General features: G+C 50.2%; 45 protein-coding genes (2 of these 45 cut by a window edge). 15 read left to right on the top strand and 30 right to left on the bottom strand.

Annotated elements, in window-relative coordinates:
* The 8 genes from sucC to sdhC form a co-directional block, all read right to left on the bottom strand.
* Positions 1 to 1,095, bottom strand: partial view of an ADP-forming succinate--CoA ligase subunit beta gene (gene sucC / locus ACJJI8_RS00555; protein ID WP_282933818.1) — the 5' portion only. 72 nt of this gene lie to the left of the window's left edge; only the first 1,095 of its 1,167 coding nucleotides appear in the window; the start codon lies at positions 1,093 to 1,095; its stop codon lies beyond the left edge, outside the window.
* Positions 1,096 to 1,256: 161 nt separating this feature from the next.
* On the bottom strand, positions 1,257 to 2,699 hold the full coding sequence (lpdA, locus tag ACJJI8_RS00560) for a dihydrolipoyl dehydrogenase (RefSeq protein ID WP_282933819.1): 1,443 nt from the start codon (positions 2,697 to 2,699) through the stop codon (positions 1,257 to 1,259).
* A gap of 65 nt (positions 2,700 to 2,764) precedes the next feature.
* Entirely contained in the window at positions 2,765 to 3,964 is a 1,200-nt protein-coding gene (gene odhB, locus ACJJI8_RS00565; protein WP_282933820.1) for a 2-oxoglutarate dehydrogenase complex dihydrolipoyllysine-residue succinyltransferase, read from the bottom strand.
* Positions 3,965 to 4,010: 46 nt separating this feature from the next.
* On the bottom strand, positions 4,011 to 6,842 hold the full coding sequence (locus tag ACJJI8_RS00570) for a 2-oxoglutarate dehydrogenase E1 component (RefSeq protein ID WP_282933821.1): 2,832 nt from the start codon (positions 6,840 to 6,842) through the stop codon (positions 4,011 to 4,013).
* Between the two features lie 210 nt (positions 6,843 to 7,052).
* Complete coding sequence (locus ACJJI8_RS00575; protein WP_282933822.1) at positions 7,053 to 7,757, bottom strand: succinate dehydrogenase iron-sulfur subunit; 705 nt, start codon at positions 7,755 to 7,757, stop codon at positions 7,053 to 7,055.
* Between the two features lie 19 nt (positions 7,758 to 7,776).
* A complete protein-coding gene (gene sdhA / locus ACJJI8_RS00580; protein WP_282933823.1) occupies positions 7,777 to 9,549 on the bottom strand; it encodes a succinate dehydrogenase flavoprotein subunit in 1,773 nt (590 codons plus the stop codon).
* 3 nt (positions 9,550 to 9,552) lie between these two features.
* The gene (gene sdhD / locus ACJJI8_RS00585; protein WP_282933824.1) at positions 9,553 to 9,921 is read right to left on the bottom strand and encodes a succinate dehydrogenase, hydrophobic membrane anchor protein; all 369 of its coding nucleotides are present in this window, start codon (positions 9,919 to 9,921) and stop codon (positions 9,553 to 9,555) included.
* The gene (gene sdhC, locus ACJJI8_RS00590; protein ID WP_282933825.1) at positions 9,915 to 10,289 is read right to left on the bottom strand and encodes a succinate dehydrogenase, cytochrome b556 subunit; all 375 of its coding nucleotides are present in this window, start codon (positions 10,287 to 10,289) and stop codon (positions 9,915 to 9,917) included. Before sdhC ends, sdhD begins: the two co-directional genes overlap by 7 nt.
* A 439-nt stretch (positions 10,290 to 10,728) precedes the next feature.
* On the opposite strand from sdhC, the gene gltA reads away from it, so the two are divergent.
* The 5 genes from gltA to ACJJI8_RS00615 all read left to right on the top strand — a co-directional run bounded on the left by gltA (position 10,729) and on the right by ACJJI8_RS00615 (position 17,302).
* Positions 10,729 to 12,018 carry a citrate synthase gene (gene gltA / locus ACJJI8_RS00595; protein WP_444907526.1) on the top strand — a complete coding sequence of 430 codons (1,290 nt, stop codon included), beginning with the start codon at positions 10,729 to 10,731 and terminating at the stop codon, positions 12,016 to 12,018.
* 317 nt (positions 12,019 to 12,335) lie between these two features.
* Complete coding sequence (locus tag ACJJI8_RS00600; RefSeq protein ID WP_413662988.1) at positions 12,336 to 12,872, top strand: hemerythrin domain-containing protein; 537 nt, start codon at positions 12,336 to 12,338, stop codon at positions 12,870 to 12,872.
* A 489-nt stretch (positions 12,873 to 13,361) separates the two neighbouring features.
* Positions 13,362 to 15,389, top strand: coding sequence for an FAD-dependent oxidoreductase (locus tag ACJJI8_RS00605; RefSeq protein WP_444917966.1), 2,028 nt, complete (start codon positions 13,362 to 13,364; stop codon positions 15,387 to 15,389).
* Positions 15,390 to 16,742 (top strand): cytochrome c3 family protein, encoded by a 1,353-nt coding sequence (locus ACJJI8_RS00610; protein WP_444911362.1) that lies wholly within the window; start codon positions 15,390 to 15,392, stop codon positions 16,740 to 16,742.
* An 11-nt stretch (positions 16,743 to 16,753) separates the two neighbouring features.
* Positions 16,754 to 17,302 carry a Tll0287-like domain-containing protein gene (locus ACJJI8_RS00615; protein WP_282933830.1) on the top strand — a complete coding sequence of 183 codons (549 nt, stop codon included), beginning with the start codon at positions 16,754 to 16,756 and terminating at the stop codon, positions 17,300 to 17,302.
* Between the two features lie 368 nt (positions 17,303 to 17,670).
* On the opposite strand, the gene ACJJI8_RS00620 is transcribed toward ACJJI8_RS00615, so the two are convergent.
* Positions 17,671 to 17,880, bottom strand: a complete 210-nt coding sequence (locus ACJJI8_RS00620) for a DUF3820 family protein (RefSeq protein ID WP_282933831.1) — start codon at positions 17,878 to 17,880, stop codon at positions 17,671 to 17,673.
* Between the two features lie 148 nt (positions 17,881 to 18,028).
* Here ACJJI8_RS00620 and ACJJI8_RS00625 point away from each other — a divergent pair, with 148 nt between their 5' ends.
* Entirely contained in the window at positions 18,029 to 18,298 is a 270-nt protein-coding gene (locus ACJJI8_RS00625) for a YMGG-like glycine zipper-containing protein (RefSeq protein WP_108734168.1), read from the top strand.
* Between the two features lie 449 nt (positions 18,299 to 18,747).
* Here the strand turns inward: ACJJI8_RS00625 and ACJJI8_RS00630 are convergent, their stop codons facing one another.
* A complete protein-coding gene (locus ACJJI8_RS00630; RefSeq protein WP_413662991.1) occupies positions 18,748 to 19,215 on the bottom strand; it encodes an RrF2 family transcriptional regulator in 468 nt (155 codons plus the stop codon).
* 767 nt (positions 19,216 to 19,982) lie between these two features.
* Here ACJJI8_RS00630 and ACJJI8_RS00635 point away from each other — a divergent pair.
* Positions 19,983 to 22,265 carry a nitric-oxide reductase large subunit gene (locus ACJJI8_RS00635; RefSeq protein WP_444933944.1) on the top strand — a complete coding sequence of 761 codons (2,283 nt, stop codon included), beginning with the start codon at positions 19,983 to 19,985 and terminating at the stop codon, positions 22,263 to 22,265.
* Between the two features lie 197 nt (positions 22,266 to 22,462).
* Here the strand turns inward: ACJJI8_RS00635 and ACJJI8_RS00640 are convergent, their stop codons facing one another.
* Genes ACJJI8_RS00640 through dcd form a run of 3 tightly spaced genes read right to left on the bottom strand, consistent with a single transcriptional unit; the run spans position 22,463 to position 24,459 of the window.
* Positions 22,463 to 22,648, bottom strand: coding sequence for a hypothetical protein (locus ACJJI8_RS00640; RefSeq protein WP_413662993.1), 186 nt, complete (start codon positions 22,646 to 22,648; stop codon positions 22,463 to 22,465).
* Complete coding sequence (locus ACJJI8_RS00645; RefSeq protein ID WP_444933945.1) at positions 22,648 to 23,856, bottom strand: BaiN/RdsA family NAD(P)/FAD-dependent oxidoreductase; 1,209 nt, start codon at positions 23,854 to 23,856, stop codon at positions 22,648 to 22,650. The genes ACJJI8_RS00640 and ACJJI8_RS00645 overlap by 1 nt, the downstream gene beginning before the upstream one ends.
* A gap of 33 nt (positions 23,857 to 23,889) precedes the next feature.
* A complete protein-coding gene (gene dcd / locus ACJJI8_RS00650; RefSeq protein ID WP_282933840.1) occupies positions 23,890 to 24,459 on the bottom strand; it encodes a dCTP deaminase in 570 nt (189 codons plus the stop codon).
* A gap of 205 nt (positions 24,460 to 24,664) precedes the next feature.
* On the opposite strand from dcd, the gene imuA reads away from it, so the two are divergent.
* The 3 genes from imuA (at position 24,665) to ACJJI8_RS00665 (ending at position 30,158) form a co-directional block, all read left to right on the top strand.
* Positions 24,665 to 25,372, top strand: coding sequence for a translesion DNA synthesis-associated protein ImuA (gene imuA, locus ACJJI8_RS00655; RefSeq protein ID WP_444933946.1), 708 nt, complete (start codon positions 24,665 to 24,667; stop codon positions 25,370 to 25,372).
* A 21-nt stretch (positions 25,373 to 25,393) separates the two neighbouring features.
* Positions 25,394 to 26,899, top strand: coding sequence for a Y-family DNA polymerase (locus tag ACJJI8_RS00660; protein WP_444933947.1), 1,506 nt, complete (start codon positions 25,394 to 25,396; stop codon positions 26,897 to 26,899).
* A gap of 82 nt (positions 26,900 to 26,981) precedes the next feature.
* A complete protein-coding gene (locus ACJJI8_RS00665; RefSeq protein ID WP_444933948.1) occupies positions 26,982 to 30,158 on the top strand; it encodes an error-prone DNA polymerase in 3,177 nt (1,058 codons plus the stop codon).
* A gap of 185 nt (positions 30,159 to 30,343) precedes the next feature.
* Here the strand turns inward: ACJJI8_RS00665 and ACJJI8_RS00670 are convergent, their stop codons facing one another.
* Positions 30,344 to 30,766, bottom strand: coding sequence for a pilin (locus ACJJI8_RS00670; RefSeq protein WP_444933949.1), 423 nt, complete (start codon positions 30,764 to 30,766; stop codon positions 30,344 to 30,346).
* A gap of 391 nt (positions 30,767 to 31,157) precedes the next feature.
* Here ACJJI8_RS00670 and pilB point away from each other — a divergent pair, with 391 nt between their 5' ends.
* The 5 genes from pilB (at position 31,158) to yacG (ending at position 36,162) form a co-directional block, all read left to right on the top strand.
* Positions 31,158 to 32,870 (top strand): type IV-A pilus assembly ATPase PilB, encoded by a 1,713-nt coding sequence (gene pilB, locus ACJJI8_RS00675; RefSeq protein ID WP_444933950.1) that lies wholly within the window; start codon positions 31,158 to 31,160, stop codon positions 32,868 to 32,870.
* A gap of 188 nt (positions 32,871 to 33,058) precedes the next feature.
* Positions 33,059 to 34,273: a type II secretion system F family protein gene (locus tag ACJJI8_RS00680; RefSeq protein ID WP_444933951.1), complete on the top strand. Its 1,215-nt coding sequence runs from the start codon at positions 33,059 to 33,061 to the stop codon at positions 34,271 to 34,273.
* A 5-nt stretch (positions 34,274 to 34,278) separates the two neighbouring features.
* Positions 34,279 to 35,163, top strand: a complete 885-nt coding sequence (locus ACJJI8_RS00685) for a prepilin peptidase (RefSeq protein ID WP_444933952.1) — start codon at positions 34,279 to 34,281, stop codon at positions 35,161 to 35,163.
* Positions 35,164 to 35,273: 110 nt separating this feature from the next.
* Positions 35,274 to 35,882 (top strand): dephospho-CoA kinase, encoded by a 609-nt coding sequence (gene coaE / locus ACJJI8_RS00690; RefSeq protein WP_444933953.1) that lies wholly within the window; start codon positions 35,274 to 35,276, stop codon positions 35,880 to 35,882.
* Positions 35,883 to 35,934: 52 nt separating this feature from the next.
* Entirely contained in the window at positions 35,935 to 36,162 is a 228-nt protein-coding gene (yacG, locus tag ACJJI8_RS00695; RefSeq protein WP_444933954.1) for a DNA gyrase inhibitor YacG, read from the top strand.
* A gap of 53 nt (positions 36,163 to 36,215) precedes the next feature.
* Here yacG and mutT read toward each other — a convergent pair whose 3' ends face one another.
* From mutT to ACJJI8_RS00775, 16 genes are all read right to left on the bottom strand, one after another.
* Entirely contained in the window at positions 36,216 to 36,614 is a 399-nt protein-coding gene (mutT, locus tag ACJJI8_RS00700; protein ID WP_444907511.1) for an 8-oxo-dGTP diphosphatase MutT, read from the bottom strand.
* A 9-nt stretch (positions 36,615 to 36,623) separates the two neighbouring features.
* Complete coding sequence (argJ, locus tag ACJJI8_RS00705) at positions 36,624 to 37,826, bottom strand: bifunctional glutamate N-acetyltransferase/amino-acid acetyltransferase ArgJ (RefSeq protein ID WP_444933955.1); 1,203 nt, start codon at positions 37,824 to 37,826, stop codon at positions 36,624 to 36,626.
* Positions 37,827 to 38,058: 232 nt separating this feature from the next.
* Positions 38,059 to 40,809, bottom strand: coding sequence for a preprotein translocase subunit SecA (gene secA, locus ACJJI8_RS00710; RefSeq protein WP_444933956.1), 2,751 nt, complete (start codon positions 40,807 to 40,809; stop codon positions 38,059 to 38,061).
* Between the two features lie 163 nt (positions 40,810 to 40,972).
* Positions 40,973 to 41,908, bottom strand: a complete 936-nt coding sequence (locus ACJJI8_RS00715) for a M23 family metallopeptidase (RefSeq protein ID WP_282933859.1) — start codon at positions 41,906 to 41,908, stop codon at positions 40,973 to 40,975.
* Positions 41,909 to 42,065: 157 nt separating this feature from the next.
* The gene (gene lpxC / locus ACJJI8_RS00720; RefSeq protein ID WP_282933860.1) at positions 42,066 to 42,980 is read right to left on the bottom strand and encodes a UDP-3-O-acyl-N-acetylglucosamine deacetylase; all 915 of its coding nucleotides are present in this window, start codon (positions 42,978 to 42,980) and stop codon (positions 42,066 to 42,068) included.
* Between the two features lie 394 nt (positions 42,981 to 43,374).
* Positions 43,375 to 44,616 (bottom strand): cell division protein FtsZ, encoded by a 1,242-nt coding sequence (ftsZ, locus tag ACJJI8_RS00725; protein ID WP_413663008.1) that lies wholly within the window; start codon positions 44,614 to 44,616, stop codon positions 43,375 to 43,377.
* Positions 44,617 to 44,704: 88 nt separating this feature from the next.
* Positions 44,705 to 45,940 (bottom strand): cell division protein FtsA, encoded by a 1,236-nt coding sequence (ftsA, locus tag ACJJI8_RS00730; RefSeq protein WP_282933862.1) that lies wholly within the window; start codon positions 45,938 to 45,940, stop codon positions 44,705 to 44,707.
* A 115-nt stretch (positions 45,941 to 46,055) separates the two neighbouring features.
* Positions 46,056 to 46,742 carry a cell division protein FtsQ/DivIB gene (locus tag ACJJI8_RS00735; protein WP_444908402.1) on the bottom strand — a complete coding sequence of 229 codons (687 nt, stop codon included), beginning with the start codon at positions 46,740 to 46,742 and terminating at the stop codon, positions 46,056 to 46,058.
* Positions 46,743 to 46,875: 133 nt separating this feature from the next.
* Positions 46,876 to 48,339 (bottom strand): UDP-N-acetylmuramate--L-alanine ligase, encoded by a 1,464-nt coding sequence (murC, locus tag ACJJI8_RS00740; protein ID WP_444933957.1) that lies wholly within the window; start codon positions 48,337 to 48,339, stop codon positions 46,876 to 46,878.
* A gap of 29 nt (positions 48,340 to 48,368) precedes the next feature.
* Positions 48,369 to 49,466, bottom strand: a complete 1,098-nt coding sequence (murG, locus tag ACJJI8_RS00745; RefSeq protein ID WP_444896371.1) for an undecaprenyldiphospho-muramoylpentapeptide beta-N-acetylglucosaminyltransferase — start codon at positions 49,464 to 49,466, stop codon at positions 48,369 to 48,371.
* The gene (gene ftsW, locus ACJJI8_RS00750) at positions 49,466 to 50,689 is read right to left on the bottom strand and encodes a putative lipid II flippase FtsW (protein ID WP_444933958.1); all 1,224 of its coding nucleotides are present in this window, start codon (positions 50,687 to 50,689) and stop codon (positions 49,466 to 49,468) included. Before ftsW ends, murG begins: the two co-directional genes overlap by 1 nt.
* Positions 50,686 to 52,068 carry a UDP-N-acetylmuramoyl-L-alanine--D-glutamate ligase gene (gene murD, locus ACJJI8_RS00755; protein WP_444933959.1) on the bottom strand — a complete coding sequence of 461 codons (1,383 nt, stop codon included), beginning with the start codon at positions 52,066 to 52,068 and terminating at the stop codon, positions 50,686 to 50,688. Before murD ends, ftsW begins: the two co-directional genes overlap by 4 nt.
* Before the next feature lie 8 nt (positions 52,069 to 52,076).
* Entirely contained in the window at positions 52,077 to 53,162 is a 1,086-nt protein-coding gene (gene mraY / locus ACJJI8_RS00760; RefSeq protein WP_413663013.1) for a phospho-N-acetylmuramoyl-pentapeptide-transferase, read from the bottom strand.
* Positions 53,162 to 54,541, bottom strand: coding sequence for a UDP-N-acetylmuramoyl-tripeptide--D-alanyl-D-alanine ligase (locus ACJJI8_RS00765; protein WP_444933960.1), 1,380 nt, complete (start codon positions 54,539 to 54,541; stop codon positions 53,162 to 53,164). The genes mraY and ACJJI8_RS00765 overlap by 1 nt, the downstream gene beginning before the upstream one ends.
* Positions 54,534 to 56,066: a UDP-N-acetylmuramoyl-L-alanyl-D-glutamate--2,6-diaminopimelate ligase gene (locus ACJJI8_RS00770; RefSeq protein ID WP_444933961.1), complete on the bottom strand. Its 1,533-nt coding sequence runs from the start codon at positions 56,064 to 56,066 to the stop codon at positions 54,534 to 54,536. The genes ACJJI8_RS00765 and ACJJI8_RS00770 overlap by 8 nt, the downstream gene beginning before the upstream one ends.
* A protein-coding gene (locus tag ACJJI8_RS00775) for a peptidoglycan D,D-transpeptidase FtsI family protein (protein WP_444933962.1) crosses the window boundary here: on the bottom strand, positions 56,063 to 57,671 show its 3' portion. It continues 152 nt past the right edge of the window; only the last 1,609 of its 1,761 coding nucleotides appear in the window; its start codon lies off the right edge, out of view; it ends in the stop codon at positions 56,063 to 56,065. The genes ACJJI8_RS00770 and ACJJI8_RS00775 overlap by 4 nt, the downstream gene beginning before the upstream one ends.

A 57,671-nucleotide genomic window follows, 5' to 3' on the forward strand; every position in this document is an offset into this window, starting at 1 on the left:
GCCACTGTCGCTCAGAACCTTGGCGCCCAGATCTGCGTTGTTACCTTCCAGGCGAACAACAACCGGTACTTTAACGCCAACTTCTTTTACTGCGCCCACAACGCCTTCGGCGATCATGTCACAGCGAACGATACCACCGAAGATGTTGATCAGTACGGCTTTTACGTTCTCGTCAGACAGGATGATCTTGAACGCTTCAACAACGCGCTCTTTGGTCGCGCCGCCGCCAACGTCCAGGAAGTTAGCTGGCTTGCCGCCGTGCAGGTTTACGATGTCCATGGTACCCATGGCCAGACCAGCACCGTTTACCATGCAGCCGATGTTGCCATCGAGAGCTACGTAGTTCAGGTCGAACTTGGCAGCGTGCGCTTCACGGGAATCTTCCTGGGAAGGATCGTGCATTTCGCGCAGGTCAGCGTGGCGGTATAGCGCGTTGCTGTCGATTACCACTTTGGCGTCCAAGCAGTGCAGGTTGCCTTCGGTGGTGATTACCAGCGGGTTGATTTCCAGCAGGGCCAGATCTTTTTCCTGGAACATTTTTGCCAGGCCGAGGAAGATCTTGGTGAACTGCTTAACCTGAGTCGGGTTCAGGCCCAGTTTGAAAGCCAGCTCGCGCGCTTGGTAAGGCTGAGCGCCTACCAGCGGATCGATAGTGGCTTTCAGGATTTTTTCTGGAGTCTCTTCCGCTACTTTCTCGATCTCAACGCCGCCTTCGGTGGAAGCCATGAAAACGATACGACGGGTGGAGCGGTCAACAACGGCGCCAAGGTACAGTTCTTGGTCGATGTCAGTGCAGCTTTCAACCAGGATACGGGAAACCGGCTGGCCATTTTCGTCTGTTTGATAAGTTACCAGACGCTCGCCCAGCCACTTCTTGGCAAACTCTTCAATCTCTGCCTTGGAATCTACCAGCTTTACACCGCCAGCCTTACCGCGGCCACCAGCGTGTACCTGGGCCTTTACTACCCACTTATCACCGCCAATTTCGTCAGCCGCTGCTGCTGCCGCTGCCGGGGTTTCCGCTGCAATGCCTTTGGAAACCGGCAATCCGTATTCCGCAAACAGTTGTTTGCCCTGATACTCATGCAAGTTCATAGTCAATACCAATTCACATATAAAATGTGTTTACTAATTGCAGATCACTCTGCACCTGAAAGAGAAATTTAAAATTTCCGTCGTTGCAAATTTCAAATTCCACAAATGAAACCGGGGCGCTAATTAATCAATAATTAGTGCCCCGAAATCGAAAAATATTCTTACTTGCGCTTCTTGCGATTTACGGTGTGAATCGCATGGCCGTTCACTCCCAGCGCCGCTTCTTTCACAGTTTCGGAAAGAGTCGGGTGCGCAAATACCGTCATACCGATGTCTTCAGCACTGGAGCCGAATTCCATCGCGATCGCCACTTGCTGAACCAGGTCTGCGGCAGACGGGCCAACAATATGGGCACCCAGTACGCGGTCAGTTTCCGCGTGAGCAATGATTTTCACGAAGCCCTGGGTATCGTTGGCGGCCATAGCGCGGCCGTTGATAGCAAACGGGAAGCTGCCTACGTTGTAGGGCTCGCCATCGGCCTTCACCTGCTCTTCGGTGCGACCAACCGCAGCGATTTCCGGGTGAGTGTAAATAACGTTGGGGATCACGTCGTAGTTCATCATCGGCTTCTGGCCAGCGATGCGCTCGGCAACCACAACACCTTCTTCTGAGGCCTTGTGTGCCAGCATTGGGCCGCGTACCACGTCACCAATCGCCCATACGCCCGGTGCAGAAGTCATGCACAGGTCGTTGACATAGATGAATCCACGCTCGTCCATCTTCACACCGGCATCTTCAGACAGAAGGCCTTCAGTGTAAGGACGACGGCCAACGCAAACGATCAGCTTGTCGAAAGTTTCCTGGTGCTCTTTACCATCTTTGTCCTGGTAAGTAACAACCACTTCTTCGCCTTTCACTTCGGAGCCGGTTACGCGGCAAGCGAGACGGATATCCAGGCCCTGCTTCTTGAAGATCTTCTGGGATTCCTTGGCAACCTGTTGGTCCATGATCGCCAGGAACTTGTCCATCGCTTCCAGAACAACCACTTCGGAGCCCAGGCGGTTCCATACAGAACCCAGCTCCAGACCGATAACACCGGCACCGATAACACCCAAACGCTTTGGAGTTTCAGCGAATTCCAGTGCACCGGTGGAATCGACAATAATTTTGTTGTCTACCGGAGCGGGCGGAATATTTACCGGTACAGAACCGGAAGCCAGAATGACATTTTCAGCTTCGTAGACGGTGCTGTTGCCTTCGTCGTCGGTTACTTCCACTTTCTTGTTCGCCAGCAGTTTGCCGGTGCCGAAAATGGAGGTCACTTTATTGGCGGTGAACAGACCTGCTACACCACCGGTCAGTTTCTTAACGATCTCGCCTTTGCGCTCGATCATCTTGCTCACATCCATCTTGACCTTGCCGACTTCAATGCCGTGCACGTCGAGAGCATCTTTGGCTTCGTGGTATTTCCAGGAGCTGTCCAGCAGTGCCTTGGAAGGAATACAGCCAACGTTCAGGCAGGTACCGCCATTTACGTATTTACCTTCCTTGTTTTTCCACTTTTCGATACAAGCCGTTTTCAAGCCCAACTGAGCGGCACGGATGGCAGCGACATAACCACCAGGACCGGAGCCAATTACGATTACGTCAAATTTTTCGGACATGATCAGTTCCAGATATTTCTAATGCAGTGTGATCGAGGGGGCCCGCAGGCCCCAAGATTTATTGTTTAAACTTCGAGCAAGATACGCGCTGGATCTTCGATCATTTCCTTGATCGCTACCAGGAAGCCAACCGCTTCCTTACCGTCGATCAGACGGTGGTCATAGGACAGCGCCAGGTACATCATCGGCAGGATTTCCACCTTGCCATTTACCGCCATCGGGCGCTCCTGGATTTTGTGCATACCCAGAATTGCAGTTTGCGGTGGGTTCAAAATCGGAGTGGACAGCAGGGAACCGAATACACCACCGTTGGTGATGGTGAAGGTACCGCCAGTCATCTCTTCGATAGACAGTTTGCCATCGCGGGCGCGAACACCCAGATCGCGGATATTGTTTTCCATATCCGCCAGGCCCATGTTCTCCGCGTTGCGCAGAATCGGCACAACCAGGCCTTTCGGAGAGGAAACCGCTACACCGATATCCTGGTAACCGTGGTAAACGATATCGTTGCCGTCGATAGACGCATTCACTGCGGTGTAACGCTTCAGCGCTTCTACTGCAGCTTTTACGAAGAAGCCCATAAAGCCCAGACGAGTGCCGTTGTGGGTCTTCTCGAACAGGTCTTTGTAGTTCTTGCGCAGGTCCATAATCGGCTTCATGTTCACCTCGTTAAAGGTGGTGAGCATGGCGGTGGACTGGGAAGCGTCCAGCAGGCGCTCAGCGATACGCTTGCGCATACGGGTCATGGGTACACGCTTCTCTACGCGCTCACCCGGAGCAACCGCAACTTCAGCAACAGCGGCGGCAGGTGCAGCAGCGGCAGCCGGCGCAGTGCCCGCTTTCATTACGTCTTCCTTGAGAACGCGACCACCCTTGCCAGTGCCTTCAACACCGGCCAGGTCTACGCCCTTCTCAGCAGCCATTTTCTTGGCAGATGGCATGGCAATTTTGTCGCCAGCCGCAGGAGCTGCGGCTTCGGCAGCCGGAGCTTCTGCTTTTTCTTCCGCCGGGGCAGCAGCTGCGCCAGCGCCCGCTTCAAACTTGGCAATCACCTCATTGGAGAGAACGGTATCGCCCTCACCCTTGATGATTTCAGTCAGGGCACCATCGGCAGGTGCAACAACTTCCAGCACAACTTTATCGGTTTCGATATCCACGATCAGTTCATCGCGGGACACAGCTTCACCTGGTTGTTTATGCCAGGTGGCGACAGTTCCGTCCTGAACTGATTCAGGGAAAGTTGGCGCTTTAATCTCGATCGTCATTTTTTCTGTTTCCTGAGATTGACTCTTCACTTATTACTGCCGCCGGTTATTTGACGGTCAGCGCCTCGTTGATGAACTTATTCTGTTCTTCAAGGTGCGTGGACATATAGCCCGCCGCAGGTGCTGCGGATGGGGCGCGGCCCACATATTCCAGATCCAGCTTCGGATGGGTTTCCGACAACAGGCGACGCAAGTGGTGCTGGCTGGAGTACCAGGCGCCCTGGTTCATGGGCTCTTCCTGACACCAGGCAACACTCTTGATCTTCTTGAATGCGGAAACCGCTTCCACAAACTCTTCGTCCGGGAATGGGTACAGCTGCTCGATTCGTACGAACGCCACATCTTCCTGTTCGCGCTCCATACGGGCTTCCAGCAGGTGGTAGTAAACCTTGCCGGAACACAGAACCACACGCTTCACTTTGTCTGGATCTACGCCCTGGTCCTGGATCACGTTGTGGAAGCGACCTTCTGCCAGCTCTTCCAGGCTGGAAGTGGCCAGCTTGTGACGCAGAATCCACTTTGGACTCATAATCACCAGAGGACGGCGCATTGGGCGCACCGCCTGGCGACGCAGCAGGTGGAAGATCTGTGCCGGGGTAGTGGCGTTACACACCTGGATATTGTGCTCCGCACACAGCTGCATAAAGCGCTCAAGACGCGCAGAGGAGTGCTCTGGGCCCTGGCCTTCGTAGCCGTGCGGCAACAGCATTACCAGGCCGCACATACGGCCCCACTTGTGCTCACCGGAAGTGATGAACTGGTCGATTACAACCTGGGCACCGTTGGCGAAGTCACCAAACTGGGCTTCCCACACCACCAGGGACTTTGGTGTCGTGGTGGCGTAGCCGTATTCAAACGCCAACACCGCCTCTTCGGACAGCAGCGAGTCGTAGATATAGAAAGGCGGCTGGTCTTCAAACATGTGCTGCAAAGGCACATAGCTCTGACCGTCTTTCTGGCTGTGAACCACCGCGTGACGGTGGGAGAAGGTACCGCGACCCACGTCTTCACCGGTAAAGCGGACCATAAAGCCCTCTTCCAGCAGAGTGCCGTAAGCCAAGGTTTCCGCCATGCCCCAGTTCAGAGGCAGGGCGCCACCGGCCATTTTGCGGCGGTCTTCATAAATTTTGGAGACCTGGCGCTGCATTACCACGCCATCGGGCACGTTGGTCATGCGAGTAGCGACATCCTGCAGCTTCGGCAGCGCATAGCCGGTATCTGCAGGCACCTGCCAGTCGTGGCCCAGGTAGGGGCTCCAGTCAACAAACATGGAGGAGTCCGGCTTCTTCACAAGACCGGTAGCAACGTCTTCACCGGCATCCAGTTTGTCGCGGTAGTCGTTGGCCAGCTTGTCTGCGGCAACCTTGTCCAGGATGCCCTCGCCCACCAGCTTCTCGGAATAGAGCGTGCGGGTAGTCTTGTGCTTGCGGATAGTCTGGTACATCAGAGGCTGGGTACCAGAGGGGTCATCGGTCTCGTTGTGGCCGCGACGACGGTAGCAGACCAGGTCGATAACGATATCTTTCTTAAATTCGTAGCGGTAGTCCACCGCCAGCAGCGCGGCCAATACGACCATTTCCGGGTCGTCGCCATTCACGTGCAGCACCGGCGCATCGATCATCTTAGCGGGATCGGTGGAGTACTCGGTGGAGCGGGCATCTTCGCGCTTGCTGGTGGTAAAGCCCACCTGGTTGTTCAGTACGATGTGCACAGTACCGCCGGTGTAGTAACCGCGGGTCTGGGACATCTGCAGGGTTTCCTGCACCACACCCTGGCCGGCAAAAGCCGCGTCACCATGGATGTTGATCGGCATTACTTTCTCACCGGTCGCATCTTTGCGGCGATCCTGGCGGGCGCGCACGGAACCCACTACCACGGGCGCACTGATTTCCAGGTGCGACGGGTTAAAGGCCAGGGCCAGATGCACTTCACCACCGGGAGTCATCACGTTAGAGGAGAAGCCCTGGTGGTATTTCACGTCACCAGAAGTATCGAGGGTCTTCTTGCCTTCAAACTCCTGGAACAGATCCGCAGGGTTTTTACCGAGGATATTGACCAGGGTATTCAGGCGGCCGCGGTGGGCCATACCGATCACCACTTCCTTCACCCCGTAGGTGCCGGAGCGACGGATCAGAGCGTCCATCATCGGGATCAGGCTCTCACCACCCTCTACACCGAAGCGCTTGGTGCCGGGGTACTTGGAGTCCAGGTGGCGCTCCAGGCCTTCAGCGGCGGAAAGGCGCTGCAGGATTTCAATCTGGATGTCGGTGCCGAAGTTGGCTTTAGACTGGCTGCGCTCAAGGCGCTGCTGGAACCACTGCTGCTCTTCCAGGTTGGAGAGATGCATGATCTCCGCACCCAGATTGCCACAGTAGGTATTCTCCAAACCCTCGACGATTTCACGCAGGGTCGCCTCTTCTTTACCGAGGAACAGGCTACCGGTATTGAAGGTGGTATCGAAATCACCCTCAGTCAGGCCGTGGTAGCTCAGTTGCAGGTCGGGCACTTGTTCGCGAGCCATCAAGCCCAGGGGGTCGAGGGTCGCTTTTTTATGGCCGCGATGGCGGTAGGAATCGATCAGTTGCAGAACTTTAATCTGCTTGCGCTCGTGCTCAATATTGGCAGAGCCGGCCGCACCGGGAGCGGCCACCGGACGCGCGCGGTGTTTGCTGAGCAGCTCAAAGTGCTGGCGAACAGCAGCGTGGGAAACATCGCTGCTGCCCTCAACGCGGGGGAGGCTATCGAAATAATTGCGCCACTCCTCGGGGACACCGTTGGGGTCGTGCAGATAGGTCTCGTAAAGCTCCTCCACGTAGGCAGCATTGCCCCCGGAGATATGGGAGCTACGCCACAGCTGCTCCATGGTACTTTCGTGCATGTTGATGCCTACCTCAATTGCAGTGTGCTTATTTCTCTTGAGCCACTGCGCTTTCCTTTCACTCACAAAAGGGGAGGCGCACAAAGCCACCTCCCCTTTTCAGTTTTTTACCGGTTAGAACCGGCTTTTTGTCGTTTGCTTGGCACCCTACCTGGCACCGGGTTCGCAGAGCGCGAACCCCAGCGGGCCGATAACCGGCCGCAGTATCCCCTACACGGCGCGGGTCAGCAGCATATTGCGGATATGGCCGATCGCGCGCGTCGGATTCAGTCCTTTCGGGCAAACATTGACACAGTTTTGAATACCGTGACAACGGAATACGCTGAAGGGGTCATCCAGATTTGACAGGCGCTCATCAGTAGCCAGGTCGCGGCTATCTGCCAGGAAGCGGTAAGCCTGCAACAAACCAGCTGGGCCGATGAACTTGTCCGGATTCCACCAGAAAGACGGACAGGAAGTGGAACAGCAGGCGCACAGGATACACTCGTACAGACCGTCGAGCTTTTCGCGATCTTCCGGAGACTGCAGACGCTCGATGGCCGGAGCCGGAGTATCGTTTTGCAGGTACGGTTCAATCTTCTTGTACTGCTCGTAGAACTGCTCCATATCCACAACCAGGTCGCGGATAACAGGCAGGCCCGGCAGCGGACGCAGAACCAGTTTACCCTTGGGGGCAGCTTCAGACAGTGGCGTAGTGCACGCCAGACCATTGCGACCGGAAATATTCATACCATCGGAGCCACAAACGCCCTCACGGCAGGAACGACGGAAAGACAAGGTCTGATCTTCGGCTTTCAGCAGTTCCAGAACGTCCAACACCATCAGGTCCTTGCCCTTGGTGTCCAGTTCATAGTCCTGCATATAAGGCGCTTTGTCGGTTTCCGGGTTGTAACGGTAAATGCTTACTTTCAACATACTCTATTCCGCTCCCGAATCAGTAAGTCCGAGCTTTCGGTTCAAAGGCTTCCATAGTGTTAGGCGCGAAGTTTACTGCACGCTTGCCAACACGTTTTTCCGTGGGGAAATACATAGAGTGGCACAGCCAGTTTTCATCATCGCGCTCCTGGAAGTCCTCACGGGCGTGAGCACCGCGGCTTTCAGTGCGGGTCTCTGCAGCAACTGCAGTGGCCTCGGCAACTTCCAGTAAGTTTTGCAGCTCCAGCGCTTCAACACGGGCGGTGTTAAACGCACGGCTCTTGTCTTCGAGGCGCACATTTTCAATACGCTCGCGCAGATCTGCAAGCTTCTTCACACCTTCGGCCATAAAGTCGCCGCGACGGAATACGCCGAAGTGGTTCTGCATCACGCCCTGCAGCTCTTTGCGCAGGTCGGCAGCCTTCTCACCCTTCTCATTGGTTTCCAGGTGATTCAGGCGGGCCATAGCGGCTTCGAGATCAGACTCGGAAGCTTCGCGGTGCTCGATACCTTCGCGCAGGGACTTCTCAATAAACAGACCGGAAGCGCGACCGAATACCACCAGGTCTAGCAGGGAGTTACCGCCTAAGCGGTTGGCTCCGTGTACGGACACACAGGCAACTTCGCCACAGGCGTAGAAGCCATCAACAATCTGATCGTTACCCGCAGCGTCCTGGGTCAGAGCCTGACCGTGAACGTTGGTGGGAATACCACCCATCATATAGTGACAGGTAGGTACTACCGGGATCGGCACCTTAACTGGGTCGGCGTGAGCGAAGGTCTTGGACAGTTCACAGATACCGGGCAGACGGCTGTTGAGCAGCTCTTCACCCAGGTGATCAAGCTTCAGGAATACGTGATCGCCTTCCGGGCCACAGCCGCGGCCGTCGAGAATCTCGAGAACCATAGAGCGAGCCACAACGTCGCGGGAAGCGAGGTCTTTGGCGTTGGGCGCATAGCGCTCCATAAAACGCTCACCATCTTTATTGATCAGGTAGCCACCCTCACCGCGACAACCTTCGGTCACGAGTACACCGGCACCGTAAATACCAGTGGGGTGGAACTGCCACATCTCAATATCCTGGACCGGCATGCCAGCACGCAGGGCCATACCGACACCGTCACCGGTATTGATGTGTGCGTTGGTGGTGGAAGCGAAGATACGACCGGCACCGCCGGTAGCGAATACAGTCGCTTTGGATTTGATATAAACCACTTCGCCATCTTCGATGCACATGGCGATCACACCGACAACAGCACCGTCCTGGTTCTTCACCAGGTCAATCGCAAACCATTCGTTCAGGAATTCGGTTTTGTGCTTAACGTTGTTTTGATAGAGGGTGTGCAGCAGTGCATGGCCGGTACGGTCAGCAGCAGCACAAGTACGTGCAGCCTGGCCACCGCGGCCGAAATCTTTAGACTGACCGCCGAAGGGGCGCTGATAAATACGACCTTCCTCAGTACGGGAGAAAGGCAGGCCCATGTGCTCCAGCTCAAATACCGCTTCTGGACCTACGGAACACATATATTCAATAGCGTCCTGGTCACCGATATAGTCGGAACCCTTAACGGTATCGTACATATGCCAGCGCCAATCATCGTTGGGATCTGAACTGGCAATTGCACAGGTAATGCCACCCTGGGCAGATACTGTGTGAGAACGGGTCGGGAATACCTTGGTAATAACCGCAGTTTTATAGCCGGACTGGGCCATCTGCAGGGCAGCGCGCATACCGGCACCGCCTCCACCAATTACAATCCCGTCAAATGAAATAGTACGCATGTTCGCCATTGCTTATACACCCCAAAGAATTTCAATGCCCCACACCGCGTACAACACGGCAACGGCAGCCAGAATCACTTCTACGAACAAGCGCAGAACAGTGGCTTTACCGCCCATCATCCGGTTGGTGATGTAGTCAGTTACCACGGACCAGAGGCCAATCCAGGCGTGAATAATGGTGGACAGCAAGGCAACCAGGCTGAAAACACGCATCCAGCGCTGGGCGAACAGTTCGGACCAGGCTTGGTAGCCGAAGTCTTTACTAAAAAAGATAAAACCCACTATAAAGAGGGTATAGGCGAGCAATATTACCGCAGTGACTCTCTGGTAGAGCCAATCGAAAGTACCGCTACGGCCAAAGCTTGTTACTGTTTTTACCACAACCATACTCCCGCCAGAAGAATAAGGATTACAGCCAGCACCAGCACTGACACAGCGCTGCGACGGCCGCCTTCGAGACTTTCACCTACTCCCATATCCATAAACAGATGACGAACACCTGCCAGAATGTGGTAAATAAGTGCCGCCAGCGATGCCCAGAGAATGAGCTTGGCAGGGATACTGTTAAATACCGCTGCAATTTCGGCGAATCCCTGCTCGGATTCCAAACTGACATCGAGCATCCACAGTAGTAGTGCAACAACAACGAAGAGCACTACACCGGAAATACGATGCAAAATGGAAACCACAGCGGTAGCGGGAAGCTTTATAGTGGAAATGTCTAAATTGACAGGTCTGTTTTTGTTCACAGGAAAAACACCTTGTTGCCCTGAACGACCGGGCGCCCGTTAGCTTTTCAATGGAGGGACGAGCTGCTTGCTGATTACTTTGCACTCGACCTGATGAAGCCTTATACAAAGTAGCCGTACCATGGCGCAAGCCGCGCGGATTATAGGCATTCACTAGTCAAAACACAACGAACGCCTGCGATTACGCCGGGTTCCCACCAGTATCGCGCAGTAAATCGGGAATCGCGGGATTTCCTCAGACTTTCCTGTGCATTATCTAGACAAATACTCTACGAGTATGGAGCGGAACCGGATATCCTGTCGCCAATAGACTGGTCGTCCATTCCTTTTGGTTTGACAATTTACGGCGCGGCACTTAAGTTTGGCCCCGCTCAAAAGGCCGCTAGCTCCCGAAAACAGCGGGAAAAGGCCGGCATAAGAACATTTTTAGGAGTCCGCAATGTCCGATAAAAAAGCGCACCTCACAGTCGATGGTATCGACGGCGCCCTTGAGATGCCAGTTCGCTCCGGCACCCTCGGCCCCGATGTTATTGATGTCGGCGGTCTGACCAGTAAAGGCTTATTTACTTACGACCCGGGCTTCGTATCTACCGCCTCATGTGATTCCAAGATCACCTTTATTGATGGCGGCAAGGGCCAACTGCTGCACCGCGGCTACCCCATCGAGCAACTGGCAGAAAAATCCGATTACCTGGAAACCTGCTACCTGCTGATGAATGGCGAACTGCCCAACGCAGAAGAAAAGAAGAAGTATGTAGACACCATTATGTCTCACACCATGGTTCACGAATCCCTGGTGAGCTTCTTTAAAGGCTTCCGTTACGATGCCCACCCAATGGCGATGATGTGTGGCGTAGTCGGTGCCCTCGCTTCCTTCTATCACGACTCCCTGGATATCACCAATCCGGAGCACCGCGAGATTTCCGCCCACCGCCTGATTGCCAAGATGCCAACCCTGGCAGCGATGTGCTACAAGCACTCCCAGGGCATGCCCTTCATGTACCCGGACAATAGCCGCAGCTATTCCGAGAATTTCCTGCACATGATGTTTGGCAACCCCTGCGAGCCCAGCAAGATAGACCCGGTTGTCGCCAAGGCAATGGACATCATATTCCTGCTGCACGCAGACCACGAGCAGAACGCCTCCACCTCCACTGTTCGCCTGGCTGGCTCTTCTGGTGCCAATCCGTTCGCCTGTATTTCTTCCGGCATTGCCACTTTGTGGGGACCCGCTCACGGCGGTGCCAACGAAGCGGTATTGAACATGCTGCAGGAAATTGGCGACGAAAGCCGTATCGACGAATTCGTGAAGCGCGCCAAAGATAAGAATGACCCCTTCCGCCTGATGGGCTTTGGTCACCGCGTCTACAAGAACTTCGATCCTCGCTCCCGCGTAATGCAGGGCATCTGTGATGAAGTTCTGGGTGCCATGGGTGCAGAAAATGATCCTCTGCTGAAGATCGCCAAGAAGCTGGAGAAAATCGCCCTTGAGGACGATTACTTCGTAGAGAAGAAACTCTACCCGAACGTAGATTTCTACTCCGGCATTATTATGAAGGCTATCGGTATCCCCACCGATATGTTCACCGTAATTTTCGCCACCGGCCGTACTTCAGGCTGGATTGCACACTGGAATGAAATGATTTCCAATCCGTACAAAATTGGTCGTCCTCGCCAGCTGTATACCGGCTACCCTCAGCGCGATTTTGTACCGCTCGAGCAACGCTAAGCTCAAAGCAATTAAAAAAACCCGGCTATGCCGGGTTTTTTATTAATTAGATATTTAAATTTATTTTGATTCCACTGGCGATAATCAACTGCATTTCGATAAAAATTAAAAAGCAAAGATCTAAAATGTGACACAAGTCCCACTTTGAAAATTTTGCTTTACTCGCCCCTTCCATAACAGTTAAACCAACTGTCATCCAATGTAAAATCCGCCACGCCCGCCGGGACCCAAATAGCTTTGCTTTCTTTAAGTTACCCCCAACTTCGCGGCGCGATCAGACCTAATAACAAACCTTTAAATTTACTGAGACTAAATTCATGCTTAGTTTTATTTCTGGAATGTTCCGAAGTAACAAAACAGAAGACGCGGCGGACCTTGAGGAAAAATATACTCGCAGCTCTTATGCAGGAGCTAAAGGTGCCCGCACAATCTCTTACGATCCCACTCTAATCAAAGCCCTTGAAGACGATCACCGCACCTTGATCAGTATTTTTCAGCGCATGTGGTCAGAGGGTTATGAGAAGCAGAACTACCGCCAGCTGTCGCAGCTACTGACCCAATTTAAATCTGGCTTCCAGGCCCATCTAATCAAAGAAAATGTACGTTTTTACGTATACCTGGAGCAAGCACTGGCTGGCGATGCCCACACACTGCAAGTAGTTAAAGATTTCCGCACCGATATGAATGAAATTGCAAATGCGGTTGTGCAATTTTGCAAACGCTATAACCACGAAGCCTTCACTCCTGAAATGGTTCGCGATTTCAAAATGGATTATCAGAAAATCGGTGAAGCGCTAACTCGTCGTACTGCCCTAGAAGAAAAAGAACTCTACGTCCTTTACCAACCCTCCTAAAAGCAACGTTTAGTTTTTTTATCAGGAGTAGTGAGATATTTAACCTAGGAATGCCGATAAGAAACAAATCTTTACAATAGGCATACTATTTTACAGTCCGCAGCCCACAAGGACGGGGCCGCATATTTTTTGGCCGCTCAGCGGTCACAAAGTAACTGGAAAGCACTCCCCTCACCCCACCAATTTTTCACAGCCAAATTAAATTTAAGCACTGAATTTGGGCAAGATACATTTAGCCCCCCAAAAAAACTGTGCGCATCAGTTAAATCCAGCCTTATTTTCCGACCTGACCTTACTTTACACCCAATTCTCTATCGTCATGTTCTAATCGGTACTAGACGTTTATTTAATTTTGTTTAAACATATAGGGATTAGAATTCAAAAAAACACCAAAGAGTGGGATATTAGTCTAAGAAAATTAGCAGGCCATCTGGCAGACAAATTAAAAATACAAAGACTAATAGAAAATCAAAGCAGTCGGGGGGAGGTATGACTGAGCTAGACGACACACTTGTCGAGCAATTACCAAGCGGCATCCACACTAATGATAACAGTTACCCAATTTATGTAATTATCGGTACTGGTCCGGTGGGTGTGCGTTGCGCACAAAAGTTATTAGAATTCTGTGATGAAGCTCAAATTGTTATCTATGGAGCAGAAACAGAGTCTCCCTACAACCGGGTTAAACTTTCTCAATATCTATCAAGCCATGTAGAGTTGGAGGAGCTTGATAACCCTATTCTCAGTCAAAGTGACCACCGCCTGGCAGAATATATTGACCGTAAAATAGTCTCTATTGATCGCTCCAAAAAAACAGTCACCGATGCTGCAGGGAATATACAACCTTATTCCAAGCTAATAATAGCGACTGGATCAAATCCTATTATTCCGAAGATTCCGGGTGCGGATCTGCCTGGTGTTTACCCTTTTCGAAGTCTGCGTAACACCAATGATTTACTTGAGTTAAGGGAGCAGAATGCAGACATCTGTGTTATCGGTGCTGGTGCTCTGGGCCTTGAAGCTGCAACCGCGTTAAAAACACCTAAAAACAACATCACTTTACAATCCAGAGGACACTTACTCAGCGGGCTCCTGGGTGAAGAAGGAGAGGAGTTCCTAAAGTCCGCACTCACTGCACTGGGTGTAGAGTTAAAAATTTCGGACTCCCTAACATCTATTGAAGAGAGCGATAGCAAGCGCCTACTCACTTTTGAAAGTGGCGAAAAAATTCCTGTCGACGCTATCGTGTTGTGCACTGGGATTAAGCCGGAAATTAGCCTGGCCGAACAGAGCGGACTTTCAACTAAACGCGGAATCGTAGTCAATGAATGGATGCAAACTTCCGACCCGGATATTTACGCCGTAGGCGAGTGCGCTGAGTTTGACAAGAAAGTCTACCAATTGGTCCGACCGGGCTACGAACAAGCTGAAAGCTGCTGCTCACATATTCGTCGCAACCATAGCGGTAAATCTCTCTCGCAGCCCTACTCCGGCACTTATACCGATATTCAGCTGAAAATTGCCCATATTCCCTGCGGAATAATGGGAGAGGTAACCCCGGAAAACCTCAATCAGCAAGAGGGCGTTGAGAGCCATGTCTATCGCAATCGTTTTAAGGGGATCTATAGACGCTTATTTATCAAAGGCGAATACATCGTTGGGGCCATTTATATTGGCAGCTGGGATGAAGCCAATGAATTGCGTCAGACCGTAGCACAGGAACAAAAAATCTCTCTGCGCACACTGAAAGACTTTGAAAGCGAAGGGCGAGTGTTTGCCAAAAAAAGCGGCAATAGCATTAAAGATTTTCCCGATAGCTATCTAGTCTGCCAGTGCAACTCTGTCACCAAAGGGGAATTATGCAAGGCTATTTCCGCTGGGAAGCGCAATTTAAATGAGCTGCAACAAGCGACAACAGCCGGGTCTGTTTGTGGTAGTTGCCGCCCACTAATGGCTGAGCTTCTGGATGTGCCAGCTCCCAACTTGGTAATGCGGCACTCCAAGGGGATATTGATAACTTCTGTTCTGTCATTAATCCTGATAGCCCTGGCTTTCCTGATGCCGCCAGCTCCAGTTTCCCCCTCAGTACAGACTGCACTTTTTTGGGAAAAGCTCTGGTACGACAATTTTTGGAAGCAGGTTACGGGCTATACCATTCTCGCTATGTGCCTGTTTACTGCCGCTCTCAGTATCAGGAAACGTTGGAATAAACTTAGCCTTGGGCATGTCGATCACTGGCGCTATGCACACAGCGTTACAGGTTTAATCGCTCTACTTGCTCTCGCTGTACATTCAGGCTTCCGCCTTGGTGAAAACCTGAATTTGGCATTGATGCTGGTATTTCTAACTGCAACCGCAACTGGTTCTCTCGTCGGCGTTTTTATGGCGCGCAACCACCACTGGACTGACCTGAAACTTCGCGAACACCGAAAATGGTGGTCCCGAGTTCACTATGCCCTGCTCTGGGCCTTACCGGTCCTTCTCGCCTACCATATTTTTGCGGTTTATTACTTCTAGATGAAATCATATCAATTTAAATTCTGGCATTACGGTGTATTGCTAACGCTGGCTATCGGCTCTGCGGTGGCATACAACCTTAACGTTGACGATAAATCTCTATTTATCAGTGGAGATGCCACGCACGGTCACCATCAAATTGAGCTGGCTTGTACTTCCTGCCATACCGATGGCTTTGCCGGTGAGGATGCTGTTCAGCAAGCTTGCCTGAATTGCCATGCAGAAGAACTGGAGCTTGTAGACGACTCACACCCCCGGCAGAAATTTTTAGATCCGCGCAATGCTGTACTTCTGGAGACTCTTGACGCCCGGCTATGTGTAAGTTGTCACACTGAGCACAAACCACAAATCACCGGAGAGATGGGAGTAACCCTGGCGGGCGACTTTTGCTTTCACTGCCACAGCGATATTGCCGAAGAGCGCAGTAGTCACAAAGACCTGGGATTTGAAACCTGCGCAAGTGCGGGCTGCCACAACTATCACGATAATGGCTCCCTGTATGAAGACTTCCTTATCGCCCATGTTGATCAACCTGATCTATTGGAAACTGCAAAGCTTCCCGCTCGTACAGCAGTTCAGTCCTGGCTAAATGAGCATTCAGATAAAGCCCCTTTAAAAGTTAGCGAAGCAGACATTAGTAGCTCTAGCCAGACTGCAGAAATCGCAACGGTCTGGGCACAGAGTATTCACGCACAAACAGAGGTGAACTGCAGCAGCTGTCACGTCGATGGGCAAATGCAATTCAGTAGTGTTGAGATTGTCGAGCAATGTGCTAGTTGCCACAGCGATCAAAAAGAATCCTTCACTCAAGGAAAACATGGAATGCGCATGTCCAACAAGCTGGAAGAGGGCTTTATCCAGCAGGTCGGCGCCATCTCCCCACAACAGGCCCGCCTTCCCATGAATACCAGCGCAACGGATGAATTGAGCTGTGTCAGTTGTCACGGGCCCCATGAAGTAAATCTGCAATTTGCCGCTGTAGAGGCTTGCCTGGGTTGCCACAGTGATGAGCACAGTCTCTCTTACAAAGAGTCCCCTCACTTCGATACCTGGAATTCAAACCCAGAGGGTGGCGTAAGCTGTGCCAGCTGCCATTTACCACGGGAAACCCATGGCGAACAGGTTGTAGTTAACCATAATCAAAATCATAACCTTCGCCCCAATGAAAAAATGATGCCCGTTTGCCTGAGCTGTCATGGAGCCGAATTCTCCCTTGCTGCCCTGGCTGACAAAACTCTGATTAACAATAATTTCAAGCATAAACCCGCAGAGAAGCATGAAACCTTCGAGCTGATCCGCGAGCGTATTGCAAGGATTACCAAAAGCAAAAACAAGCAAAATCAATCCCAATAGGAGGGGAAAATATGCGTATTGCCGCTTGTATTATCGCTGGACTGGCACTGCTCACCGGCTGTGAGAAAAACCAGGGAGTTGCTCCGGAGCGAATGGCGGATGCCATCTTTGCCGTTATCGAGGCAGACAGGGCCAACTACACCAACAAGGTTGTAAACCGCCTGCAGAACGAGGAGAAAATCCTTGACGCTGATGAGCACTGGCAAGATAAGAAATTGCTACCACTCCCCGCGCAGATGATGCGTATGGGAGCTGAGCGTGTTGCCGAAAATGAGTCTGGCTTTAACTATGCCCTGCTCTCTCTGTGGCCAATCAATAAGCAAAACAAACCGCGCACTGAGATGGAAAAAGAGGGCTTGCAGTACGTAATCGACAACCCAGGGAAAAACTTTTACGGCCGCGAAAAACTAGGTGATACCGAGTACTTCACTGCAGTATATGCGGATGTAGGTGTTTCACCTGCTTGTGTGAGCTGTCACAACGATCACGTAGACAGCCCGCGCACTGACTTTGAGCTGGGCCACACTATGGGTGGTGTTGTTATCCGAATCCCACTCTGATCAGTTAGTTAGTAGATAGCTGCGTCCGACTTTCGAGTCGGGCAACTCTCTCACAAAATATTGCCGGCGGATATTAGTCGGAGGGAACTGAGTTTAGAATAATTTAAAAGAGTGGCGGCCGAATTCGTTTCGACCGCTCCCTCTTTTAAGCTGACTGGCTCTACTCCCGCTACTACCTCGCTGAAATCATTCAGACCAGTGGTTACCCGCTGTGGGCCTATTTCCGGGTCAGTCCAGTCTCCATTACGGCCCGCTTTTTCTTGGGCTTCGCTCCGCAAAGCACACCTAGGCATTACTATATTAATGTCAAAGTCCCGCAGAGCAAACCGACCAAGGTGATTGCAATACTGGGAAAACCTGCTAAAAGGTCAGCGCAGAGGATCAATAAGCCCCTGCAATCCCTCTACTTTTATCTCCAAGGCTAATGCCATTAACTGTCCTAGACGCCCCTCTGGAAACCCCTTTTTTGCGAACCAAAGCAGGTACTCCTCAGGCAAATCTATTAAAACCCGGCCCGAGTATTTTCCAAATGGCATTTTGAGTCGAGCCAGTTCTACCAAGTCTTGTTTTTCGAACACCTTAACAACCACCTAAATATCGACAAAAAAAGGGAATGAAACTCCCAATTTGAATTTGTTGCCAGTGCATGCGGACTCTACACTGGCTCCGAAATAGTCGGCCTGCGCCGATTCTTTATACCTCAACCTTCCAGTAACAGAGGTGTCTATGCGTATCAAAGCTATCAAATATCTCAGCTTGGCCGCAGTATTGACTGCAAGCCTTGGAGGTACGGGCTGCGCCAATATGAGTGATACCGACCGCCGAATCGGCACCGGTGTCGGTATAGGCGCAGTAACAGGTGCCTTGATTAGTGGCGGACGCCCCGGTGGCACTGCCGCAGGTGCGGTTATTGGTGCAGGTGCAGGCTACCTCTATGATAGGGAAAGAAAGCGCAGGGATTACTATCGTTATCGCGGTCGCTACTATCGTTATTAATTCGCTGCTGTTTTTAAGTATTTAATCAGTATGTTGCGAGTGTCATTGTACTCCGATACTCGCACTACTGAGGCAGGCAGGGAAGCCGACTCCCAATTAAACTGGTTCCTATAAGACAAAATTGACACAATCCTCGCTTTCGTTTTACCACAGCATTCATAACGATATTCAGTAACCATCTCTCAGATAAAGGCATTGCGCTTGAGCAGGAGCAATAAATTTGTGCTGAGTATTTCCCTACTCCAGGAAGCATTCCCAATACCCCCCCCTTAGACCAACGTGCATTGAGTGGCTACCTGATATAGGGTGAGAGGAAATTGAAGATAGGCTTTTCATCTGGCGGAATACAAAGCCCTTTATGTAATAAGGGCCCTAGAGTATGAATCTTCCAGGCTTTGAATGGAAAACTGTACTTTTTCTCCCTCAAGCAAATATAAGATAAGCCTAACCTAGGGACCTTGCTGCGCCCTCTCAATTTTCGCAGGAAAAGCTAGTATATTGATAAGGTCAGTCTGACTCGGGCCGGATACCAGGTCTTCCAAGGTGTATTGCTCCAAGCAAATAAAAAAACTTTCCATAGCCTCGGCGAACATTTTCTTCAACCTACACGCAGGAGTTATGACACATTGATTATTTGTCCCAAAGCATTCTACTAACACGGTATCTTGCTCCAATAATCGAACTAGCTCTCCAACATTAATGTCTTCAGGAGCTCGGCTTAGCCGAATGCCACCATACTTACCCCGGGTTGCAATCAAGTAGCCTTTGAGATTCAACTCTTGTACCACCTTCATTAGGTGGTTTTTAGATATTTGGTAGCGCTCAGCAACTTCTCTGATGGTTACTAACTCTCGATCCTGTATAGCAAGGTACATCAACACTCGCAAAGAGTAGTCGGTAAATTGCGTGATCTTCATTGGCAAAGTCCCTCATTGTGAAGCCAAGAATTTTCATCCCTTGAAAATTTAAAGATGCATCTAGTTTACATCATTGGAATTTAGGTGTAAATTGCCACGCAAAAGATGTATCTCATATACATGTATAGATAAAGGGGTAGAGAATGCTCAGTCTCAAATGCTCGTTCAACCTAGCCCTTAGGCTACGGTTACAGCCGAATGTGCTATTTATGACTGCCCCAAAAGCTATTAGAGGAATTTCGAGCGAAAGCGCTCTGAAGTCAGGGGCTGCTTTCCTGAATTTAAGGCCGCTAATTAATTCAGGAGGCCAAGAAGTGAACTTCGATATATTCGCTTACACAAACTCTACCCAGGGGCGGCAGGTTAACAACGATTATTGGCCATTTTTCACTACCTAAATACAAGGTATCGGTCACCTAAAGATTCAATGTCTTACAAGGCCAAACATTATTTTGAGAAGCCCATTCTCAATTTGATTTATTCAAGCAACACAAGGAAAAGGAGAGTTTATGTTTTTTCTGTTGCAACTTAACGCCTCTACTGGAGGCCAATCTCATGAGATCAACGCAGCTAAGCAAGAACGCGAAAAGTCAGGCTTGAAACCTATTAACACTCAATCAGGCATCATAGATCCACTCCAAAAAATTAGAGATACCCGATGTTTACGATGTTTTGTTTTACAAGCAGCCTAGGGAGATATACGAAAATTAATAGTTTAAATAGCATATTGCTAAAAAAGCCAATTTATATTGGCAAGGATAACTCTGATGAGAACTTACAAATCTCTTTGGTGGACATTGATCGGCGTTTTAACTGTAACCTTTTCAATACTCGGATATTTTGGCAGTGAAATATATCGGAAGGCACCTCCGATACCTGACGCCTTTGTCACAGAAAATGGCAAAATACTGACCACTAAAGATAAAATTTTAGATGGTCAAACTTCTTGGCAATCCGTTGGAGGAATGCAACTGGGATCTATTTGGGGGCATGGTGCCTATCAAGCCCCAGACTGGACCGCTGACTGGTTACATCGAGAGCTAATTAATTGGTTATCAATAGCGGCAAAAGAGGAATTTGGTCTCCCATATGAATCCTTATCCAAAAGAGAAAAACACAAACTTCTGTATGACCTTAAATTAGATTATAGAACCAACACCTATAGCAGAGAATCTGGAATTGCCACTTTATCCAAGCGAAGAATCACAGCTATAGAGAAAACTGCAAAATATTATAATGCACTTTTTGGAGGTGACCCCGCTTTACAACCAACCCGCGCAAATTACGCAATGAAAGAGGTTACACTGCCTGATGCTGATCGCCGAGCACGACTTACTGAGTTCTTCTTTTGGACATCCTGGGTAGCTTCAACCGAGCGTTCACCAGGTGGCGCAACCTACACTAACAATTGGCCCCACGAACCATTAATTGACAACAAGCCAACTAGCGAAAATATTATTTGGTCTATTATTAGTGTGGTCTTATTGATTGCCGGTATTGGCGCCCTAGTTTGGGCATGGGCGTTCCTACGTACTGAAGACAAACACCCAACTGCCCCCAAGCAAGATCCAATCAGCACCTACAAATTAACTCCCTCACAGAAAGCTCTTGGAAAATACTTACTAGCTATAGTAGGACTATTTACTTTCCAAGTTTTTTTAGGTGGTTTTACTGCCCACTATACTGTCGAAGGACAAGGATTCTATGGGATAGAGACATCGGAGTGGTTTCCCTACAGCCTGGTACGCACCTGGCATATACAGGCTGCTCTATTTTGGATAGCTACAGGATTTTTAGCTGCCGGGCTATTTCTTGCTCCAATCATCAACGGTGGTAAAGATCCTAAGTTCCAAAAACTTGGTGTTGATATATTGTTTTGGGCATTGATAGCAGTCGTTATTGGATCATTTGTCGGCAATTATCTAGCCATTGCACAAACTCTACCACCAGAGCTCAGCTTTTGGCTGGGCCATCAAGGATATGAATTTGTAGATCTTGGTAGACTATGGCAAATCGGTAAATTTACCGGCATCGTATTATGGTTGGCATTAATGCTGCGCGGTATTGTTCCAACATTAAAGCAAAAGGGTGATAAAAACCTGCTAGCCCTGTTTGCCGCCTCCGTAATTGCCATAGGATTATTTTATGGTGCAGGCTTCTTTTATGGCGAGCGCACACACATATCGGTCATGGAGTTTTGGCGCTGGTGGATAGTGCACTTATGGGTAGAAGGTTTCTTTGAAGTTTTTGCTACAACTGCGCTTGCATTTATCTTCTTCAATATGGGCCTTGTATCTAAACGCATGGCTACTGTGACTTCTCTAGCATCAGCGTCATTATTTCTACTAGGGGGTGTACCGGGAACTTTTCACCACCTATATTTTTCAGGGACGACAACACCAGTTATGGCGGTAGGGGCCACATTTAGTGCGCTCGAAGTGGTCCCACTTATCTTATTGGGTTATGAAGCCTGGGATCACTATAGCTTAAAAAATCGTGCACCCTGGATGGTAAAAATCAAATGGCCTTTGATGTTTTTTGTAGCTGTTGCTTTCTGGAATATGTTAGGAGCAGGCGTACTTGGCTTTACCATTAACCCACCGATAGCGTTATATTATCTTCAGGGCTTAAATACCACGGCCACACATGCCCATGGTGCATTGTTTGGAGTATATGGGTTCTTGGCTTTGGGCTTTAGTTTACTCGTTCTTAGATATATTCGCCCCCAGTTTATATTTAGCGAGAAATTGATGAAAACGGCATTCTGGTGGATGAATATAGGTTTGGCTTTAATGTTGTTCACCAGCCTTTTACCTGTCGGTATTATCCAGTTTATGGCGAGCGCTTCAGAAGGCCTTTGGTATGCCCGCAGTGAAACCCTAATGCAAAGTGGAACGCTAGTTACTCTAAGATGGATACGAACTATTGGTGATGTGGTGTTTATCGTCGGTGCACTGGCTATCACATGGCAAGTAATACAAGGTGTGCTGAACCTAAAGAGACACAGTTCAGTAGACTATCCATCAGGGCAAACCAAATCAGTCTCTTAATCTACTTATAAACCTATGCAACGTTACTGCGTAACTCAACAGTAACGTTGCATTATTTGCTGCCCCCAAAATATCTTTTCTCAGTAATCACCCGTATTAAAGACACAGTGTTTTGACAATTTTCTTAACAGGGGAGAGTAAATTACCTAACTATTAATTGAACTGCCCCATGAATATCGGATTTGGAGAGAGAAAATTTACAAGTGTTTAATTTTCGTTTTTCCACAGCGTTCACAACGATATTCAGTAACCAACTTTCCCTGCTTTACGTCAAACTTGCGCTCGGTGACCACTTTCCATTTATGAAAACCTTCCCTGCACAGGGTGCTGCCCTTGTGCTTTTGCCAAGCGGTTTTTCTTTTGAAAGGAATAACATCTCCCACTAAGCCACCTCTCCTGCAGCATGACCTGAAGCCCAAGCCCATTGGAAATTAAACCCGCCGAGCCAGCCGGTTACATCGAGAACCTCACCAATAAAATAAAGCCCCTGCCGGGTTTTACATTCCATAGTACGGGAAGAGACCTGTGCAGTATCGACTCCACCTAATGTTACCTCAGCAGTGCGATAACCCTCAGTGCCCGCCGGTACCAATTTCCAGCTTTGTAACTTTTCCCCAGCTTGCTGTAACTCCCCCTCCCCAAACTGTTTTAAGGGGCGGCTAACAATTTGCGCTCGCTGCAGGAAAAACTGTACTAACTTTTTGCTCCAAACCTCAGCCAAAACGCTGTGTAAGTGGCTATCCGGGCTCTGTTGTCGGCGCAGCGGTAACCACTCTGCCAGATTTTTCTCTGGAGCCAAGTCAAATATTACCGTTTGACCTTCTCGCCAGTGGCTGGAAATTTGCAAAACCGCTGGCCCACTCAGTCCCCTGTGAGTGAATAGCATCTGCTCCTGGAAACTACCTTCAGCGCAAGAAGCAGTCACTGAAAGAGAGGCTCCAGGCAAGGTACCCTGAGGCTCCAATTGCCGTTTATGCTGGGTGAATGGCACTAGCGCTGCTCGAGTTGGGACTACATCAAGCCCAAACTGCTCAGCGATCTCATAGCCAAACCCGCTCGCCCCCATGGTGGGAATAGAAAGGCCTCCAGTAGCCACGACCAAGGATTCACAGGTAACCGTCCCCATACTGGTTTCGACCTTATACCCCTGCCCCAGAGCTCGAATTTGAGTAATGCTGCAGCGCGTGCGGATCTGTGCCTTGGCCGCACGGCATTCCGTTAGTAACAAGTCGACAATATCCCTTGATTTATTGTCGCAAAAGAGCTGACCGAGAGTTTTCTCGTGATAGGCAACCCCGTGCTTTTCCACCAATGCAATAAAGTCCCACTGGCTATAGCGAGCCAAGGCGGACTTACAGAAATGGGGGTTATTACTGTAGAAGTTCTCTGCACTGGTGTAGAGATTGGTAAAGTTGCAACGACCACCACCAGACATCAGGATTTTCTTTCCGACTTTGTTGGCGTGGTCCAGGACCAACACGTTGCGCCCGCGCTGGCCCGCTGTAGCCGCGCACATTAGTCCAGCTGCCCCAGCGCCAATGACCAATACATCGACGCTTTCAGGTAGCTGGCTGGTAGAAACCTCTGTCATAGGTAGGAAATAGTACTGCAGTGAGTCCGGTGATCAGGTGCGAGGCAGGGTAACGCCGCGCTGGCCCTGGTATTTGCCACCGCGATCGGCATAGGACACATCACAAACTTCATCGGATTCGAAGAACAGCATCTGTGCCACACCCTCGTTGGCATAGATCTTCGCGGGCAAGTTAGTGGTGTTGGAGAACTCCAAAGTCACATGACCTTCCCACTCCGGCTCCAGTGGCGTCACATTGACGATAATACCGCAACGGGCATAAGTGGATTTACCCAGGCAAACCGTCAATACAGAGCGCGGGATACGGAAATACTCCACCGTACGCGCCAGGGCAAAGGAGTTTGGCGGAATAATGCAGTGGTCGCCTTCAACATCCACAAAGCTGTTTTCATCGAAGGTCTTGGGATCAACTGTCGCTGAGTGAACATTGGTGAAAATCTTAAATTCACGAGCACAGCGAACATCGTAGCCATAGCTGGAGGTGCCATAGGAGATGAGTCGATCGCCATTATCGTTATGACGCACCTGACCAGCCTCAAAAGGCTCAATCATACCGTGCTGCTCTGCCATGCGGCGAATCCACTTGTCGGACTTGATACTCACTCCGTCCCCCTGAATAGAATAATTAGTGCTCAATTAAAGAGGCGGAATCATAGCCGGTTTAGGCTGTGCAAAAAAGTGCCTATCCAATGAATTCTCACTTGTTGCCACTGGATAGATACTGTATAAATTAACAGTATAACTGTATACGCATACAGCTTAAGACGAAGACAGTGGCCAGATCGGACTAAAATTCAGTGGTGGAATCGTGGGCAGCGCAGAAAACTTCATAGAAAACAATCAGTTAGAAAGCCAGGCAAAACACCAGAAACTGGCACAGTTACTCACCAGAGCCGACATCTGGCAGGCAGCGAATGAACCCCGACGACAGCGAAACGGCATCGCCAGTGGTTATCCAAGCCTCGATGCCCTCCTAGCGAACCACGGCTGGCCAAGAGGAGCCACTACTGAGCTACTCATGGAACAGATGGGTATCGGTGAACTCACCCTATTACTTCCGGCCCTGGCAGATCTCACTCAGAGGGGGCAAATGGTTATAATGGTCAATCCACCCTATATCCCCTATGCGCCCTCATTAGCCAACAGTGGTATCCGCCTTGAGAACCTGCTGATGCTGCACCCCCGAGGCCCCAAGGATACTCTCTGGGCGATCGAGCAGTCCCTACAATCCAGAAGCTGTGGTGCCTTACTCAGCTGGCAGGGGCGGCAATCCCTGAACCATAAAGATCTTCGTCGCCTGCAACTCGCTGCCCGCAATGGGGACTGTCTGCACTTCCACTTTCGCCCTCAGTGTGAATCAGCAACCCCCTCACCCGCGAGCTTGCGCCTACAGCTCACACCCAGGGAAGGAGAGCTGGCACTAAGGCTTTTAAAGCAATTGGGTGGAAATTCAGGCCAAAACCTCTATTTGGCAAGAACAGCAAAACTGGTCCGACGGGACCAACCAATGCACTGAACGGTTTCAAGGGGTAGCTCCATGCTATGGCTTTGTATTCAATTCCCCAGGCTTCCGTTAGAAGTTCTGACCCGCGCTCAGCAACAAGGAGAAGAGGCTCTACCCCAAGTTGTGGTTGAAAAACAGTTGGTGATTGATAGAAACCCAGCGGCATCCCAATGCGGCGTTGAGACCGGACTCAGTATTGCCACTGCGTCTGCTCTCTGTGTAGATTTACAGCTGCTACAACGCGATTCCCAGCGGGAACAACAAGAGTTACAGCAACTGGCCCAGTGGGCATACAGCTTTACACCACTTGTATCACCTCAGTCCGCAGGGCCTTTGAGCAATGGAGAGAGCACTCCCGCCCACCTATACCTGGAGCTGAGCGGCTGCCTAAAGGCCAGCGGTGGCTTCAAGGCATTGATACAGCAGCTGAGCGATGAGCTTGAACAGATGGGAATCCACAGCCTGATGGGCCTCGGCCACAGTCCCAGTGCAGCTCATATGCTAAGCCAACTGACAGAACACCGGAACTGGCTTGCGAAATCAGATTCTCCGCCCAGCCCTCAGCAGTGGAGACAGTGGATTAGCTTTGCCCCATCCAAGCTCCTTAATTGCGACAAAAAAACTATTTCCAAGCTCTACGCATGTGGTATCAAGCGAGTAAGCCAGCTGCTCGCTATTCCACTCTCTGAGGTAGGCTCTCGTTTTGGTCGTCCATTTGTGGACTACCTGGCACGCCTGAACGGGACTCGCCAAGATCCAGTCTGTAGTTATCAGCCCCCAACGCAATTCCGCAGCGAGCTATTTTTCCCCAGCCCCTTGGATAATAGCGAACAGCTGCTATTTCCTATCGGTCGCCTACTAAGGGAATTATGCTCCCAGTTGCAGCGACGCCAGCTCTACACACAACAGTTAAATTGGCATATGGATTTCTGCCAAAATAAATCTCAGGAAATAACCGTAGAACTCTCCACTCCGCAGTTGGACCCTCAACGCCTAATAGCACTAACCAAGCTGCAAATGGAAAGAGTAACTCTTGATCAGCCAGTGCAGTCCATCAGCTTAAATTGCAAGCATTTACTCCCCTTGGAGCAGGGATCACTGGATGAAGATTTATTTGGTGAAGGCAGTCAACATAAACGCAGTCAACAGCTATTAGACAAATTAAAAGCCCGCCTCGGTCATCAAGCACTCTCGGGAATTGCCCTAAAAGAAAGCTACCTACCAGAGCAGGCCTGGCAAAATACAGATACCCTGATAATTAAAAGTAACGCTAAGGGACAGCAAATTAAGCCCATCCAAGCACCGCGCCCCAATTGGCTATTAGCTCATCCAACCAAACTGGAAAGTAGCGAGCACAAATTATTTTATCAGGGAGAGCTACAACTATTACAGGGGCCAGAGCGAATTGATGGCTATTGGTGGCAGCACGGGCGTCATGGGCGGGATTACTATATCGCAAGAAATAAAAGAGATGAGCTCTACTGGGTCTTTCAGGATCTTACAACCGAAGAGTGGTTTTTACATGGCGTTTATAGCTAAGCCTAAACCCCTTTCTTAATACTGATCTTCACCAAAACCCAAATCCCATCACAATCAACAGATAGACGCCGAGAGAATCAGCATGAGGTACGCCGAACTCTATTGTCAAAGCAATTTTTCTTTTCTCCAGGGGGCATCGCATCCGCAGGAATTAGTCCACACTGCTTACAACCTGCAATATACAGCCCTTGCTATCACCGATGAATGCTCCCTTTCCGGAGCCGTTAGAGCCTATAAAGAACTTGAAACCATCAAGTCTACAGACTCTAAAAATCCCGAGTTTAAACTAATTTTTGGCAGTTATTTCCGGCTCCATAACAACATAGAAATAGTTCTACTGGCTCCGGACAAAACTGCCTACAGCGAGCTATGCCAGTTAATTTCAAAATCACGCTTAAGGGCGGAAAAAGGAACCTACATTACTTATCAAAGTGACCTGGTAGAGTTATGCAAAAACCTAATTGCCATCTGGATTCCAAATTTTAATGAGATAGAAATACCTGAAGAAATCAAGAAAACCTTCAGCGAACGGCTTTACATTGCCATTAACAATCACCTACGCGCAGAGGAAAACCTTAAGTCTAATAGAATTACTGAGCTTGCAAGAAGAGAGAATATTTCCTTGGTTGCAACCAATCATGTGTTGATGCACTGCTATAGCCGAAAGCCACTACAAGATGTACTCAACGCAAATTACCATAACTGTACCCTGGATAATCTAGGGTATCGTATTGAGCAAAATGCTGAACGTTACCTTCGCAGGTTAGGTGATATCCAGTCGTTACACTCCAAAGAGTCTATAGACAATACCAACTTCATTGCCAAACAGTGTACTTTTTGCTTAAGTGAACTCAGCTATGAATACCCATCAGAAGTTATCCCTCAAGAAAGTAATGCGAGCAGCTATTTAAAGCAGCTAGTTCAAATAGGAAAGGCTGCTCGCTGGCCACAGGGCCCTGAAAAGCGAATTGATGAGATTATTAATAAAGAGCTCGCAATAATAGCAGAGCTGCAATATGAGCATTACTTTCTAACCATTTACGATATAGTCCAGTTTGCCCGGAAAAATCATATCTTGTACCAGGGCCGCGGCTCTGCAGCCAATTCAGTAGTTTGCTACTGCCTATTCATCACAGAAATAGACCCTCATAAAATTGGTCTGCTATTTGAACGGTTTATCTCACGGGAACGCAATGAACCCCCAGACATTGACGTAGACTTTGAGCACGAAAGACGTGAAGAAGTTATTCAGTATATTTACACAAAATATAGCCGGGAAAGAGCTGGACTTACCGCTAGTAAGATCACCTACCGCTTTAAAAGTGCCGTAAGAGATATCGGCAAAGCCCTTGGTATCAACGCTGCCACAATAGAACAACTTATTGCTGAACGCGCCTGGTGGGACACTCTAGATAGTTTTCCCCAGCAGATGCAAAAAGTGGGAATAGATCCGAGCAGCGCAATAGGAAAAATGTTCCCACAGTTACTGCAGCAAATATATGGTTTTCCAAGATATCTGTCGCAACATGTGGGTGGTTTTGTTATTACAGAACAACCATTATACCAGCTGGTTCCAATTGAAAATGCCGCTATGGAGGATCGCACCCTAATCCAATGGGACAAAGAGGATATCGAAGATTTAAAACTAATGAAGGTCGATGTGCTCGCCCTGGGCATGCTAACTGCACTGCGTAAATCCCTGAATTATATTGCTCTATACGGCCCCAAATTGCGATTGCAGGATATTCCCGCCGAAGATCCACAGGTCTACGAAATGATGTGCAAGGCCGACACCGTTGGAGTTTTTCAAATTGAATCTCGCGCTCAAATGAGCATGCTGCCAAGATTACAGCCTCGAAATTTTTATGAGCTTACTATAGAGATCGCCATTGTCCGCCCTGGGCCAATTCAAGGCGGCATGGTTCACCCCTATTTGAAACGCAAGCAGGGGTTGGAGACCGTGCGCTACCCTCATAACAGTTTACGCCCAGTGCTTGAGCGCACTCTCGGTGTTCCTATATTTCAAGAACAAGTTATTCAACTTTCGATGGTCGCAGCAGGGTTTAGCGGCGGTGAAGCTGATGAGCTTCGCCGAGCCATGGCCAGCTGGGGAAAAAATGGGGACTTGTATAAATTCAGGGATAAGCTTGTGCGGGGAATGCAAAGTAATGGCTATAGGGAAAATTTTGCTGAGCAGCTCTTCAACCAGATGAAGGGGTTCGGCTCCTATGGCTTCCCCGAATCTCACTCCGCAAGCTTTGCGCTTTTAGCCTATTTTTCTGCCTGGATAAAACATCATCATCCTGCGGCTTTTTACTGTGGGCTGCTCAATAGCCAACCGATGGGATTCTATGCGCCGGCACAGCTGGTTTATGATGCTCAACGCCACGGAGTTAAGGTTTTGCCTATTGATGTACTTTATAGCTATTGGGATCACAACCTAGAAATCCGAGACATACTCTATCCGGGCCAAGAAGCATCCAAGAAAAATTACAATATAAAAATCAGCCAGCAAACCAGTCAACCACTATCACCACTTCAGAAAAAACCAGAATCCACCACCAGAACTCCAAGCCTACGCTTAGGCATGCGCTTAATAAAGGGATTAAAAGAAGCTACCAGTAAATCGATTTTAACACTCAGAAAAAAGATGGAAATTCAATCGCTAGCACAATTTCAAGAGTTATTAAGTGTTAACAGCGAACAACTCGCTCACCTAGCCCAGGCCAATGTATTTGTCAGCCTTAGTCGAAACCGCCTGCAAGACAACTGGACATCCATAAAAAGCAACTTTAATTACCAACATACTGCATATTTACCAAATTCTTCTATAAAGGACAATATAACTGGTGATTATACGAGTACTGGACTCACACTAAATATGCATCCTATCGCCATCTTTCGACAGCAGAAAAACTGGCGCCACTGTATAGCAGCAAGAAATCTTGCATTCTGCGGCAATAAAAGAAGTGTTACCGTTATTGGAATGGTAACCTGTAGACAGAGACCAAGCAGCAGCTCAGGGCTGCTATTCCTAACACTGGAAGATGAAACAGGAAATATTAATGTTATTGTTCATAGACACATCCAAGAAAGATATAGACAGGAAATCCTCAAAGGAAAAGTACTTGTAGTTAGCGGGTGGGTTCAATTGGCCAACTACAGAAGCAACAATAAATATAATGTTACTCACTTAAAGGCATTTGCAATGAAACAGGTAGACATAGGCTTAAAACAAATGATCCGGAATTTTCATTGAAGCCTATTTCCCCGATTTTGGAGAAACAAGTCCAGCAAGAGAGATGCACATAAACCTAAAGCACGTCACGGGCAGCTGCTAGGTTAGTGAGAAATAATGCTTGTTCTAAAATAAGCGCAAAAATAAAGGGCCATGCTAATGCATAACCCTTAAATAAAACCCTATGCGGAATACCAGGGTAAAAATTAATAAAAACCTTTACAGATCTTATCGGTTACACAGGTACCGGTGTAAGTCCAGGTAACTGCATTGCTAGTGATCTTGGGAGTCGCGATGAGAGTCAAGCCGCCCTGGCCAGCGCTACCAGTCAAGGTTAAAACGCCTGTGGCAGCTGTAATTACCGCTGTTTTAATATTGTCGTCTACCTCTAAGGTAGCTGCAGTAGGAACACCAGAGGCGGAGCTAATATCCTTTATATCGGCAACCTCACCGGTTTGTACTGCTACGCCCACCGCAGTCGTGTAAGCGCCAACTGCAGTAGTCATGGCTACTCCTCGAGCTGACTTCTGGTAGTTCTCGTAAGCAGGCAGCGCCACGGCAGCCAAAATACCAATGATCGCTACTACGATCATCAATTCAATAAGAGTAAAACCCTGTTGCTTTTTCATTGTAACCGTCTCCATACAGACTTAAGTAAATATGAGTTCCGTGAGGAAATATATCCTGTGAGGAAATCGCAGAATACGATACAAGGTTTGTGCCAATTCTTGCAAGCTACCGGTGGCCCTGGCCTTTGCGATTGAGAAGTTAATCACTCCACGAATCACGCCAGTACTCGAAGTGAACACTATATGACACTACTGATCCAAGAGTGACAAAAATTGTCACTATGAATTTCCCCCAAGGTTGTGAGCCGCACACAATATATCTGATTTGGCTCACTTCGGCTAATTCGCTATATTGGCTCAGACTACGCCCTCAGCAATGGTTCAGCTCAGCTCCAGAAAAGAAAACATGTAGGCGTAAACTCTGCAATAACACTATGTGGCATCCCAATCCATGACTACTTCCCCCCTTAGCGGTTTGGCAAAGCGCTTGGTTGCAGACCAAGTGCTCGACGAAACCACAGCAATCTCGGCACTCAAAGCCGCTCGTAGAGAAAACCAGACTTATGCCCAACATATTGTCGAGGCCAAACTGGTCTCAGCAAAAGAGCTTGCCAGCATCGCCTCCCTTGCGTTTGGTACACCCCTCTTAGAACTGGGAAGCTATAACTTTGAGCTAATCCCCAGAGACGTTATTGATGAAAAACTGATCAGCAAACATTTTACACTCCCCCTCTACAAGCGTGGTAGCCGCCTCTTTGTTGCCGTAGCAGACCCCACCAATCTCGCCGCTTTAGATGAAATCAACTTTAACACTGGCCTAAACACCGATGCAGTTCTAGTTGAAGCCGATAAGCTTGGGAAAGCTATCGAAAGCTACCTCTCCCAAAACGACAACATAGGTGCCGGGCTCGAGGGTGTTGACGATGAAGAGTTGGACGGGCTAAATATCGACGACAGTGAACCGGATACCGACAATGACAATGAGCCAGGAGGAGATGAAGCGCCAGTTGTACGATTCGTGAACAAAGTACTACTGGACGCGATTCGAACCGGTGCCTCTGATATTCACTTTGAACCTTATGAGAAATCTTACCGAGTACGCTTCCGAACTGACGGTGTACTACATGAAGTTGCCAAGCCCCCTATCCAATTAGCCAGCCGCCTCTCCGCTCGCCTAAAAGTTATGTCCAGGATGGATATCTCTGAGAAGCGCGTCCCCCAAGATGGCCGCATTAAGATGAAGCTTTCCAAAACCAAAGCCATCGACTTTCGTGTTAACAGCCTGCCCACTCTTTGGGGTGAGAAAATTGTATTGCGAATTCTCGACCCTTCTTCCGCCAAACTGGGGATTGATGCTCTTGGCTATGAAGATGAGCAAAAAAGAATCTATATGGATGCCTTAGCTCAGCCCCAAGGTATGATCTTGGTTACTGGCCCTACAGGCTCAGGCAAAACGGTATCACTCTACACCGGCCTGAACATCCTCAATACACCAGAACGCAACATTTCTACTGCCGAAGATCCGGTGGAGATTAATTTAGAGGGAATAAACCAAGTTAACGTTTCCGCTAAAGTGGGCCTTAACTTTGCCGAAGCCCTTCGCTCATTTTTACGCCAGGACCCTGATATCGTTATGGTGGGGGAGATCAGGGATTTGGAGACTGCTGAAATTGCTATTAAAGCAGCTCAGACTGGACACTTGGTACTTTCAACGCTACACACCAACTCTGCACCTGAAACCCTAACTCGCCTAATGAATATGGGTGTACCCACTTTTAATATCGCGACCTCTGTGAGTGTCATTATTGCCCAGCGCTTAGCGAGAAGATTATGCAATGAATGCAAAAAGCCAGCCTCTCTACCGCAGGAAGTACTTGATGCAGAGGGCTTTTCAGCAGTTACAATCCCACAAACTGAATGGGCTATCTTTCAGCCCGTAGGCTGTGAGCACTGCTCAAAAGGCTATAAGGGGCGGGTGGGCGTGTATGAAGTGGTTCGCATTACTGATGGTATCTCCAGAATTATAATGGAAGGAGGTAACTCCATTCAAATTGCAGACCAGGCAAGAGAAGAGGGCTTTAATAACTTGAGAGTTTCTGCCCTACGAAAAGTTGTAATGGGTGTTACCAGCCTTGAAGAAGCCAATAGGGTAACTAAAGATTAACATCTACCTAACTGGCAGGATTTTGGCTTCGCATGAAGAATACAAAGGCAGTAGAAGAAATCTGTACGCATCTTAAAAGTTGAGCTTTATGCTCCCATACATCGTTAGAAACCAATTGAAAGAATGAAGAGTCGGATCTTGTAAGTTTAGCAACTGTATGCAAGAGACAGAGAGCAGGAAGAGCATTTATGGCTAATGCCACAGCAGTTGAATATATCTATAAAGGTGTAGATAGCAAAGGCACCAAGGTTCAAGGGGAAATCAGCGGTACTAGCCCAGCCCTAGTCAAGGCCCAGCTGCGTAAGCAGGGAATTATTGCGAACCGTGTTCAAAAAAAACCCAAGCCTCTCTTTGGAGGAGGGAAAAAGAAAGTCAAACCCGCTGATATCGCGTTATTTACTCGTCAGATGGCTACCATGATGAAGGCCGGAGTACCTCTGGTACAAAGCTTTGAAATTGTTGCCGACGGTTTGGATAACCAAGGGGTCAAGGAGCTAATCTTTAAAATACGCGATGAAGTTGCATCAGGCACCCCATTTGCTGATGCACTTCGTAAACACCCTCTCTATTTTGATGATTTGTTTTGCAACCTGGTTGCATCAGGTGAGCAATCTGGCGCACTTGAAACCATGCTTGACAGGATTGCTACCTATAAGGAGAAAACAGAATCCTTAAAGGCAAAAATCAAGAAGGCGATGACATATCCCATTGCGGTTATCATAGTTGCTATTATTGTAACATCCATTTTGCTAATCAAAGTAGTTCCCCAGTTTGCTTCAACATTTGCCGGTTTTGGAGCAGACCTGCCCGCATTTACACAACTTGTAGTCCGCATGTCAGACTGGATGCAGGATTATTGGTTTATTGCGCTTATTATTACAATTCTCACCATTGGCGGCATTATAGAGGCCAAAAAACGCAATAGAACGGTAGCAGACTTTTTTGACAGGCTAATTTTAAAATTACCAATTTTGGGACAAATTACATATAACTCTATTGCAGCACGCTTTGCTCGCACACTTTCCACAACCTTTGCTGCAGGTGTACCTCTAATTGATGCCCTGAAATCTGTTGCTGGAGCCACAGGCAACAGTGTCTACACTGATGCAACATTAAAGATTAGAGATTCTGTTGCCACTGGTATCCCACTAAATACTGCACTTCGAACATCAGGAGTTTTTCCCACAATGCTGGTGCAAATGACAGCTATCGGTGAAGAATCTGGTGCCCTGGATGAAATGCTAGGTAAAGCCGCAGACTACTACGAGGAGGCTGTCGACAATATGGTCGACAACCTCACTACATTGTTGGAGCCGTTAATTATGGCAGTACTTGGCGTTTTAGTCGGCGGCCTAATGATCGCCATGTACCTACCTATTTTCCAGCTAGGTCAAGTTGTTTAAGACAGATGATTGAAACCCTAACCTTTTACCCGGCGCTGCTCATAGGCAGCGCCTTTATTTTGGGCCTACTTATAGGCAGCTTCTTAAACGTCGTGATCCTGCGCCTCCCCGTGATGATGGAGCGGGAATATAAGCGGGACTTCTATAGTTACTTTGATAAAAGGCCTCCTAGCGAGGAGCAGAAAGAGTTAGAAAAGCCTTTTAATCTGGTACTCCCACACTCCCACTGCCCCAAATGCCATGTTGAGATCAAAGCCTGGCAAAATATCCCCATTGTTAGCTACCTATTTCTTCGTGGTAAGTGCGGTTCCTGTGACACCTCCATTTCCAAACGTTACCCAATGGTGGAACTGATTACCGGCATTTTGACCGCTATCGTTGTCTGGCAATTGGGCTTCACCTGGCAGGCACTGGCTGGATGCTTTTTTACCTGGGCCTTGGTCGCCTTAACAGGTATCGATTTTGACAAGCAACTGCTTCCAGACAGTATTACCCTGCCGCTACTCTGGGCCGGTTTAATCATCAATATTTGGGGAGTGTTTGCTTCTCTGCAGGACGCAGTAATCGGTGCTATTGCCGGCTACCTATCTCTTTGGCTGGTGTTCCACATCTTTAAGATTGTTACCGGCAAAGAAGGTATGGGGGCTGGTGACTTTAAAATCCTGGCAGCTATCGGAGCTTGGTTTGGCTGGCAGGTGCTACCGATGGTCATCCTACTTTCTGCCGTCGTAGGGGCTATCGCGGGAATATCCTGGAGCATTGCCGTAGGACGGGACCGAAACCTGCCCATCGCTTTTGGTCCCTATCTCGCTGGTGCCGGCTGGATCGCTATGCTTTGGGAGGATCACATTATGAACTGGTATTTCAATATCTCTGGACTTACCGGTTAAGCCGCCAGCTACCTACTCTCCATCCAATTGCATTACCATAACCCCGGGCAGCTATCTGGCCGGGGTTTTTATTTATACCGCAACCTATTTATTCTTGGGGAGGGCAGCCATTGTTTACCGTAGGTTTAACCGGCGGGATCGGTAGCGGAAAGTCAGCAGCCGCTGGGTATTTCCGTGACCTGGGCATTAATGTAGTAGATGCAGACTGGGCAGCAAGGGTCGTGGTACAACCGGGAAAGCCCGCTCTGGAACAGATAGCCCGTCACTTCGGAGCCGATGTCTTACTGGAAAATGGTGAGTTAAACCGGGGCAAACTACGCACACTGATATTTGACAATCCAAGTGAGCGGCAATGGCTGGAGAGTCTATTACACCCACTGATAAGAGAGGAGATAATTTCCTCACTAAATGCAAGTCAGGGGCCCTACGCAATATTGGAATCCCCCCTCCTGATTGAGTCAGGCCAATATGAGCTCGTTAACAGGATTTGTGTAGTCGATCTACCCGAGGCTTTGCAGCTTGAGCGCGCCAGCACGCGCGATAACAGCCAGCAGGAACAGATTCGCAAAATCATGACGACCCAACTGACAAGGGAGAAAAGACTAGAGAAGGCGGATGATGTGCTGGATAACGCTAGTGACTTAGCCTCACTCAAAGCTCAAATAGAGCAGCTCCACCGGGAATACTTACGGATTGCTCGGTTGGAACAATCGAGCTAAGTTAATTAGAGTACAATTCCGATTCAGATCACTTTAGAGCCCAAGCTAACTTATGCCTAAATCCAGCGTAACGCCGACACTCAACTGCCCTACCTGCAAAAAGCCCATTGAATGGAGCGATAAGTTTCCCTTCAAACCTTTTTGTAGCGAACGTTGCAAGCTGATTGATCTCGGCGAATGGGCTAGTGAGGGACACAAGATTCCCGGGGAGTCAGTGTATGATGATGTGCTGAGTGATGTGCTGAGTGATGACCTGGACCCGAACAAGCCCCGCCATTAAGGCCATCCAACTCACTTGAACAGCTGCCTGCAAGCAGCTGTTCAAGATGAAGCTTAGGAGAAACTCCCTTTTACCGCTTCAATAATCGCTTGATTGGCGTCGGGGAAGTGGAAGTTGTCCAGCTCCCCAGCAGATACCCACTTGATTTCCTGCTGCTCTCGCCCGAGGGCCTCACCCGTAAACCGCGTTACCTGCCAGGTATCCAGCAACACGGTTTTTTCAGGGTAATCGTGACGAATTTCCACCAGCGGCTGCAACTCCTGTACTTCAATGGCCACTTCTTCAAGTAGCTCCCTATAGAGCGCCTCCTGCACAGACTCACCAGCTTCCACCTTGCCACCGGGAAATTCCCAGCGCCCTCCCATATGCAAATGGTCGGGACGGCGGGCAATCAGGATCTTGCCATCCCCTCGGGTTACTACACCGACAGCAACATGGACAACCTTACTCACTCTACTACCTCAAGTCCGATATTCTGCGTTGATGGTGACATACTCGTGAGAGAAGTCACAGGTCCAGATGTGCTCACTGCTGGCACCTCGACCCAGCTCAATACGGATTGTAAATTCAGGTTTTGAAAATACCTGCTCTCCAGCCTGCTCTTGATATCCAGATGCGCGCCCACCGGCACTTACCACCTGTACATCATCGAGGAAAATTTCCACCTTATCGGTGTCTAATTCGCCTTGGATAGCATTGCCGATCGCCATAATCAGCCGACCCCAGTTGGGGTCTGAGGCATAAAGTGCAGTTTTCACCAGCGGAGAATCACCGACTTCAAAAGCTACCGTCAAGGCCTCTTCACTGCTGAGCGCGCCATCCACTTGTACGGTAACAAACTTGGTCGCCCCCTCACCGTCCCTAACAATAGCCTGGGCCAGCTCTATATGTATTTCCGAAATTGCCCTATACAGCTCCAGGTAGCCAGTGCTCTCACAGCTGCTGATCATCTCCCCCCGCGCACCTGTGGCCATCAAAACACAAGCATCATTCGTCGAGGTATCTCCATCTACGCTAATTCGATTAAATGAAGCCGCGACAACTTCGCGCACCATTTGATCTAGCAGGGGCTGCATCACACCGGCATCAGTGGCGACATAGGCGAGCATGGTAGCCATATTCGGCTGGATCATGCCGGAACCTTTGGCTATACCAACAACGGTGATCTCTTCACCATTAATCATTAACTTGCGGCTCGCAATCTTTGGCCGGGTGTCCGTAGTCATAATGGACTCGGCCGCCAACTCCCATCCGGCGGGATCAAGCTGTCCAACAGACCCTGGGATAGCAGTGAGTAACCTCTCCATCGGCAAGTGCTCACCAATGACACCAGTACTAAAAGGCAATACTTGTTCAGCAGAAATCTTCAGTGCATCTGCCACCGCCTCACAAGTAGCCCGGGCATCCGCCAGCCCCCTTACCCCAGTAGCAGCATTGGCATTGCCGGCATTAACCACCAGGGCTCGCACTTCTCCTTTGGCGATATGCTCTTTGGCAACCGTTACTGGCGCCGCACAAAAAGTATTCTGTGTAAAAGTGGCTGCAACTGAAGTTCCTTCAGCAAGCTCAACCAACAACAGGTCATTGCGTTCCCAGTCTTTGATCCTGGCGGGTACACTGGAGAGTCGAACCCCTTCGACAACGGGTATGGATAATTCAGGCATAAGAATAATGACTTTGGGCTATCACAGCTGCAGGTAAACCTAGACCCCAGTTCACCCAAACGGAATAGCGGAAATAAATGAGCGGCCGACATTATCAAAGCCGAACTTCAGTAAGGCAAGCCAAAAATAAACTTATCTGCGGAATGGGAATTTTTTTCCGCAGATAATTCTTTTACCGGTTAAAAAAATACCCCGCTAAGCGGGGCACTTTCTGAATTCAAGCAGTAGAGAATTAGCTCTGGGTAGAGGAAGCCAGCTTGCCGTGACACTGCTTGTACTTTTTCCCGGAACCACAGGGGCAGGGATCATTACGCCCGACTTTAGGACCGCGACGCTCCGGTGCCGGGGCAGCCGGCTGCTGCTCCTTGGACTCACTTTCTGGAAGCGCCGAAGCTTGAGCGTGTTGCAGCTCAAGCTGCTGCCTGCGCTGCTCTTCCAGGCGACGCTGCTCCATCTCTTCCGCTTGCTCACGAGTCATCGGCTCTACGTGGGCAAGAATACGCACCACTTCATGCTTGAGGTTCTCCAGCATGCTCTGGAACAGGTGGAAAGACTCGCGCTTGAATTCCTGCTTGGGGTTTTTGTTGGCGTAAGCCCGCAAACCAATACCCGCACGCAAGTGGTCCATGCTGGAAAGGTGCTCCTTCCACAACTGATCCAATACTTGCAGCATAATCTGACGCTCGATAGTCGGCATCAGATTGGCATCACCGGAAGATTCACCAATACGGGAAACTTTTGCAGCATAGGCTTCCTGCGCGGCGACAGTAATCTTTTTCCGCAGGCTCTCTTCGTGCAGAGTGCGATCTTCATCGAGCCACTGCTGAACCGGCAACTGGATACCCAATTCGCCAGAGAGCTGCTGCTCCAGGGCTGGAATATCCCACTGTTCTTCCACGCTCTGGGGGGGGATAGAACCGGAGACAATGCCGTCAACCACATCTTCGCGAATGGCAGAGATGGTATCACTGATAACCTCAGCTTCTAGCAGCTCATTGCGCTGGCCGTAAATCACCTGGCGCTGGTCATTGGCCACGTCATCGTATTCCAACAACTGCTTGCGAATATCAAAGTTGCGGCCTTCAACACGGCGCTGGGCTTTTTCGATAGCGTTGGAAACCATGCGGTGCTCAATCGCCTCACCGCGCTCCATTCCCAGCATCTGCATAAAATTCTTCACCCGGTCGGAGGCGAAGATGCGCATAAGGTTATCTTCCAGGGATAAGTAAAAACGAGTAACACCCGGGTCACCCTGACGTCCTGCACGGCCTCGCAGCTGGTTATCAATACGGCGGGACTCATGGCGCTCAGTACCGATAATATGCAGACCGCCCGCAGCGATCACCTGCTCGTGGCGCTTATTCCAATCTTCCTTGACTTGTGCGAGCTCCGCTTCGGTCAGCTCACTACCCTTCTCCTGGGCCAGGGCTGCCGCTTCAGCCTCCCAATTACCGCCGAGAACAATGTCGGTACCGCGACCAGCCATATTGGTAGCGATAGTCACTGCACCCGGGCGACCCGCCTGGGCGATAATCTGTGCTTCGCGCTCGTGGTATTTCGCGTTGAGAACCTGGTGCTTAATTCCCGCCTTTTGCAACTTGCGGGACATTTCTTCAGAGGTTTCGATAGAAGCGGTACCTACAAGGATTGGAGCCTGCTTTTCGCGACAGTGCTTCACATCCTCAATAATCGCTTCCATCTTCTCTTCCTGGCTTAGGTAAACCAGGTCATTGAGATCTTCACGTTGAATTTGCTTATTGGTGGGGATCACCACCACGTCCAGGCCATAAATTTGCTGGAATTCAAACGCTTCTGTATCCGCTGTACCGGTCATTCCCGCAAGTTTGGGGTAGAAGCGGAACAGGTTCTGGAATGTTGTAGAAGCGAGGGTCTGGCTCTCACTCTGAATCTGCACACTCTCTTTTGCTTCCAGCGCCTGGTGCAGGCCTTCGGAGAGACGGCGACCCGGCATGGTCCGGCCGGTGTGCTCATCAATTAACACCACCTGGCCATTCTGCACGATGTAATCCACATCGCGATTAAACAGTACATGCGCGCGCAGGGCGGCGTGCACGTGGTGCAACAGGCCCAGGTTCCCTGGGGCGTAAAGGGACTGGTCTTCCTTCATCAACCCGCTGCGTGACAACAGGTCTTCGATCAACAAGTGGCCCTGTTCCGTCAGCTCAACCTGGCGAGTCTTTTCATCAACGGTGTAGTGCCCCTCCCCACCTTCTTCGGCACGCTCCAGCTGGGGAACCAACTTATTCATTGCCATATAAAGGTGGGACGAGTCTTCGGCGGCTCCAGAAATGATTAGCGGAGTACGCGCCTCATCGATCAGGATGGAATCCACCTCATCGACAATAGCGAAGTTCTGAGGGCGCTGGGTACGGTCCTCTTTGCGCAACACCATGTTGTCACGCAGGTAATCAAAACCGAATTCGTTATTAGTGCCGTAAGTAATGTCAGCCTCATAGGCCGCTTTCTTTTCTTCCGGTGGCTGCTGGGAAACAATAACTCCCACTGTCATGCCCAGGAATTCATACACCGGGCGCATCCAATTGGCATCCCGCGAAGCAAGGTAATCGTTCACCGTAACAATATGAACGCCCTTACCTTCAAGTGCATTCAGATAGGCCGGCAGGGTTGCAACCAGGGTTTTACCTTCACCGGTACGCATTTCTGCAATACGTCCTTCATGCAGGGTCATCCCGCCGATCAGCTGAACATCGAAGTGGCGCATGCCCATGGCCCGGCGACCCGCTTCACGCACCGCCGCAAACGCCTCAGGCAGGATTTGATCGAGTTTTTCCCCGTCAGCGAGTCGCTGCCTAAACTCATCCGTTTTAGCCTGCAGGCCTGCATCGTCAAGCTTCTGGAAATCCTCTTCCAAAGCGTTGATCTTTCCCACGACGCGTCGCATGCGCTTCAGCTCGCGGTCATTTTTTGAACCAAAGACCGATTTAATCAGTTTGCCAATCATTATCTAGAAACCACTTATCTTATTTGCGCTGTCGGCGCTAATATCGGGCAGATCGATGCACCGACGCTCCTTTATGCGAGGGGTGCAAGTAAACAGGAAGGCGCAAGCGCTGGCAACTCTTATGCCAAGCTACCAACAATTACGCGTAAAGGAAGGATAGTTCTTATCTGCCTGTGCGGCGGATATAGCTAGCAGGATCAACCGTGCGGTTGTTCTTATATATCTCAAAGTGAACATGGGGCCCGGTAGAACGGCCACTGGAACCCATCAGGGCAATAATTTGCCCTCTCTTGACCACGTCACCCAATCCCACTTTCAGCTCACTATTGTGCCCATAGCGGGTTGAATAACCATTGCCGTGATTAATTTCTACCAACTGACCATAGCCATGGCGCTCATCAGCCCAGGTGACAACACCTGCGGCTACCGAAACAACATCGGAGCCCATCTTGCCAGCAAAATCCACACCCTTGTGCCAGGTCCTACGGCCAGTGAATGGATCGGTGCGATAACCATAACGGGAAGACATCCATCCCTTGCTGATCGGGCGGCCCGCCAAAAACTGCTCGTCCTCAAGTTTGAGGTTGGCCATCAGGGATTCGAGTGTGTTCAGCTGCATCTGGCGATCTTCAATCTGATGAGAGAGATCTCCAATAACATCCAGGAATTCCGGTGGCTGATACGGCAACTCCGATGCACCTGCGATTCCGGGGTCTTCCGGCCCACCAATAGCAGGTGCACTGCCAAACTCAAACTCTCCTTCATCGAGATTGGCAACAGAGGTTAAACGCTCACCCAGTGCATCAAGGCGAGTTAAACGTGCCTGCAACTCCGCAAGCTTAACGGTAAGAGCTGCCAGCTGCTCCCGCGCCTCTCTATCTGCTTCAGCAATTTCTTCCTGCTGTTTGCGCAGTGCGCGACTCCAGGCCTTGGCCGTTCGGGAATCAAATAGGTCAGTTTTAGTAACCGGTAAATTCGCCCCCAGCAGAAATGCACCCACAGGGAGGCTCAGCAAGCACAACCCCAACAGGGCTTTGCTCAAACTGCCAAAATTAAAGCTGCGAGTCGCACCGCGCTCATTAACCAGGATTACTTTCATAGGAGCTGTGAGAAGTTCGACATTTTTAATTTTCGTTAGTCCCCAGCTCACAAGCCGAGGTGCCAAACCAATAAGGATACCAAAAATCTATAGGCTTTCTCTGTGAAACAATCATACAAAAAAGCCGGCACTATAATGCCGGCTTCTTGCGAAAGTATCAAACTGCCAAAATAGGTTTGATATAAGAGATCGGTGCTTCTTCCTGCTCACCTTCAAAGGTGACCATTTCCCAAGCATCCTCCTGAGCCATCAGGTTGCGAAGGGATTTATTGTTCAACGCATGGCCAGACTTAAATGCCTTGAACTCACCAATCAGGCTAGTCCCCAGAAGATAGAGATCGCCAATCGCATCCAGAATTTTATGTTTCACAAATTCGTCTTCATAACGCAACCCGCCTTCATTCAGAATGCGGTACTGATCAATCACAATTGCGTTATCAACGGAACCGCCCTGAACCAGGCCCTTGGAGCGCAGGTACTCGATTTCGTGCATAAAGCCAAAGGTACGGGCGCGACTCACTTCCTTCACAAAGGAGGTACTGGAGAAGTCCACGGATGAACTCAGGTTACGCCCCTGGAAAACCGGGTGGTCAAAGTCGATTGTGAAGGACACTTTAAAGCCATTAAAAGGCAAGAAGCTGGCAACCTTATCGCCATCCTCTACAGTTACTGGCTTCTTGATTCGCAGGAATTTCTTCGGAGCTGCTTGCTCTTGGATACCTGCAGATTGAATTAGAAATACAAATGGGCCGGCACTGCCATCCATAATGGGCACTTCTTGCGCGGATAACTCGACAACCGCGTTATCAATGCCAAGGCCCGCCATTGCCGAGAGCAGGTGCTCTACCGTAGCAATGCGAACATCACCCTTTTCCAGGGTGGTTGAAAGGAGAGTGTCGCCGACATTTTCCGCACGAGCCTCGATTTCAACTACCGGGTCCAAATCGGTTCTACGGAACACGATACCGGTGTCTACGGGCGCTGGTTTAAGGGTAAGTACAACTTTCTTGCCAGTGTGCAGACCTACGCCAGTGGCGCGAATAGCATTCTTAAGCGTGCGCTGTTTGATCATGAAACTATCTTTTCCCCGTCGGTGGACTACGCCCCTAAGGCGCAGCAAGCCATCGATACTAGCACAATTGCGACGCCAATACCAATTCTGGGCGAGTGGTCACCACAACTGTGCACCACCTACCTATATGAGGATAGATCAAGCAAAGATTGCAGCGCCAACGCATGTCGCTATGACAGCATTCTAAGATCCTAAGCTCCGCAAGCGCTGTTAATAATTGTTAATTATTTTAGATAGTTATTGCGACTCACCAGTTCTGATCAAAATCTACACAAACGGGGCAAGGGCCCACCCATTCGACAAGGTAGACCCGAGCAAAAGCCGCACCGCAGCGGCAATACCCAGCCGGAGCCGGGCAGACATGAGCGGTGTTCTGCCTCTGCGGTACCGTTTCCTAGTCTGCCTGACGGCGCAGGAAGGCTGGAATATCCAGGTACTCCATATCCGCATCAGCGGGATTCAGGGCAGGAGCCGGGCGCTTGGGGCGCTCCGCTTCAGCACGAGGGCGCGGATCAATGGCCTCGCGGCTTGCCAGTCCCGCAGAGCTGTGGCCAGCGTGAGCGCTGTGATTATCGCGAACCTCACGGGTTTCACGAACAGGCTCGCGAGGCTCTGGGCGGCGGGTATTATCCACCACCTTCGCCGGACGCGCTGCAGGAGTACCCTCGCCAAGACCTGCGGCCACAACGGTAACCCGCATCTCATCACCGAGCTTATCATCTACCGCTGTACCGATAACCACAGTAGCTTCATCGGAGGCGATTTCCTGGACAATCTCACCTACTTCAGAGTACTCACCCAGGGTCAGTTCCTGACAGCCCGCCTCTTCGCTACCGGTGATGATATTCACCAGGATACCGCGAGCACCTGCCAGGTTGACGTTATCCAGTAGCGGGCTTCGCACGGCTTTCTCAGCCGCTTCGCGCGCACGGTTTTCACCGACGGCAGAACCGGACCCCATCATCGCCATGCCCATTTCAGACATTACAGTGCGCACATCGGCGAAGTCCACGTTCATGATGCCCGGACGAATCATCAGGTCGGCAATGCCTTGTACAGCACCCAATAAAACGTTATCTGCCTCTTTGTAAGCAGATTTCATTGTGATCTTGCTACCGAGTACTTCCAGCAAACGATCGTTGGGGATAGTAATCAGAGAATCAACTTTATCGCGCAGCTCGAGGATACCCTCTTCAGCTACAACTGTGCGTTTGCGCCCTTCGATCTTAAATGGGCGAGTAACTACCGCAACGGTAAGGATGCCCAGTTCTTTTGCAATCTCAGCGACAATCGGCGCACCACCGGTACCGGTACCACCGCCCATACCGGCAGTGATGAATACCATATCCGCACCGGTTAATACCTCAGCAATGCGATCGCGATCTTCAAGTGCGGACTGACGGCCAATATCCGGGTTTGCCCCTGCGCCCAAACCGCGTGTAATTGTGTTACCCAGTTGCAGGATAGTGCGGGCCTCAACATCTTTGAGGGCCTGTGCATCTGTATTTGCACAGATAAAATCTACACCCTCAACATCATTGGCGATCATATGCTTAACAGCATTACCACCACCGCCGCCGACACCAATCACCTTGATGACAGGCTTATCCTGTACGCTATCAACTAGTTCGAACATTGCTGTTCCCCTTTCTTGCTCATGTCGAATTTTACAGCCATGCCTAAAAAAAATCCTTCACCGGATGGCTAAATCTGGTTGCACTCTATTACAAATTTCCGCGAAACCAGTGCTTTACCTTGTCCCACCACTGATTATCGTTGCGCACAGGCTGTATTTTGCCCTCTCGAGCCTCTTCCTGCTGCATCGCATACATCAATAATCCAACTCCAGTGGAATAAATTGGGTTGCTGACGATATCCGTCAAACCTGCAATACCCTGAGGCACTGCTAGGCGAACCGGCATATGAAAAATTTCCTCAGCCAGTTCAACCGCGCCCTCCATTTTTGAAGAGCCGCCGGTAAGTACTACACCCGCCGCACACAAATCTTCGAAGCCGCTGCGACGTAACTCCGCCTGTACTAATGTAAACAATTCGTCGTAGCGCGGCTCAACGACCTCGGCCAATGCCTGTCGGGATAAATCCCTGGGCGCGCGATCACCAACGCTCGGTACCTTAATGGTCTCACCTTCGCGAGCGAGTTTTGCCAACGCGCACGCATATTTGATTTTCAAATCTTCTGCGTGCGGTGTCGGTGTGCGCAAAGCCATGGCAATATCATTGGTAACCTGGTCTCCAGCAATCGGTATCACACCGGTATGCCGAATAGATCCACCAGTAAACACAGCAATATCGGTGGTTCCCCCACCAATATCTACCATGCATACTCCCAACTCTTTTTCATCTTCGGTCAGGACTGCGTAACTTGAAGCCAATTGTTCAAGAATGACATCTTCTACTTCCAGACCACATCGACGAATACACTTTTCAATATTCTGTGCAGCATTCACTGCACCGCTGACCAAATGGACCTTTGCTTCGAGGCGAACACCAGACATTCCGAGAGGTTCTTTTACCCCTTCCTGATTATCAATCAGGTATTCCTGCGGAAGCGTGTGCAAAATCTTCTGGTCCGCAGGAATAGCGACAGCCCTGGCAGCATCAATAACACGATCGAGATCCTGCTGGGTAACCTCTCGATCCTTAATCGCAACTATACCGTGAGAGTTCAAGCTGCGAATGTGACTTCCCGCAATCCCTGCGTACACAGAGTGAATTTCACAACCCGCCATCAACTCAGCTTCTTCCACAGCGCGCTGTATAGATTGCACGGTTGATTCAATATTAACCACTACGCCCTTTTTCATTCCAGTGGAACGATGAGAGCCGATACCGACAATATTAAGTTCCCCATCACCGGAAGCTTCACCGACAATAGCGACTACTTTAGAGGTGCCTATATCCAGTCCAACAATCATGCGCTGATCGGATACCTGTGTCATTTTCGTGCCAACCTCGCTGAGCTGCATTCTGTTTCAGGTTCTGCTATCGGACCAGAACACAGCATTCGCTTTTAAACTTTTATCTATAAAACAGCCACCCGGGCTGCCTCGATGTTTACTTTTCTTCGTCTTTCCACTGAACCGCTACCGCATTGCTGTAGCGCGTATCGACGCTGACAACTTTTTGCAAGTGCGGCGCCAGTACACCCCGACTCAAATACAGAAAACGGTGTACCCGCTCCAATAAAGCATCATGGCCAAGTTTTAATTCAATTCCCGACACTAACTCCAGATGCCAACCGCTTAGGTCGTCAAATGACAACCGTTTAACCTCCATATCCCGCGTGGTCAGTAACCCCGCAAGCGCGCGGTATTGCAGCATAATCCGCTCTACCAATTCTTCATCCCCGGCAAGCTCGGGCAGGGACTGAACCCCCATATGTGACGGACGCGGTAGCAGATCCCCACTCGCTACCAACAATTTATCTTTACCCCAGGTGGCGAGAGGTTGCGCTTCAGTGATATCAACCTCAACACCCTTCGGCCAACGCCTGCTCACCGAGGCGGAAGTAATCCAGGGGTTAGACAGTAATGTCTGCTGCATCGCCTGAATGTCCGCTGAAAAAAAGCCTGCTTTCAAGTGAGGAAGAAGCACCTCTCTTAACTCTTCTTCAGTTACCGCATTAAAAGCCCCGCGCACCTCAACTTGCTCCAGGGCATCAACATTACTCAGCTCAACCGATGGCGCCCACCGCCACAACCAGACTGCACCATAGAGCAAAGCCGAAAAGCCTGCGAACATCACCAGCAAAAAAAAACACCGCCCCCAGTTCAGGCGAAGCTTTTCAGAATCGCTGGCCCCTAAGGGGCTCGCACCGCGAGCAGCTTTTTTTTTCCTGGAGGTTGATTTCGTTCCAGCCCCTTTCACTCGCTACCTAGCCCTCACAGCTGCGCTCACCCAAGCGCCAATCAGCCAACCTTTGCGAAAGTGCTCCGACGTTGCCAGCTCCCTGGGTCAGGACAATATCACCTGGCTCCAACAGATCAGCTAATACAGGGGGAACCTGATCGATAGTTTCCATAAAAATCGGATCTACCTGTCCCCTGTTGCGTAAGCTTCGCGCAAGCGTTCGGCCATCGGCACCAGCAATTGGCGCTTCACCGGCACTGTATACATCCAGCAAAATTAACTTATCCACCTCAGAGAGGACCTGGACAAAGTCTTCAAACAAGTCCCGCGTACGGGTATAACGGTGGGGCTGATAAATCATTACCAAGCGACGATCCGGCCAGCCATCTCGAACTGTCTTTACGGTAGCCGCTACCTCACGTGGGTGGTGACCGTAGTCATCTACCAACATCACCTTATCAGCTTCGGTATCATCGCTAACTGCATAATCACCGTAGATCTGGAATCGACGACCAACGCCCTGGAAGCCTATTAGACCTTGGCGAATTGCTTCATCACTAACGCCTTCATCACTAGCTACAGCAATTGCTGCAGTCGCATTGAGAACATTATGAATACCCGGTGTATTCACAGAAACCTGCAATAGATCACCCTTGGGTCTCTGTACCGTGAAATGGCTGCGCAGAGGTTCTTGCTTTACTTCAACGATGCGGTAGTCATTACCCTCATCAAATCCATAGGTCAGAACCGGGCGGGAAAACTTGGGGATGACTTCCTGAACATTGGCATCATCCCCGCAAACTACCGCCAGACCGTAAAATGGCAGGTTGTGTACAAAGTCGATAAAGATCTGTTTCACCTTTTCGAAGTCGCCACCATAAGTTTCCATATGGTCCGCATCGATATTGGTAATCACCGTCACCATCGGCTGTAAGTGAATAAAAGATGCATCGCTCTCATCAGCTTCAGCCACTAGATAGCGACTTTCGCCCAAGGCAGCATTGGCACCGGCAGCGTTGACCAGGCCACCGATAACAAAGGTCGGGTCTTTTTTATCTGCCGCAAAAATTGAGGCGATTAAGCTGGTCGTGGTGGTCTTTCCGTGGGTTCCCGCCACAGCAATGCCATAGCGATAGCGCATTAGTTCACCGAGCATTTCGGCACGGCGTACAATAGGGATTCTCTTTTCTCTCGCTTCAATCAGCTCCGGGTTATCGCCATGTACGGCAGAGGAATTAACCACAACATCAACGCCGCGAACATTTTCCTCGCTGTGCCCGATTTGGACCTTAACGCCCAATTTGCGCAATCTATCAGTAACCGCAGATTCACGCAGGTCAGAACCTGAGACTTCGTAGCCCTGGTTCTGCAATACCTCAGCAATACCGCTCATACCCGCACCGCCGATACCGATAAAGTGGATACGGCGGATACGGCGCATAGCCGGTACCGCATAACTTTTATCTTCGTTTGTCCGCACTGAAGACATTACTTTAACCTTCGTCCACTTATTCTGTGTTACCTGGCCGAGGCCAGCTCTTCTCTGCAAGCGTTAACCACTTGCTCAGTCGCATCAGTTTTTGCCGCGCGCCGCGCGGAGGTCGCCATTTGCAATAGTTTCTGGCGATCTTCTAACAGGCTTTGTAACAAGCCGGATAACTTCTGCTCGTCCATTTCCCGCTGCTGCATAACAATCGCTCCGCCAGCATTTTGCAACCACTCGCCATTACGCGTTTGATGATCATCAATTGCAAAGGGGAAAGGCACCATGATTGCACCGACTCCCGCCGCTGAAATTTCAGAAACAGTCAAAGCCCCGGAACGGCAAATAATCAGGTCCGCAGAGCGGTAGGCCTCAGCCATATCCGCAATAAAAGGGACCACCTCAGCTTCTACTGCCGCCTCTTTATAGGCGTCTTTGGCAGCCTGAAGGTGGCGCTCTCCAGCCTGGTGGACCACTACCGGGCGCAAGGAGGGTTTCAGCAATGCGATTGCCTTAGGAACCAGTTCATTAATTGCTACAGCACCGAGACTACCGCCCAATACCAAAAGGCGCAGAGACGACTGGCTGCCAATTCGTGTTTCTGGCTCAGGCAATTCTGCAATTTCTTTGCGCACTGGATTACCCACTTGCCTGGCACCGGGTAACCCACTGGGAAATGCTTCAAGCACTTGGCTGGAAATCCGCGCTAACAAGCGGTTTGTCGTTCCGGCAACAGCATTTTGCTCGTGAATAATTAACGGTATCCCCCCGAGACGGGCTGCAACGCCCCCTGGGCCGGTCGCAAAGCCACCAAAGCCGAGCACTGCATCAGGTTGTACCTGCTTAACAACTGTCCTGGCCTGAGCAATTGCCCGCAAAATTTGCAACGGGGCTTTAAGTAAGGCCAACTTTCCCTTCCCCCGAATACCCTCCACTTTAATGCAGTGCAAAGGAATATTCGCCGCAGGTATTAATCGGGATTCAATCCCACGGGCAGTACCTAACCACTCGACAACAGCTCCCTGCTCTTGCAACGCTTTAGCCACAGCCAACGCTGGGAACACATGACCACCGGTACCACCGGCCATCAGCAAAAACTTCTTTCCAGAAAAACGTTTATTTACTTCAGACATCAAACCGTTTCTCCGTTGCTGCCCTTCACACTGGACTTGGGTGAATGGAATATTGGCAGCTGACGCAAAAGCTCAAGCCCCCCGCTTCCGTTTTCAGCAGGCTCTTTTAGTTCAGCCCGAATCCGCATCGCCAAGCCAAGTAATGCACAACATACAATCAGGCTGCTGCCACCAGAGCTGACAAATGGCAGCGTTAGCCCTTTAGTCGGCAACAGGCCTGAAGCAACGCCCATATTCACGAAAGCTTGTCCTGCCAATAACACTGCCATACCAAAAGCTAGAAGTGCAGCGAAAAATTTCTCCTGCACCAGGGCCTCTTTTACCAGGCGGAGCAGTGAGTAGGTGAGAACAACAAAAAGCCCTACCAGCACTACGCCACCCAACATTCCCCATTCCTCTGCCAGAATGGCAAAAATAAAATCCGTATGGGCCTCAGGCAGGTAAAACAGTTTCTGCACACTATTGCCCAAACCAACTCCAAACCACTCTCCGCGACCAAATGCAATCAGGGACTGGGTAAGTTGGTAGCCACTGGCAAACTGATCCCCCCAAGGATCCAGAAACGTCAGCAATCGCTGTAAGCGATAGGGACTCATCAGTGCCATTAACGCCAGTCCACTCGCAGCCGCAGCTACCAATAAAAAAGTATGGGGAAGACGCGCTCCCGCCAAAAAAACCATTGCCAGCACGGTGCCTGAAATTACAACCACCGAACCGAAGTCCGGCTGTAAAAGCAGTAACAAAGCAACCGTTGCGAGAATCACCACTGGCACCATAAAGCTGGTCCAATGGCGTAGTTGCTTATTTCGACGTGTTAAAAAACTGGCAAAAAAAACTAGCAGACAGAACTTAGCCACTTCCGCGGGTTGCACAGTTATGCCTGCAAATACCAGCCAACGCCGGCTACCGTTCACCTCCCGCCCAATCCCCGGCACAAGCACGGCGATCAATAGCAGGCAAGCAAACAGTAATAATGGCCAGGACAGTCGCGACCAAATTGACAGGGGAATCTGACTAACGACAAATCCAGCTAATCCGCCAACCATCAAAAAAGCCAAATGACGCCTGAGGAAATACCAGGGGTCACCATAAATATCCGTAGCAAAGGCGATAGATGCTGAAGCAACCATCACCACACCAATGCTAGCCAGAACCAGAACACTGAGTAGCAGCAGCCCATCCTGCCATTCACTACCTTGAGCCTTGATTACCTGGGCACTCACTGGGAGCCTCCAGCGGTATCGCCTAATTCCAAAACGGCCTGGCGAAAATCATCACCGCGGGCTTCAAAATTCTTATACATATCAAAGCTGGCACATGCCGGTGATAACAATACATAGTCACCGCCATTGGCTAATTGTCTGGCCTCAGCGACGGCCTCTGCCATTGTGCTAGCCCCGCGAATCTCGCACAGGCCATTAAAGACACCGGCTATTTTCTCTCCATCCACACCGATACAAACCAGGGCCCGGAGTGCTCCTGCACTTTTTCGTAAGGGAGCAAAATCAGCACCCTTGCCATCCCCTCCAGCAATAAGCACTATTTTACTGGTTGCCGTAGCCAAGCCATCCAATGCCGCCTGGGTTGCTCCTACATTGGTGCCTTTTGAATCGTTAACATAAACAACGTCTTCAAAATCAGCCACGCGCTCACAGCGATGTTTCAGCCCGCGAAAGTTGCGTAAAACTTTTAGCATCGCCTCAGTGGGTAGGCCCAGTGCATAACCCATTGCCAGGGCTGCCAAACCATTGGCAATATTATGCTTACCCACCATAGCCAAATCGGCCACAGGCATTAAAACTTCTGTGCCTCGAGCCAACCAGTTCTGCCCCTCATGCAAGCGCAGGCCAAACTGATTGAGATCCGGCTGATCAAGCCCAAAACTCCACTCCCGTCTCTCTCGGGAAAGGGGCCCCTGGGATAAGGGGTCCGCGCGATTTATCACGAACTGATCCGCTCCGCGATAAATGCGCTGCTTGGCCCGGTGGTACTCCACCATACTGGGGTAGCGGTCCATATGGTCCGCACTCATATTTAAAATGGTGGCTACGGTAGGTGCCAGCGAGTAGGTGGTTTCCAATTGAAAACTGGAAAGCTCCAAAACAAAGATGTCCGGCAGAGGTTTCTCAAGTAAATCCAGCACCGGCACACCGATATTGCCACCCACACCAACTGTCAGCCCTGCCTCTTCAACCATCTCCCCCAGGAGTGTGGTCACTGTACTCTTTCCGTTGGAGCCTGTGATCGCGGCGAGCTTTGCTGTCGATTGCATCCGAGTCAGGGCCTGGGCAAATAACTCAATATCCCCAACCACAGGAATCCCATCCGCAATCGCCTGCTGCAATACGGGTTCAGCAAGCGCAACTCCCGGACTGGCAATAATCAAGCTCGCAGCGAGTATTGTCCCCGGGCGCAGTGGACCTGTTTCCACCGCAACCTCAGGGAACTCCTGACGGAAAGCTTCGAGCCCCGGCGGGTTATCGCGACTGTCTGCCACGACCGGCGTATGGCCGTGACGCAGCAGGTAGCGCACCACCGACTTTCCGGTAGCGCCAAGACCTATTACCACTTTCTGCTGTGAAGAAGTCGCGATCAGGCTCATTTATCTATTTATCGAATTTTCAGTGTTGCCAAACCAGCCAAGACCAGAATGACGGTAATAATCCAAAAGCGCACAATGACTCGAGGCTCCGGCCACCCTTTTAACTCAAAGTGGTGGTGCAGAGGCGCCATGCGAAAAATTCTCTTCCCCGTTAATTTAAAGGATGCCACCTGCAAAATTACGGAAACCGTTTCCATCACAAACACACCGCCCATGATGAACAGAATAATTTCATGACGGGTAATTACCGCAATAATTCCCAGCGCCGCCCCCAGTGCCAGAGCGCCCACGTCCCCCATAAACACCTGGGCCGGATAAGTGTTAAACCATAAGAACCCAAGTCCGGCACCACCGAGGGCAGCGCAGAACACCGCCAACTCCCCAGCTCCTGGAATTGCGGGAATATGCAGGTAGTCAGCAAATTCCATATGGCCGGATAAATAAGCAATCACCCCAAGTGCTCCACCCACCATCACAGTAGGCATAATCGCCAAGCCATCGAGGCCATCAGTCAGGTTAACCGCGTTACTGGAGCCAACAACGACAAAGTAGGTCAGCAATATAAAAGATATCGGTCCCAGGTTTATCGCAACATCTTTAAAAAAGGGAACAAAAAACTGGGTCTCTGCCGGGCTTGAAGCACTCATATACAGATAAATAGCTGCACCCAACCCGGCAACGGATTGCCAGAAATATTTCCAGCGAGCAATAAGGCCACGGGGGTTTTTATAAACGACTTTTTTATAGTCATCCACGAAGCCCACAGCACCGAAAACAAAGGTAACTAATAAAGTAACCCACACGTAACGATTGCTGAGGTCAGACCAGAGTAGGGCTGAGGCAAAAATTGAGGCGAGAATCAAGGTGCCGCCCATAGTCGGGGTGCCAGATTTACTCAAATGGCTTTGTGGACCATCATCGCGAACAGCCTGCCCCACCTGTAAATGGTTCAACCAGTGAATCATGCGCGGACCCACAAGTAGTGAAATACCCAGAGCCGTCAACGCAGCAAGAATTGCGCGCACTGTCAGGTAGTTAAATACCGAAAATCCGCTGACATGTTGTTGTAATAGCTCCGCTAGCCAAAGCAGCATTACTTCTCCCCTCTGCTATTGCCAAGCAGTGCCTGCGCTACCAATTCCATACGGGCGCTGCGTGATCCTTTAACCAAAACTGTGGTTTGTTCATCCAATTGTTGAGTGAGAGCAGTAACCAGGGGTTCTCTCTCGCGATAATTGCGCAGCGACCCTTGCCTCCCCGCAGAAAAGGCCATGCTGGCGGCAGTACCCAGCGGCCCCAATGTAAACAGTGCATCCAGGCCCCGCTCTCGTGCCAAAGCTCCAACGCTTCTATGCATTTCCTCTGCGTCCGGCCCCAACTCGGCCATATCCCCCAGCACCAGAATTTTTTTACCCGAACGCTGTGATAACAATTCAATGGCCGCACCTACTGAACCCGGGTTCGCGTTGTAACTGTCATCAATAACGGTTGCACCGGCTATACCTGCCTGCTCCTGCAAGCGCCCAGCAACCCCGGTTACCGTGTTAAGTCCGCTGATAATTTCAACTGCAGGTATTCCCGCAGCAAAAGCACATCCAGCAGCAACCAGAGCGTTGTGAACGTTGTGCTCACCAAGCAATTTCAGGCTAACAGGGTGGGCAACGCCTTCAATTACCAAGTCAAATGAAGGGCAACCATTGGGATTCAATACAATATTATCCGCATGGATAGCACACTCATTAGATAAGCCAATACCCAGAGTCTTTACCCCCTCGGGCATATTCTCCAACCAGTAATTCGCATAGCCATCATCGGTATTGATCACCGCCGTCGCCGATACATCCAAACTGGTATAAATTTGGCCCTTGGCTTTTGCGATAGCATCAACAGAGCCAAAGCCCTCGACATGCGCTGGCATTACGTTATTTACCGCCGTCACCTGCGGCTTGCCGATACTACACAGGTAGCCAATATCGTCAGGGCCGTTAGCTCCCATTTCGAGAATCAACACATCGTGTTGCACTGTCAGCCCAAACAAAGTCATAGGTAAACCGAACTGGTTGTTCAGGTTTCCCTCGGTTACACAGGGTGTATGACTCTGGGAAAAAATTGCAGACAGCATCTCCTTAACGGTGGTTTTTCCGCAGGACCCTGTGATCGCGACAACCGGACCGTCAAACTGCTCACGGCACAGTAAGCCAATTTGCCCCAATGCGACCGTCGTATCTTCAACGCGCCACTGCGGTAAACTGCAACTGGGCACTTCACGATCGACGACCAACCCCAATACCTGGCCATCCAGCTCACCGACAAAGTCGTGAGCATCAAAATTTTCGCCAACCAGAGCAACAAATAAAGATTTGGGGTCCAGCTTGCGGGTATCCGTACAAACCAGTTCAAACTCCACAGAGCCATTGATTAACTCACCACCAAAACGGCTCTGCAGTTGCTGCAACGTAAGGGGATTAATCACCTTGGCTCTCCTTGCCTTCACTTGACTGGCCCGATTCATCCACGCGGGCTTTGAGAGCTGCAGCAGCTTGCTCACGATCGCAGAAGTGAATTTTTTCACTGCCGATAATTTGGTAATTCTCGTGCCCTTTACCGGCGATCAATACAATATCCCCCGGTTGGGCTGCAGATACCGCCTGAGATATCGCTGTCGCGCGATCAATTTCAACTTCGATATTACTGGCAGCCCCTTCGAGAATATCGTCGATAATTTTTTGCGGTTCCTCGCTACGCGGATTATCGCTAGTCACAATGGCACGGTCCGCCATCTCGGAGGCAATACGCCCCATCGCCGCGCGCTTACCCGTATCCCGGTCACCGCCACAACCAAAAACACACCACAAATTACCGCGACAGTAAGGGCGCGCTGCTGCTAAAGCCGCGCGAAGAGCATCTGGTGTATGGGCATAATCCACCAATACACCCACATCATCGGAACCCTCAACCAGGACACGCTCCATACGCCCCGGCACCGCTTTAATAGTGGGGAAAGCGGCAAGAATATCTTCAAAAGGCATGCCCTCTGCCGCTGCAGCAGCTACCACAGCCAGAGCATTGTGAATATTAAAATCGCCGATTAAGGGTGCATGCAGCTCACCGCTGCCCCAGGGGGAATTTAGCTTTACAGAAAAACCGCGCTCATGGCGACGCAGGTCAGCAACATATAAATCACCCGCCTGCAGCCCATAAGTAATAACGCGCAGGCCACGCAATTTGCAGCGCTCTGCCAACTGGGCGCCAAACGGATCATCCAGATTGATGACTCCTCGCTTCAATTTTGGCAGTCCGAAAAGTTTCTCTTTGGCTGCGCCGTAAGCGGCCATATTGCCGTGATAATCCAAATGATCGCGGCTCAAATTGGTAAAAATTGCCGTATCAAAAATCAGCCCATGCACACGTCCCTGAGAAAGGGAATGCGAAGAAACTTCCATTGCGGCAGCGGCAACGCCACTATCGCGATAATTTGCAAAGTCCGCTTGTAAGCTCACCGGGTCAGGCGTTGTTAAACCCGTTTCCTGCAATTCGATTTGGTTATCTTTCCAGACACCATTACCGATGGTGCCTATCAATGCTGCACTGCCAAAGTGGCGAGCCAGTAATTGGGAAGTCAAATAGGCGCAAGTGGTTTTACCGTTGGTGCCAGTCACTCCAACCAAGTGCATTTCACCACTGGGATTACCGTGGAAGCGCGCGGCAATTTCCCCTACCCGCTTTGCCAGACCGGGAACACTGACCACCTGGATATCACCACGGCTTTTACATTCCAACTTGTCACCATCGGCAAGCACTACCGCAGCACCTGCAGTAATTGCCGCATCAATATATTCCCGGCCATCAACCACAGAACCGCGCAAGGCCATAAATGCATCGCCCGCTTTTATCTTGCGGCTATCCAGGGCAATACCAGTGACAGAAATATCGGGAATACCGGCGTAACCCGGCACTAATTCTTTGATAGAAACAAAATGTTGTTCGCGCTGACTCACGATTTTGAACCCCTCTCGCTTAACTGCGCGGCCAATTGCCCCTCCGCCGATTCAATTTTTTCCGGCGGAACCTGCAACAGGCGCATAGCACCAGTCATCACCGCACCGAATACCGGTGCAGCAACTTCACCACCGTAATATTTGGCGTGACTGGGATCATCAATAACAACTACCGCGGCAAGGCGCGGATTATCAGCGGGGATAAAGCCCGCAAATACTGAGCGATAGCGATTATCCGCATAGCCACTACTGCCAACTTTGTGCACAGTACCGGTCTTGCCGGCGACACGATAACCTTCTACAGCGGCAAGGCGTCCGGTACCCTTAGCACCAATCACCGTCTCCAACATCGCAGTAACCTGCCCGGCCAAGGATTGCTCAATAACCTGCTCAGGCTCGCCCGGAACTTTGTTACCGGATAAAACCAGGGAAACAGGACGCTTAATCCCTTCATTCGCCAGTACGCTGTAGGCTTGTGCCAGTTGCACAGCGTTAACTGTTAAACCGTAGCCGAAGGCGAAATTAGCCCGCTCGATTGGGTGCCAGCGGCTGCGACTGGGCAAGATCCCCTGTGCTTCACCGGGGAAGCCGCTGCCCACTGCCTCGCCTAGACCCAAGCGATAAAAGAGTCCCCGCAGAGAATTTGGTTCCAAATCGAGAGCAATTTTTGTAATTCCCACCTGGCTCGACTTGGTAATAATCTTGGTGAGGTCTATTTTTCCGTAATTAACCGGGTCCACCAGGGTTTTTCCCGGCACGCGAATATATCCAGGGCTGGTGTTAATTTCTGTTCTTGGGGTGTAGCGCCCGGTTTCCAAAGCCGCCAATACTGTTAAGGGTTTCACTGTAGAACCCGGCTCAAACTGGTCGATCAGCGCACGGTTGCGCATAGCCGCCGATTTAACCCCTTTGCGGTCATTGGGATTAAATGAAGGCTGGTTGGCCATGGCCAACACATCGCCACTGTGAGTATCGAGAATCACCATAAAGCCGGAAGCGGCGCCGTTTTCCGACACCGCTCGCTTTAATTCCCGGTAGGCCAAATATTGCAGGCGCATATCGATAGACAAACGCAGATCCCTGCCCGGTTGCGCTTCCTGACGAATTGCCAAATCCCTTACCGTGCGCCCTTTCAGATCTTTAATTACCTGACGTGATCCCGGCTGTCCGGACAGCCAATCGTCGTAGGCCAATTCCATCCCTTCCTGGCCGCGATCATCGATATTGGTAAAACCGAGAAGCTGGGCTACGACCTCCCCAGCAGGATAGAAGCGCCGATACTCTTTTTTACTGAAAACACCTGTAATACCCAGGTCCAGCACTCTCTCAGCCTCTTCTGGAGACAGGTGTCGACGCAGGTACATAAATTCTTTATTGCGGTATTTCTTCAAGCGCGTGCCCAGCTTGGAAGACGGTAAATCCAGCGCGCGAGCCAGGCGCACTAAATTCTCATCGCTTATTTCACTCAACAACTTGGGATTGGCCCACAGGCTGTGTACCGGTGTACTGACAGCGAGAAGCTCACCGTTTCGATCGACTATTGAGCCCCGATAGGCAGCAATTTCTTCGGTGCGTAAGGTGCGGGCCCGGCCCTGGTCTTGCAGG

It is taken from the genome of Microbulbifer maximicatervae (SeqCode), assembly GCF_052467695.1.

What these genes read in the sequence shown, in the direction of transcription:
- ACJJI8_RS00715 (WP_282933859.1), bottom strand. Translation starts at nt 41,908, where the DNA reads ATGAAAGTAATCCTGGTTAATGAGCGCGGTGCGACTCGCAGCTTTAAT.
- ftsA (WP_282933862.1), bottom strand. Translation starts at nt 45,940, where the DNA reads ATGACACAGGTATCCGATCAGCGCATGATTGTTGGACTGGATATAGGC.
- lpxC (WP_282933860.1), bottom strand. Translation starts at nt 42,980, where the DNA reads ATGATCAAACAGCGCACGCTTAAGAATGCTATTCGCGCCACTGGCGTA.
- ACJJI8_RS00615 (WP_282933830.1), top strand. Translation starts at nt 16,754, where the DNA reads ATGCGTATTGCCGCTTGTATTATCGCTGGACTGGCACTGCTCACCGGC.
- ACJJI8_RS00670 (WP_444933949.1), bottom strand. Translation starts at nt 30,766, where the DNA reads ATGAAAAAGCAACAGGGTTTTACTCTTATTGAATTGATGATCGTAGTA.
- lpdA (WP_282933819.1), bottom strand. Translation starts at nt 2,699, where the DNA reads ATGTCCGAAAAATTTGACGTAATCGTAATTGGCTCCGGTCCTGGTGGT.
- odhB (WP_282933820.1), bottom strand. Translation starts at nt 3,964, where the DNA reads ATGACGATCGAGATTAAAGCGCCAACTTTCCCTGAATCAGTTCAGGAC.
- ACJJI8_RS00660 (WP_444933947.1), top strand. Translation starts at nt 25,394, where the DNA reads ATGCTATGGCTTTGTATTCAATTCCCCAGGCTTCCGTTAGAAGTTCTG.
- mraY (WP_413663013.1), bottom strand. Translation starts at nt 53,162, where the DNA reads ATGCTGCTTTGGCTAGCGGAGCTATTACAACAACATGTCAGCGGATTT.
- ACJJI8_RS00570 (WP_282933821.1), bottom strand. Translation starts at nt 6,842, where the DNA reads ATGCACGAAAGTACCATGGAGCAGCTGTGGCGTAGCTCCCATATCTCC.
- ACJJI8_RS00605 (WP_444917966.1), top strand. Translation starts at nt 13,362, where the DNA reads ATGACTGAGCTAGACGACACACTTGTCGAGCAATTACCAAGCGGCATC.
- gltA (WP_444907526.1), top strand. Translation starts at nt 10,729, where the DNA reads ATGTCCGATAAAAAAGCGCACCTCACAGTCGATGGTATCGACGGCGCC.
- ACJJI8_RS00685 (WP_444933952.1), top strand. Translation starts at nt 34,279, where the DNA reads ATGATTGAAACCCTAACCTTTTACCCGGCGCTGCTCATAGGCAGCGCC.
- ACJJI8_RS00625 (WP_108734168.1), top strand. Translation starts at nt 18,029, where the DNA reads ATGCGTATCAAAGCTATCAAATATCTCAGCTTGGCCGCAGTATTGACT.
- ACJJI8_RS00635 (WP_444933944.1), top strand. Translation starts at nt 19,983, where the DNA reads ATGAGAACTTACAAATCTCTTTGGTGGACATTGATCGGCGTTTTAACT.
- ACJJI8_RS00630 (WP_413662991.1), bottom strand. Translation starts at nt 19,215, where the DNA reads ATGAAGATCACGCAATTTACCGACTACTCTTTGCGAGTGTTGATGTAC.
- murG (WP_444896371.1), bottom strand. Translation starts at nt 49,466, where the DNA reads ATGTCTGAAGTAAATAAACGTTTTTCTGGAAAGAAGTTTTTGCTGATG.
- secA (WP_444933956.1), bottom strand. Translation starts at nt 40,809, where the DNA reads ATGATTGGCAAACTGATTAAATCGGTCTTTGGTTCAAAAAATGACCGC.
- ACJJI8_RS00600 (WP_413662988.1), top strand. Translation starts at nt 12,336, where the DNA reads ATGCTTAGTTTTATTTCTGGAATGTTCCGAAGTAACAAAACAGAAGAC.
- ACJJI8_RS00645 (WP_444933945.1), bottom strand. Translation starts at nt 23,856, where the DNA reads ATGACAGAGGTTTCTACCAGCCAGCTACCTGAAAGCGTCGATGTATTG.
- ACJJI8_RS00735 (WP_444908402.1), bottom strand. Translation starts at nt 46,742, where the DNA reads ATGTTCGCAGGCTTTTCGGCTTTGCTCTATGGTGCAGTCTGGTTGTGG.
- murD (WP_444933959.1), bottom strand. Translation starts at nt 52,068, where the DNA reads ATGAGCCTGATCGCGACTTCTTCACAGCAGAAAGTGGTAATAGGTCTT.
- murC (WP_444933957.1), bottom strand. Translation starts at nt 48,339, where the DNA reads ATGTCTTCAGTGCGGACAAACGAAGATAAAAGTTATGCGGTACCGGCT.
- ftsZ (WP_413663008.1), bottom strand. Translation starts at nt 44,616, where the DNA reads ATGTTCGAACTAGTTGATAGCGTACAGGATAAGCCTGTCATCAAGGTG.
- yacG (WP_444933954.1), top strand. Translation starts at nt 35,935, where the DNA reads ATGCCTAAATCCAGCGTAACGCCGACACTCAACTGCCCTACCTGCAAA.
- pilB (WP_444933950.1), top strand. Translation starts at nt 31,158, where the DNA reads ATGACTACTTCCCCCCTTAGCGGTTTGGCAAAGCGCTTGGTTGCAGAC.
- ACJJI8_RS00575 (WP_282933822.1), bottom strand. Translation starts at nt 7,757, where the DNA reads ATGTTGAAAGTAAGCATTTACCGTTACAACCCGGAAACCGACAAAGCG.
- ACJJI8_RS00665 (WP_444933948.1), top strand. Translation starts at nt 26,982, where the DNA reads ATGAGGTACGCCGAACTCTATTGTCAAAGCAATTTTTCTTTTCTCCAG.
- argJ (WP_444933955.1), bottom strand. Translation starts at nt 37,826, where the DNA reads ATGCCTGAATTATCCATACCCGTTGTCGAAGGGGTTCGACTCTCCAGT.
- ACJJI8_RS00680 (WP_444933951.1), top strand. Translation starts at nt 33,059, where the DNA reads ATGGCTAATGCCACAGCAGTTGAATATATCTATAAAGGTGTAGATAGC.
- ACJJI8_RS00610 (WP_444911362.1), top strand. Translation starts at nt 15,390, where the DNA reads ATGAAATCATATCAATTTAAATTCTGGCATTACGGTGTATTGCTAACG.
- sdhA (WP_282933823.1), bottom strand. Translation starts at nt 9,549, where the DNA reads ATGGCGAACATGCGTACTATTTCATTTGACGGGATTGTAATTGGTGGA.